The following is a 57,671-nucleotide window of genomic DNA, read 5'->3' on the forward strand; positions in this document are numbered from 1 at the left end:
TGGTAGAACTCCAGCCTTCCAAGCTGGTAGCGTGGGTTCGATTCCCATCACCCGCTCCATACATAAGCAGGACATCACCGTGTGTGATGTTTTTTTACATATTCACACGACTACCCTGCGAAGTGTTAATGTGCTAAAGAAATATAGGCTGGTCAAGGTTTATAGGACTAATGTCCATGGTATAAGGGTATATCAATATCATGAGTTTTGTCGATTTGGCTAATTTTTTCGCCTGGAAAATGCAGATTTTCATGCGCTTTTATTGTATGATGTTAGGAAGGCGTTACGTCCTATAGACAAACTGCTGAAACGGGTTGAGATGGGAGGAGTAGCATGACTGAACTTACAGTAACCGCAAAGAGCAATTCCAACAATCTGCTGCGGCGAGATGTACGGTTCCTTGGCAATATTCTTGGAGAAGTTCTTGTCCACCAAGGTGGCAATGAGCTTTTAGATATAGTTGAGAAAATTCGTGAAACGAGTAAATCGTTGCGATCCGTATTCCTGCCGGAACTGTTTGCAGATTTCAAAAGGATCATCAGCACATTGGAGCCCGACATTCGCCATCAGGTGATTCGCGCGTTTGCCATTTATTTTCAATTGGTTAATATCGCGGAGCAGAATCATCGGATACGCCGCAAACGCGATTATGAGCGTTCTGCCGGGGAGAGTGTTCAACCAGGTTCCATTGAGAGTGCGGTCCAGGATTTGAAAGAGCGCAATATTACGTTTGAAGAAGTTCAAGAAATTCTCGAAAGTCTATCCCTTGAGCTGGTAATGACAGCTCATCCAACAGAAGCGATGCGTCGGGCTATTCTGGATATTCATAAACGGATAGCGGACGATGTAATGCAACTGGACAACCCGACACTGACATTCCGCGAACGAGAGCAGCTTCGGGAAAAACTACTGAATGAAGTGATTACGCTGTGGCAAACCGACGAGCTTCGTGACCGTAAGCCGACGGTTCTTGATGAGGTCAGAAACGGTATGTATTATTTTCACGAGACTCTGTTTCACATTCTGCCAGAGGTTTATCAAGAACTGGAGCGCTGCCTAAGTAAATATTATCCGGGTCACCATTGGCACGTTCCCACCTATTTGCGTTTCGGTTCGTGGATCGGTGGCGATCGGGACGGAAATCCTTCAGTGACGGCGGACGTAACATGGAAAACGCTTGAAATGCAGCGGAAGCTAGCGATTCGTGAATACCAACGGATTTTGCGTGAATTCATGAAATACCTCAGCTTCAGCTCATCCATCGTGAGCGTTTCGGATGAATTGCTTCAATCCATTGAAAAAGACCGCGAGCATGTAACACTGAAGAAGATGGAAATTTGGCACAATGAGAAAGAGCCTTATCGTGTAAAACTGGTATATATGCTGGCTAAAATGAGTCATATTCTTGATGAGAACATGACGGGCAGCGAGCGTTATCAGTCCCCTGAGGAATTTATCGAGGACTTGAATATCATTGATCGAAGCTTGCGGTTCCATTTTGCTGACTATGTTGCAGACACGTATATTCAAAAACTGATTCGTCAGGCGGAGTTATTTGGCTTCCATACAGCGACGCTGGACATCAGACAGCATAGCCAAGAGCATGAAAATGCCATGGCCGAGATTCTTCGTAAAATGAATGTGACTCAGGATTATGCCCAGTTAAGTGAAGATGAGAAGATCGAGCTGCTTAATAACCTGCTTAATGATCCTCGTCCATTGACTACGCCATATCAAGAGTACAGCGACAGTACCGAAGAATGCCTTGAAGTATACCGTACCGTATTCCGTGCGCAGCAGGAGTTCGGCGTCAAATGTATTTCAAGTTATTTGATCAGTATGTCCGAGGGTGCAAGCGACATTCTGGAAGTGATGGTATTTGCCAAAGAAGTCGGACTCTTCCGCAAGGACAATGATGGTTCTGTCATAGCTACTTTGCAGGCTGCACCATTGTTTGAGACGATTGAGGACCTTCATGCCGCACCTGATATTATGCGTAAGCTCTTCAACCTGCCGATCTATCGGGAAGCGGTTAGCGCGATGAATGAGCTTCAGGAAATCATGCTGGGTTACTCCGACAGCAACAAGGACGGCGGAGCCATTACCGCGAACTGGGAACTCCAGGTAGCACTCAAAGATATTACGGCTGTAGCCAATGAGTATGGCATCAAGGTGAAATACTTCCATGGACGCGGCGGATCGCTGGGACGCGGCGGAATGCCTTTGAATCGCAGCATTTTGGCTCAACCGGCATCAACGATTGCAGGCGGCATCAAGATCACGGAGCAAGGCGAGGTCATTTCTTCTCGTTATTCCTTGAAGGGAATTGCCTACCGCAGTTTGGACCAGGCGACTTCAGCACTTATTACGGCTTCTCTTAATGCCCGTTACCCTGAAAAGGAATCGACCGAAAAAGAGTGGGAAGAGATTGCCTCGAGCATATCGGCCGCTTCTCAGAAGAAATATCAGGATCTGATCTTCCGTGATCCGGATTTCCTGAGCTTCTTCAAGGAATCCACGCCGCTTCCTGAAGTGGGAGAGCTGAATATCGGTTCCCGACCATCCAAGCGTAAGAACAGTGACCGTTTTGAGGACCTCAGAGCCATTCCTTGGGTGTTTGCGTGGACCCAGAGCCGTTACCTGCTTCCAGCATGGTACGCGGCTGGTACGGGCTTACAGAGCTTCTATCAGGGCAAGGAAGAGAATATGAAGGTGCTTCAGAAGATGTACACGAGCTTTCCGTTCTTTACGTCACTGATCGATACCCTTCAGATGGCTCTTGCCAAGGCTGATCTGATCATCGCGAAGGAGTATTCTTTGATGACGAAGGATGATCAAGCCCGCGAGCGTATCTTCGGTCTGATTCAGGATGAGTTCAACTTGACGAAAGAGCTTGTTCTTAAGATTACGGGACAACAGGATATTCTGGATAACCAGCCGGTTTTGCAGGAATCGATTCGACTCCGTAACCCTTACGTGGATCCGCTTAGCTATTTGCAGGTTCAATTGCTTAACGAGCTGCGCGAGCTGAGAGAGCAGGAGCAGGACGATCCGGATCTGCTTCGGGAAGTACTGCTGACCATAAACGGCATTGCGGCGGGGCTTCGTAATACAGGCTGATCCTTTACAGGATGTCAATGCTGTCTGAAAGGGATAGTATAAGGCGAGGTTCCCTAAAGGGACCTCGTTTTTTCATCTATAGCAGCATAACCTCCGATGATCGGATATCGGCCGCAGCATGATTGTCTTTGATAGAGAATAGGGATTCTTTTTGAATTATTGTTGATTTTTAGAAACAGTTGAATTACGATTTGAATGATGCTTTTTTAGACGTTACCCATCAGACCATTCTGGGGGAATTGTGGTGGACAATTTGGATGTAAGACTGGCGAAGCTGGCCCGAAAAGGGGACCAGAGAGCTTTTGCCGAAATCGTAGAGCTTTATAAAGACAAGATTTTTCATTTGGCTTACCGGATGCTGAGTAACCGCCATGAAGCTGAGGATGTCGTACAAGAGACTTTTTTGCGAGTATATAAAAACCTTGATCGATACGACGAGAATCAGAAGTTCTCAACCTGGATTTACCGAATTGGTACAAATCTTAGCATTGATCGGCTGCGCAAGCGCAAGCCGTCTTTCTCGCTGGACGCCGACCTGAATGAAAGCGAAGGCATGGACGGCTACTCCTTGATCCCGAGCGATAACCGTACACCGGAGAGTGAAATGCTGCTATCCGAGACACAGCGCATTATCCATACGGCGATTGACGGACTTCCTGCCAAGTACAAGACAATCATGATTCTAAGGTATATCCAGGATTTATCTCTGCAGGAGATCAGCGAGATTTTGGACTTGCCTGTAACAACGATCAAAACGCGTGTCCATCGTGGACGCGAATTTTTACGCAAAAAATTAGAGTACAAATTATGAGAAAAAAACGCCTATCGCCGTTCTTTGAGGAAGAGAGATCGCGTTTAAGGGCGCTTTTTTCTTGCGGAGCCAGAAAGTTAGTCTCTGCAAAATTTTTCTGACTTTCTTTTAAAAATAATTGAAACATCCCTGATTCCGGCACGTATGAACAATAAGCAAGTCTTACGCCCCTATGGGGGAAGGGACCCAGCAAAGAGATTGAATGAAAGGATTGGCTCACAAATGGATTGCAAATTAGCCGTCTCTTTGATGCATGATTATCTGGATAATGACTTGTCCGACCCACAGCAGCTGGAATTGCAGAAGCATTTGCTGGATTGTGCTGACTGTCGGAATTACTTCGAGAAGCTGGAGCATACCGATATGCTTCTTTATTCCTTAACTCATCATGCGACCAAGCCATCCGATGATTTAACGGAACGTATAATGGGCATGCTGCCGCAGCCCAAGAGACAAAAAACTTGGGTCAAATGGGTTAGGAATCATCCTGCGCTCACGGCTGCAGCTTTGTTTTTGGTTGTCATGCTCTTCAGCACAATCAGTTTTTGGAGTCAGGATACTCAGCTGGTTGTAAAGAGTGATGAATTCGAAAAGCTTGTGATTGAAGGAGATACCGTCATTATTCCTCCGGATCAAACCATCACGGGAGATATTACAGTCGAGAATGGAAAGACGAAGGTCTACGGTCAAGTGAACGGCAACGTGACCGTCATTGACGGAGAATTATTTCAGGCTTCCACCTCACATATAGCAGGTCAAGTGAAGGACATAGATCGGGCGATGGACTGGATCTGGTACAAGATCTCCACTCTGTTTACAGATGCCGCTTACCGCTAGGTGAAACCTGAAGCCTACTTAATAAAAGCGCCTCTTTTCTGTGAAAAGACGGCGCTTCTTTTGTTGATTTTAAGATCTTTTTCATGGAAAGCGGAGGGCCTCCGCTTGCATCGGAAAGATTAACGTTATAACCTAGAGAGTGTAGAGTACATACTACATATATAAGTCTCATGCGTTATTAAAAAGGAAGTTCAAAAAGTCCCCGTGTGAACTGAAGGGAAATGGAGAGCTGGTTCGGTAAAATCGAATCTTAGCATTCATTTTCGAGGAACCGGATTTTTTGGGCCCGCACTTAAAGGAAATGACGGGGGTTGCTGTATGGAGTATTTCACAGATATGACCTGGGGTGAAACCATTAAAGATATCATCGATATCCTTATCGTTACTTATATAATATACCAGATGATATTGCTCGTCCGCGGCACGCGGGCGGTCCAGCTGCTCAAAGGCATTTTGGTGCTGGTGGTCATCTGGGCTCTCAGCACCTGGTTTGATCTGTATACGCTGAAGTGGCTGATGAATCAGATCTTTACATTTGGGGTGCTGGCGATCTTTATCATCTTCCAGCCGGAGCTCAGACGTGGTCTGGAGCAGCTCGGACGAGGCAAGCTGTTTGGGCGGACGGCGGATATTGACGAGGAGACCAATAAGTTAATCAGCGAAACCATTAAGGCGGTTAATTATTTGTCTCGGCGCAAAATAGGGGCTCTGATCGTCTTTGAGCGGACGACGGGCCTGAATGAATACGTAGAATCGGGAATTCCGATGAGATCGGTGATCAGCTCGGAATTGTTTATCAACATTTTTATACCGAACACGCCGCTCCATGACGGAGCTGTCATAATTCAGAACGGTCAAATTGCGGCGGCCGGCTGCTATTTACCGCTATCGGAGAATCCTTTTATCAGTAAGGAACTGGGAACAAGACACCGTGCCGCTATCGGAATCAGCGAGGTGGGGGATGCGATTTCGGTTGTCGTATCCGAGGAGACTGGGCAAGTATCGCTGGCCTTGAATGGACAGGTGGTTCGGGATATTAAGGAAGAGTCCCTCATCTCCAAATTGTATGAGGAGCTCAGGCCTGCCGCGTCCATTAAGGAGAAACGCACGTTCTTCTGGAAACGGAAGGGGGACGGCAGCAATGGATAAATGGATCAAGAACAACACGGCAAGCAAGCTTATTGCACTCGCTGTCAGTATTTTATTGTGGGCGATGGTTCATATGGACAGCGGAACGCCTGCACCGCCAACGACTTTCTATGATACCAAAGTCATTGAAGGCGTTGAGATTCAGACTTATGGATTTGATGACAGCGAATTTGCGTTAACAGGGATTGATAAGGACCGTGTAAATCTTGAGGTTCGGGGGAAGAAATCCAATATTTCGCTTTTGACCGACGATTATAAGGTGAAGCTTGATTTGAGCAACGTCAAAGAACCGGGTACGCACACACTTCCGCTAACCTACTCCATCCCGAGCGGCGTTGAGATGGTATCGATGGAACCGTCGGCCGTTACGGTGACGGTAGAACCGCGAGTGTCGAAATCCGTGACGGTAAGTATTGGAACCAAAGGCGAGCCTGCGAAAGATTACCGAGCCGGAACACCCGTGCTGATTGACCCAAGGCAAGTCACGGTTACCCTGCCTGAATCGTCCATGGCGAATCTGGGGCAGGTGAAAGGTAATGTGGAGCTTGATGGTGCCAAAGAGAAGATTACGGAGAAACGAGTCAAGCTTACGGCATATGATAAAGAAGGCAACGCAATGGAAGATGCGGTCATTGAGCCTGCTACAGTAGCAGCTGAAGTGCCGATTGAGCCTGCTTTTGTCACCCTGCCGCTGGAGCTTCAATATACCGGACGGCTGCCGGAAGGGTTTGTCCTATCCAAGGTGGAACAGAAGGTAAAAGAAGTGAAGCTGTTTGGCAGTAAAGAGGCGCTGGCAGGAGCTGAGACCTATATCGAAGCTACGATCAATCTGGGAGAAGTTAGAAATTCGGGGACAACAGTGCTTACGGCCGACTTGACGCCGCCTGAAGGTTTTGAGAAAATCGAGCCGAGCTCTGTAACGGTGGATGTTACGGCGGTATCGCATGGTGAACGGGTGATCACGGGGATTCCGATAACGTTAAAAGGGGTTGCCTCCGGCTTGGATGCTGTCATTACGGATCCAAAGACGAAGACCATATCTTTAACGCTCACCGGAGCGCCGGACTTGCTCAATAGCCTGGAACCGGCGGATATCGGAGCTGAAGCGAATGCAACCGGTTTGAAAGCCGGCGTTCACGAAATTCCGCTGCAGATCACGCTTCCTAATTTTATTAACCGTACGGATTCGGAGCGTCCTGTTGTTAAGGTAGAACTCAAGGATAACTCCAAGCCCGTGACAACGGAGCCGGACACCTCGAAGAATGAGGGAACGGAAGAAGACAAGCCGCCTGTTCCACCAGGAACGGGATCAGGAGCGGGAACAGGCAATGATCCGGAGGAGGATCCAGAGACGCCTCCTACACATGAAGACACGGATAACTCCGGATCAGCAGAAACCCCATCACATCCGCCGGGAGACGGATCGAATGATGGGACAACGGGAACAGAAACGTCCAATGATGGATAATAACGAAGAGTAGATAAAGGAGTATATAAAACATGGGGAAATATTTTGGTACAGATGGAGTAAGAGGAGTTGCGAATCAAGAGCTGACAGCGGAAATGGCTTACAGCATCGGTCGCTGCGGCGGCTATGTGCTCACGGGTGATAAAGAGAAGCCAACCGTCATCATCGGCATGGATACTCGCGTATCGGGGGCTATGCTGGAATCGGCTTTGGTTGCAGGCCTGCTGTCAATCGGTGCACATGTCATTCGTCTGGGTATCGTAAGTACACCAGCGGTGGCGTATATCACAAGACTTTTGAAGGCTGATGCGGGTGTTATGATCTCGGCTTCACATAACCCGGTAGAAGATAACGGCATCAAGTTCTTCGGTGGAGACGGCTTCAAGCTGTCGGATGAGACCGAGCTTAAGATTGAAGAGCTGATGGATGCGGAAACGGATAATCTGCCGCGGCCAATCGGGGCTGATTTAGGTGAATTGCTGGTTGATAACGAATCGAAGTATAAATATCTGGAATATTTGAAAACGACGGTCAATAACCGGTTTGACGGTCTGAAAATCGTACTGGACTGTGCTAATGGCGCCGCTTATGAGCTGGCTCCAAAGCTTTTCCGTGAATTGGGCGCGGATGTGATCACCATCGGTGCTGAGCCGAATGGCCTGAATATCAACGATCACTGCGGATCGACTCACCCGGAGAAACTCGTCGAGGCTGTACTCCAGCACGGCGCAGACCTCGGTCTGGCTTTTGACGGAGATGCGGATCGCCTGATTGCCATTGACGCAAAAGGCGAGGAAGTGGACGGCGATTTCATTCTGTGCATTTGCGGTGATGCCATGAACCGTGCCGGTAAGCTGAAGGCAGGCACCATCGTTTCGACCGTAATGAGTAACATCGGTTTCTATAAAGCATGTGACAGCTTGAAGCTGAAAACTGCTAAAACGGCAGTCGGAGACCGCTACGTGATGGAAGAAATGCGCCGTGGCGGATATAACCTGGGTGGAGAGCAGTCAGGACACGTGATTTTCCTGGATCACAATACTACAGGGGATGGCATTCTGACGGGAATTCAATTGGTGGATACGTTGGTAGCCTCCGGGAAGCCTCTGCATGAGCTGAAGAGCAGCATGCGCAAGTACCCGCAAGTGCTGGTTAATGTTCGTGTTGGCGATAAGAGCAAGTACCAAGGCAATACCGTTATTGAGTCTGCGATTGCTGAAGTCGAAGGCATTCTGGGGGATAATGGTCGTGTCCTGGTTCGCCCATCGGGAACGGAATCCCTCATTCGCGTCATGGCGGAAGGCCCGGACAAAGAAGAGCTCGACCGTTATGTAACGCAGATTGCAGACGTGGTGAAGCGGGAATTGGCGTAAGACTAAGGGTGTATTTTTCAAGGAAAGCAGACTAATTTTTGTCAGGGCCAGTGAACTATGCGGATCCGGTTCACTGGCCTGCTGCTTTTCGATGAAGTCAGTCGATGAAAGCGCAACACCCCCTGTCCTGGCAGTAAAGAGTGCGAATTACGGCATCGCTTGTGAGGATAGGCCATTCGATGTCATTCTTGGGGTTAATTTACGCAGGGATTAGCATCTGGGAAACAGCCGAGTTGCCAAAGTGATATAGCATGAATATAATAAAGGATGTCATTCAAGAACAGAAAGCGAGGATTGTGAGGTTACTTCAAGCTTCATAAGCGCCAGAGCTTGTACCTGCGCGGGGATTGGTTATTGCTACGATCGAGATAACCAAACGGCAGAACGCAAGTTGACGAGGTAGAGGTGTTCGGATTATTCGGCGGGGACCTCTCGGTTATGCACCAACCGTAAGTGAATCACGGAAAAGGAATGGGCGACCGTTCTTACAACGTATCCGCAGGTGCTTCTTATTACTAATACAAAACATGAATGTGCGATTTAGAACAGGGCAGCGCGGGGGAAGAAGAGTGCATTCATGTCTGTTCAACTTAGCAGCCTATATCATGCTGGATTTTTTGAACGTTGATAATTGAATAGATCATTCTTTTTTCCTGATACCGCACAGATGCTGCCGTGTTCTATTTCCGCCTACTATCATAGGGAAATCGAACGGAGGAATCATACTATGTGTGGTATTGTCGGATATATTGGAAATCAGAAAACGCAAGCGGTGTTGATCGAGGGATTGAGAAAGCTGGAGTATCGCGGATACGATTCAGCGGGGATTGCCGTGTTTACGAATGAAGGTCTGCGTGTGGCCAAGGCGCAAGGGCGTCTTGCCAATTTGGAGGAGAGACTCGAATCTGCTCCACTCGTGGGAACCGCAGGTATCGGTCACACACGTTGGGCTACGCATGGCCGGCCGTCGGACGTGAATTCGCATCCGCATACGGACGAAAGCCAGAAGTTCTCCGTTGTTCATAACGGGATCGTTGAGAACTATCTGGAGCTGAAGGAAGAGCTGATCAGCCAAGGACACCACTTTGTGTCGGAGACCGATACCGAAGTTATCTCCCATCTCATTGCCCGTGAATATGACGGGGATATCGTTAAGGCCGTGCAGAAGGCGATCTCTTACATGAGAGGCGCATTTGCCCTTGGCGTCTTGACTGAGTATGAGCCGGATCGATTGGTGGCTGTGCGTCAAGCAAGCCCGCTAATTATTGGTCTTGGCGAAGGGGAGAACTTCATCGGTTCTGATATTCCGGCTATTTTGAAATATACGCGTAACGTATATATTCTCAACGATGGAGAGATGGCACTGCTGACGGCAGATGCTGTCGAATTAATGACCATTGAGGGGAACTTTATTTCTCGGGAAATGATTCGTGTCGACTGGGATGCCGTTACAGCGGAAAAAGGCGGATTCGATCACTTCATGCTGAAAGAGATCCATGAGCAGCCAAAAGCATACCGGGATACCATGCTGGGCCGTGTGGATGAGAGCGGACGTAAAGTCGTTCTGCCGGAGCTGAAGCTGACACAGGAACAGATTAAGAACATTCGCAATGTTCAGATTGTCGCCTGCGGTACGGCTTACCATGCAGGACTTGTGGGACGCAGCGTGATTGAAGAGATGGTACGCATTCCGGTTGAGAATGACGTGGCGTCCGAGTATCGTTACCGTTCGCCAATCGTTACGCCAGAGACCCTGGTCATCGTTGTAAGCCAATCCGGTGAAACGGCAGATACCTTGGCTGCGCTTCGTGAAGCACAGAGCCATGGCGCTCATGTCCTGGCCATCACGAACGTGGTAGGCAGCTCGATTGCCCGTGAAGCCAACGACGTGCTCGGCACCCTGGCTGGACCGGAGATCGCCGTAGCTTCCACGAAAGCCTATACCTCGCAGTTGATTGCGTTCTATCTGTTTGGTCTGTACCTGGCTCAAGTACGCGGTACGATGACCGAAGACGCTGTTGCTGAAGTGATTGCAGCGATGGAAGCTCTGCCTGAGCAGGTTGAGTCCATGTTGACCAACGCAGAATCAATCAAGGGATATGCCGAGCAAATTGCGAAGCATGAGAACCTGTTCTTCATCGGCCGTGGTCAGGACTACGCCGTAGCACAAGAAGGGTCCCTGAAGCTCAAGGAGATCTCTTACATTCACTCCGAGGCTTATGCTGCCGGCGAATTGAAGCATGGTACGCTGGCCCTGATTGAGGAAGGCATTCCGGTTATTGCCTTGGCAACCCAGGAAGCGGTTATGGAGAAAACGGTGAGCAATATCAAGGAAGTGAAGGCCCGCGGTGCAGAAGTGATGGCGATTACGCATGAAGAGCATGTGGCAGGCCTGCTGAAATCCGTGGATCAAGCCTTCGCCATTCCGAAGACCTTGCCGATCTTGACGGCAGCCTTGTCTGTCGTACCGTTACAGCTGCTTGCTTACTACGCATCGCTTGCCCGTGGCAACGACGTGGATAAGCCGCGGAACCTGGCGAAGAGCGTGACGGTGGAGTAAGGTAGGAGCGGGCAATTAAGATCATCAGTTGTCCAGTTAATGAAAGTTAGGATTCATATCGTTTGAATTTATTAATGAAAAAGGCTTCGCCCCTGGTGATAAGGGGCGAAGCCTTTTGTCATGTTTAGAAGAACTCAAGATATTAAAGTGATTAAAGATTCAATAACTTACTCGATCGATTCTACCTGAATGACAGGCACCTGCGTGATCTGACCGGATACGGTGCTGTCACTACTTCCGTTATGTTCTTGTTGAACATCATCCGGATTGATATCCTCGGTAGTGACGGCGTCGCTTGGATTCTCGGTTTCATCTATAGTGTCTCCATTGTGACCGTCAACCTGCTCGGTCCCCGGTTCAACGGGAATTGAAGTAGTGGAACTCTGGCTTCCCGGGATCTCCAGCTGCTGATACTCGCCGCTGAATGTTCCGATGAGGGTCGCGCTCCCCGCAGGAAAATCCAAGTCTCCCCTTAAGAAGATATGGTATCCATCGCGTTCGGCAACGACTTCGCCATAGCCACCCTCCAGGATATGGACAGAGAAGCGAACCTTCTCATTCGGATATCTCTCGATATTAGCAATATCGATGTCGGTGTAATGGACCTGATATCCTGTGAATCCGTATTGGCCTCCCTGACGCTCGAAGATGGCGATCTCGTCCGGGCTGGCTCCCTCCAGATTGGTGACCAGCAAAGACTTATCAGACTGGACCTGGTAGCCTTCGGCCGTGAACTGGAACAGCGCCGTCAGATTGGCATCTCTGGCTTCATAACCTGAATACGATACCATTCCTGTCCCTGCGTCGCCCTCCACTAGGATAACCGGATGATTCGCGGTGCTAAGCGATTCCTCAACTGAAACCTGTTGGATGGCGATGTCGGACGGGTAATCATGGTTTTGGAATAATTGCACCGATTCATCGGCATTCAAGACAGCTAAATAGATGATATTTCCCTCATCGACTCCAATGGCGTAGGCCAATCCTCCAAAGCGATTCCCGCCTCCGCTTACGTAGCTGAAGCTGCCTTTGAGCCCCGCCGTTTGAAACAAACGAATCGGATCGTGGATCGTCCAGGCCAATTCGGCAGCTTGCAGTTTACCGTTCATATCCTGGTATCCCGACAGCGCATCATAAAGTGCTATCGCTTCCTCGTAGTTCTGATCTTGTACCATCCGATCGGCAGCTGCAATCCACCGATTGATCTGATTCTGAATATACGCCATGATTTCCGCGTTCTTCCGTTCGTTCCGTTCCAAGTAATCACTGTACCCCAAGGCGTGCGAAGCAAAATCGAAGGGCCGCTCTCGCTGCACATCCTTTTGCAGCATGGCATACACAAGTTCATCGGTCTTGCTATTCAACCAGGCAGCTGATATCGTCCGGGTGGCATATTCGGAACCCATGGATTGCGACCAACTTAGCAGGTCGGTATACCGTCCTGCTCCTGCCAGGCGGGTTAGAACCATTTCGTCATAATGCTGGAAAAGACGGAGCAGTTTGTCATTCTTCTGTTTCTCCCCGCCGTAGAATGCTTCGGGGATACGGAGCAGATTCCATTTGAAGCTGTTGTCGTCATACTGCTGCTCTTCAAGCAGCTCATCGGCCTGACGGTTAAACAAACCAATGAACTGCAGGAATATCCGTTTCACATCGTCGGGGATTCCGTAGAACGCAGCAATTTCATCGTAGTAGGAAGCATAAGCCCCTTGTTGCCCGGCAAGCTTCTGCTCTGCGTCAAGCAGTTCGGCATACACGTTCATGAAGCCGGAAAAATCGCCTGCTTCCCCGACCCGGCTCAATCGATGATCAAGCGAGGAAAGGCTCTGCTTCATGGAAGTAATGGGTTCGAGCTCTTGAAGTCTTGAGGCAAGCAGCTCTTCTTTATATAGAAGGGATCGATTATTTCGCGCTTTCTGATACCACTCTTCTGCCTGAACGAGCTTCTTCTGAGCATACAATAGCTCGGCTTGTGCCATCGATTCGATTTTCTGATAGATATGAACTCCCTTATATCCGATCAGCAGCAGAAGGACGATACATAAAAAAAGATACAAATTACGCAGGGTTAGCGTGTTTTTCATCGTCATAACGGTATAGCCCCTCTAATCCCATTTTTGAAAATCAGGGTCCGAGCGGTAGTGTTCATTATAAATAGCCGACACCCGGTCCCGCAGGCCGTTCCACGACAAGCCGGGATTGCGGCGTACGATCTGATACAAGCGGAGGAAGCGATATCTCGGCAATCCATCCGCATAGCGGCTAATGAAATCAGGGAACGTATCGATGTATTTTTTCTTCCGTACCGCTGCCCCGGCGGCGTCGATCATAATCTGCCTGCCTTGCTCCATCCGCAAAATGTTGGATTCATGGTCGAGCAGGTATTGGATGGCTTTGCTGTTAATCAACTCGCGTTTAATTTTGGCGATTTCACCGATATAAGCGGCTAGGTCCGGATCAAACTCATCCAGCAGCAGCGGCTCAAGCTCAAGCTCCATATCCTTGCGCAAGCTGAAGCTTTGAAGGAGAACGATCTGCTGCAGACGGATGCGGTCATTTCGGACCAAGGAGGCAATTTCCCTGACGATTTCATATCCTAGCTGGGCATCTTCCTTTATGGCGGCAGAAGCCGTCGCTTTGTTCAGGTCAAGGCCTTCAAGAATCTGTTTTCGCTGACTTCTTATAAGCTTGTCCAGAGCGTGCAAGGTCTCGGAATGCAGCACTCGCCGCTGGATCAGCCATAACCATACAAGCAGGGCCACCATACAAGCAAAGGAGATCACGATCTGCAAGAAGGTCTGACTGAGAAGAACAGCTGAGAGCCCAATAATGCAGAAGAGAAGTCGGTCACTCTGCATGGAACGCTTGGCCCGTTTCTCTGCAAGTTCCATAACGGGAACAAGGGCGTTCCGTTTACAGTGAGCGCAGCTGTCCTCCCAAAGAATCGTGAAATGGTGGCAATGTTTGCAAACCCTTAACTTTTGGTAGACATATCTCGTTTTACTATAGGGGCGAAGTTGTACGGGTTTTTTCTTATCCATGCTGTTCCCTCTGTGAGTTGGCAACTTCAAGCAGAGTCTGATGCAGCTGCTCCGGTGTCGGGGCGTTCTTCTTACGCTTGAAGTAGGCCGTGATCTTGATGATGACAAAAAGAAACAAAATCCCGAGACATCCGTATGTAATCATATATCTATTCCTTTCGGCATCGTATTTGTTCGAAAATGGCGGGTGAGGCTTGTGTCCTAAGTCCGAGTGGTACGACTGATTATGTTGAACTTTGGCAGGTATAATTATATCATATGGACATAGTGCTGGTATATTTTAGTGATTAGCATGGTATTTTCTATATAAATACACCAGAGAAATGGATGTTCCCGTTGTTGTTTTTTAAGCTTTCTTTCATGTAATTTTAAGACTTATTGCCTACAGTTAGACTATTGGTCTGACAAACGAACCGAGGCATCCACCTGATGCTAGACTAAATGGATGAAGGAGTAATTCAATGTTACGTAAAAATAAATGGCTGCTCTCTTTGATGGCAGCGGTGCTGCTGACCCTGACCTGGAGCAGAGGAACCATGCCTCAGGCAATGGCTGCCTCGCAAGGCTCCAAGATTGATGCCGTACTGGTGATGGATGCCAGCAACTCGATGAAAAACAGTGATCCGGAGAGGATCAGCAGCGAAGCGATGAAGATGTTTATCGACATGTTGGCGACCACCGGCGACAAGGTCGGCGTCGTATCCTATACTGACCGGATTCAGCGGGAGAAAGCGCTGCTTGAAATTCAATCGGAAGCGGACAAAACCGCGCTGAAGGAGTTTATCGATCAACTGGATCGCGGTCCTTACACGGATATGTCCGTAGGCCTTGATGAAGCCGTGAAAGTGCTGAAGCAGGGAATGGACCCGGCGCATGCGCCGATGATCGTTGTTTTGGCCGACGGTAATAATGACCTGGATCCAAACACAGGCAAGACGAGCCAAGAAGCGTCAGATCAGTTAGCGCAAGCCGTCAAGGAGGCCAACGGGAGCGGCATCCCGATTTATACGATCGGGCTGAATGCCGACGGGAAGCTGAATAAAGAAACGTTGGCTGAATTGGCTAACCAAACGGGGGGCAAATCCTTTACCACCAGTTCGGCGGATGACCTTCCGCAAATATTAAGCGAGATTTTTGCCAGCCACCAGCAGCTTAAGATCGTTCCGGTACAATCCATTACCGGCAACGGAAGCTATCAGGAAGTTACGGTTCATGTGCCGAATGCGAACGTGCTGGAGGCAAACATTTCCATTATGTCCTCCAGTCCCGTCGACGTGAAGCTGGTCGATCCTGCCGGCGCTGAGCAGACTATTCCTTCAAGCAGTGTCCTGCGATCTACTTCCAATTCCTACTCGCTTCTCAAGCTGCTGAAGCCGCAGCAAGGCGATTGGAAGCTGCAGGTGAAAGGCGTATCGAAAGACAAAATCGACATTAACCTCGTATTCAACTACGATCTGGAGCTGACCATGGATCCTCCGCCACCTTCAAAGGTAAGGGCAGGAGACACGATCGATATTAAGGCATATCTCGTCAGCAATGGACAGAAGCTGCAGGACCAGGAACAGTATGGCAATATGACGGCCAAGCTGTTGGTTAAGGATCTGGACACCGGGGACGAGTCAGAGGTCGAGCTTGAGAACAAAGGCGGCAGCTTTGAAGGGAAATACAAGATTCCGCAAAAGCACGAATACGAGCTGAGGGTACGGGCGGAGGAGCAGAGCTTCTACCGCGAAAGCGTGCCTGTGAAGATTAGCGCAAAAGCGGCAGCGGCGGACTCCGGAAGCGGCGGGAAGGAGATGACTGCGGGCGAGGATGCGAAACCTTTTCCATTATGGCCCGTAATCATTGGCATCGCGGCGCTGCTCATGGTTGGAGCGGCTGCATATTTCATACTCGGCGCGATTAAGAAAGCGAACAAAGGCTTTGTCGGTCAGATCGTAATCGAGATCAGGGACGAGAACACCGGCGAGAAGACATTCCCGCAATACAAGAAGCTGACTTCATTCAAAGGGAAGTTCAATCTGCATCAGCTTCTGCAGCTTGCACCGGAGCTGAAGGAGACCGAGAAGATCTTATTCATGCCGGGCAAGAACGACCGCATTATACTTAAGAACAATTCTTCAGCCGTGATTGAGAAATCCGGCCGCGCGCTGGATGCATCGAATGGCACGGAGCTTAAGAACGGAGACCGGCTGAGAGTTTCCCTGCAGCAGGCGGACAAAACGATATTATTTGAATATTTGGCTTAAAGCCATGACCTATCAGGAGGGGAAGTTATGAAACCGGTAGTAAGAGAACATATACAACAGCTTGACGTCTCACTTGGAGGCGGGATTGTCAGCGAGAAAATACGGGTCGATACCATCGACAATCCGATCCTTATCATCGGGCTTGGAGGGACGGGGATCGATGCGCTGCTGCGCTTGAAATATCAGATTAACCGCCGGTTCAAGCTGCCGGAGGATCCGTTGTCCAAGAAGAGAATGGACAAGCCGGATAATGTGGAGTTTCTGGCTTTTGAGACCAACGAGCAGGATAAGAATAAACGTTATAAAGGCATCGGGCTTGATCCGATCAATGAATTCGTGCTCCTCTCCAATGCCGAGATTGGAGGCCTCCTTCAAAACCGAAGCATCCTGGAGCCGTATATTACAGATTGGCTGTCGCCCGAGCTGAGCATTACCGATGGCATGAACGGAGCAGCAGGCGTACGCCAAGCGGGCCGTTTGCTCCTGTTCACGAAGATTACGCAAGTGGTGCAGGCGATCGACAAGAAGATCAAGACGCTGTCGGTCGGCACAAACAAAAAGCTGATGGTTTTCCTGCTGACGGGGCTGTCCGGCGGTACGGGCAGCGGCTGCTTCTTGGACATCGCCTATATCGTCCGCGGCATTATCGAACGCGACCACGGCTCTGCCGGCATTGACCGCGTGAACACCCTTGGCTATCTGTTTACGCCGGATATTAATCTGGCGAACAAAAGCTTGAGCGAGCATACGCGTGAATACATCAAGAAGAACGGTTACGCCGCACTCAAAGAGCTCGATTACTGGATGAACGTGGATGCCAGAGGCGAGCGGTTCAAGCAGCAGTACGGCAACATTCTGAACGTGAACTCTCCATTGCCTCCGTTTAATCTTTGCCATCTGATTTCCGCTACGAATACGGAAGGCAAGCTGCTGGAGAACGCCTATGATTATTGCATGAACGTTACCGCTGAGAACATCACAAACTTCATGGCCAGCGAGGAAAAACAGTCCGGCGAAGAGTTTGCGATCCATGACTATATCAGCAACATCCGCACCAATATCGCGCAGATGAACAAGGCGTACCCTGCCAATTACGACTACAACATTATCGGCGCATCTTCAGCTGTTCTACCCATTGAAGAGATGACCACTTATCTCGCGTACCGCGTTTTCGGCAAAATGCAAGCCATGTTCGAGAAGGCGCCAAGCCAGGAGGACGTCGAGAAATTCGCAAGCAAGCTGGGCATCGACCTGGACTCGATGACGAAGAACTTCGAGTCCCGCGTGCCGGAGCCGCTCCCCGGGTACCAGAACAGCGAACGGCTCAGCTACGCGAACGTGGTGAAGAACCAGGTCATCAACATGGACACGGAGCTTGAACAGAATTTCCTGGCGAGAGCCCGCGAGGAGTACATCAAAGCGAAGAAGCAGCTGCCGGGCGAGATCGTGGCACAGTTCAGCGACCAAATCCGACGCATGTTCCTGCATCCGCAGCAAGGTCCGTTCTATGTGTCCCGGTTGATCTATACGGAGAAGGGCTTCAGCCTGCTGAAGATGCTGCTGTCCTACATCGAAGCGCTGCGCGAGAATCTGACCCGCATTCCCCGTGACATCGAGTCGGCCAGGGAACAGGCCATCGAACGCCTGGGCGATGCAAAGAGCGCTTTTGTCTCCAAGGATAAGAAGAAGAATATCTATATCGAAGCGAAAATCAACGAATATTGGCTGGAAGCCGATGTGGAACGCACCGAGCAGATGATTGAGTTCTATGAGGATTTATATGATCTGCTGAACCAGGAGAATAACCGGATATACAGCGTGTATACGGAAATTCTGAATGCATTGAATTCGATTTTCGCCAAGAACGGCGACATTCTGGTTAACGGGGAAGAGCAGCAGGACCATAAAGGAAACAAGACGTATTACTGGAACCTGGTCAGCGTGCCCGATATTTCCGACGTGATCAACAAAATCATGGATCAAAAGGATGTGGACGATCTCATCCGCGATTTCGCGCAGGAGCTGCTGAGCCATGCCAATCGTTGGACGCGGGAGCAGGAGATCGATATCGTCAGATCCATTTCGGAGTTTCTTACCGATAAATTCGGCGATTTGATTACCCGCTCGATGGAGGATTTCCTCGTCATGAAATTCGGGCAGGAGGATTCCATCGAAAAATTTGTCGAGCGCAACATCGCCAGCAAGCTGGATGACGAAGCCGTGCCGGTCTTCCATTTAAGCAACAGCGCAGGCAATCTGTACTTCCCTTCGTGGGGGTTTGTGTCCGTTCCTGTACAGGCTCCGAGCATCCTGAAGGGGATTCGGAATTATCAGAACAATTCGGTCGGGAAGTCTCACTTCACCGTGAAGGAGAGCGAAGTGAAGAACCGGATTTTCTGGCTGAATACGAAAAACGGCGTGCCGCTGTTCGTCTATACGCCGCTTAAGGTTTATGAGGAAAGCTACGAACGCACGATTATGGACAAGGAAGGCGTCGGGCGTCACTTGGTGCAGACGGACCGCAACAATTGGACGTATCTGCCGTCACCGATTCCTGAAAAATCCTGGGGGGATACCTACGTCAACCCGCGGGTTCAGGATTACAACGCCAGGGTACGCGCTGAATTTAATCAGGCGCTTGAGTTTAAGGTCATTATCCAGAAGGATGTTGACCAGAATACGAGCAGCCGCTATGCGGTCGTGTTTACGAAGCCATTTGATCTGAACGAGCTGCTTCGCGCTTATGATGTGCAGTTGGATAGTCCCAAGCCTAATCTTGGGGAAGTGAAGCGGGCATGGACCGAGCTGAAGCGGCTCTTGAATGAGGGGCTGGAGCGGGTCGGCTCTAAGGATATTTTCAACAGCATCAACGAGGATATGGCGAAGGAGAATCTCATCCGTTCGCCGGAAATGATCCGCATGGTGCGGGATGAGTTGAAGAAATATGCCGCCATTACGGCCAAAATCACGGAATTCGAGCTCTTGATCAGCGACAATCAGAATGAAGAGAAATGGCTTGATCAATTCATCGAGGCGTTGTATACCGAGACGATCACCAAGAAGGGTGCGCTCTTCGTTTATGATCGCGATCCGGAGGAAGATTCCTGGGAGCCGTTTGCTAACCTGCTGAAAAGCGTGAACGACGTGGAGTATGAAGTCTACAAGCACTTCCGTCAGCTGGATGAGAAAAGCCGAAGCACGCTGCTTCGCAAATCCTCCCGCCGTGATCAGGAGCTGACCGCTTCCGAGGACATTACGCCGCTGCTCACGAAGCTGGAAGAATTGGCCGAGCGGTTCCTGGAAACGCGCGACCGGCTCGAATACGAGAAGGTGGAGCTTGCGGACGGTGAAGAGCGATACCAGTTCTACAGACAGGTCTCTTCGAAATTAAACGACATTCGAAGAAGGTTGAAATAGACGATGAGGGAGATTCTTCGCCAGTATGCTGCCGGTTATGCCAAGTCGGAAGAGCAGCTTACCTTGATGGAGGATGATCAGAGCAGCATCCACTACCCGGAGGTATACTTGTTCATTGGCGACAAGACAGTGCCCGCCATCGAACCGATCATGGAAATTCATAACCGCAAATGGGATAACAGCGCAAGCGTCGTTTATTTTCATGTGGGAACGGACCGGAGCGGGGATCGGGAGCCGAAAGGCTCCGAATCCTCCGGTCGCCTTCATCGGTATCATCTGCAATTGCCAGCGTCAGACGGCTCATCCAAGTCCGCACGCAAGGAGCTGTACCAAGACTTCTATCGGGACCCGCATCACCTGGCCGGGTTGAATAAAGCGATTCGGAAGCTGAGCCACCATATTTCAGATTATGGACGCAGCTATTCATCCTTTGACCGGATTCACCTGTCTGTCATTACACGGGTCGATGACCCGTTCAATGTGTTTATACCGGAAATTTCATTGCTGGCCGAATCCATCTTCCAGCAGTCATTCAAGTCGGTGCAAATGGATATGTATGCGCTCATTAATGAAAGGGAGCAGATTGATTCCTATGGTTATGCGAGCTCTGTGGGCGTTGCCTTCCTGCGGGAGTTGGAGTTGATGCAGAGCCGGGAATACAGCTTCTCCGCGCCGCTGCAGGTCACGGAGGATGGGCTGACCATTCCGGTCGTTCATCCGGCCTCGCCGTTGTTTGATCTCGTTTATGTACTATCCGATAAGAATGAACGCGGTATATCGGGTTATGCCGGGATGCAGGATATCTACGATATCATCTGCCATCTGGGTTTGCTTAAGAACCGGAAGCAGAAGGATGAAACCTATGACGGAGTCCGGGGCATATACAACAATACGTCGTTCAAAAGCAATATCATGACCGAATCCGGCCGCCAAGGCTTTGTCTCCGCAGGCTTTGCCCGAGTAAAGAGGCCGAATGAGCCGATTGCGCTAACGGTGCTCTATCATCTATGCCGCGGACTTCTCCTTCGCATGAAGGGCGGGCCCGAACCGGAGGTTCATGAATGCCTGACCTACTTTGGTCTAAATCCGGAGGCCGTATCGGCAAGAGCGGACCGGATGCTGCCGAACCCGGAGCATCTTGACGGGCTAAAGGGTATGATGTCACACCCCGTCAGTTATGCCGGGCTGAAGCGGATGAACATTCGTGAAGCAGAAGAGGCATTGTTCGGGGATGGCTGCCGGCAATTTTTTCACAGCAATTACGAGCTGGAGGTCCAAAAGAGACTTAGAGATATGAGTACTTCTGAGGAGCTTCATCGTGCGCTTCGTCGAACCTTGGCGGATCACCCGCAAATCGGTTGTTATCAAATCGTGAAGTGGACGAGCGACAAGGCGGGAGAGGGGATACTGCTGGAAGCGGTTCGTTCCCGAATCCGGGATCTCGGCAGCCTCCTGAAGAGCGAGCAGGACGGACTCAACCGCTATTATGAGGAAAGCGTGGAAAGTCAGCCGTTCAAGAAGCTTCCTTTTCGGGATAAACAGAATGTGCGCCATTTCATTCGATATTTCGTGGGCGAGGTTTATCGACGCAAATATGAGCTTTTGCAGCTGGAAACGGAGCTAGAGCTTTACAAGTTGTATGAGACGGAGCTCGAACGGATTCACCGTCAGTACAAGCAGCAGGCGAACATGCTGGACCAGCTCGAAGCGGAATTGCTGGAAGCGGCCAAGTCGAGCATCCGTACCGCAGACGATTACATCGGCCAGAACCTGATGGAGTATTATGGCCTGGTCACGGAAGAGCTGATGCTGGAATTGGAGAGCAAGCGCGGCCAGGGCGTATTTTTCGAAGAACGGTATGTCGGGAATCTCTCCATCGTTACGCATGAAGGGATCGAACCGATTCTGTCGAACATGATCCGGGTCTGTCTTAGAGATTTATTGACGGCAGAGCCGTTCGTGCAGACCTTCGAGGAAGAACTGCTGCGGCGGGCGAACGTAACCATCGACTATAATAACAAGCAGGTGCTTGCCAAGGAAGATCTGTTTAAGGTGCTTTACCGGATGCTGGAGGAAAACTCCGTTACGTTGGTCAGACTGCTTGACTATACGCAGGAGCATCGATACGAGGAGAAATACTTCTTCGGCGATGCCGACAGCGAATTCGTCCGTTACGCGATCCACGCCGATGAAGCTTTACGGGTGTACAAGCTTGGCATCGTGCATGAGAAGCGCTCAAGCGGGGTTGAGAAGCTGAACCTGATGGGAGGTTTCCACTTGGAGGATCTGATGTACTACCGGAATGGCAGAACCTACTACGAGACCTATACGGCAAACGGTTATGAATTTCATGGAATGGAACCGGCGCAACTTCCCGAGCTGCGCTAGCGTTCTTAGATTCTGATACAGAGAGTAGGCGTGTATTGTGCAACGAAAAATAAACCCTCTCCTGCTGCTGTTTAGTCTAGTCGGTGGGGGAATCGGATTTGCCATTGGGGAATTTTGGCTTCGCCAGTGGGGGACAGGGCTTCCCGTCATCGTGGTTACAGGGATCTATTTCGGAATTTTGGCCTTGTGCATCGGATTGGCCTGCTTAATCGCAGAACTGATCTCCCCTCGTTTGAACGGGAGCTCATGGAGACAGCGATATACAGGCACATCATGGAAGCTGCTGATTCCATCCACTTTAGTGGCACTATTCCTGCTAGGAATGCTGTTTGAGTGGGTGTACCAGTTGAACCCGGGCAGCGCCAAGCCCGTGAAGGACATCGTGCTGATCATTGATAATTCAGGCAGCATGAAAGAGACGGACCCGAATCAGGACCGATATGCGGCGGCCAAAAATCTGATTAACCGCATGGACGAGGATAACCGTGTATCGGTGATGGTGTTTGATCATGCGACAACGTTACTGCAGCCGTTTACGCGTGTGAAGAACCAAGAAACCAAGGATGAAATCATCGCGGAAATCGACGGTTTGGCAACGACCGACGGTGGCACGGACATCAGTCTCGCGCTGGAGGATACCATGACGCATATCCAAGAGAGCCATGATGCCGCTCGAAGCGCCATGGTCATTATGCTGTCGGACGGCTTTAGCGAAACGGATCATGCGCGTGTGCTTGCGGACTACAAGCAGCAGCAAATCGCGGTGAATACGATTGGCCTCAGCCTTGTTAACCCGGACGGCGCCCAACTGCTTCAGACGATTGCCGCCGAAACGGGCGGGCAATATTACGATGTGCAGAACGCGGCAGATTTGTCTTTTGTTTTCCAGAAAATCTATGACGATGTCGGGGATCGTTCCCTGTTGACGAAACGTACGGGCGTTATGGAAGATAGCGTTTATTACCAGATTGTAAGAATCGCTGCGATGCTGCTCATCGGCGCTGCCATGGGCCTTGCCCTCGGCATTGTGTTTGATAACCGCCATCTCGCGCTTAGCTTCAGCATCGGCGGGGCGGTATCCGGCGTGCTCGCAGGCGTTGTGCTGGAATATGGCCTATCCGGGGGAGAAGTGGGGGATGCCTCCATTCGTATGCTGGCCTGCTTTATTCTCGCAGGAGTCATCGCCTTGTTTACGTTGGTGATCCCGGTTAAGGAGAACAGCAGGATCATTCGTAATGAGCAGCGGCCGGGCCGAACGGGACGAGGACAACGGCCGAATGATTCAACAAGCCGAGGATTTTAAAGCAGGGGGCGTTCGATATGCGTTTTAAAAATGCGGAGCCCGGAGAATGGGTCATTCAGGGATTAAGCTATCAATTGGAAGATGGTTTCTGTACGCTCCGCTGGAGCTGGCCGCCAGGTCTTCAGGCGGTATATATTCACCGCGAGATGGATGATGGATTTGGTCCGCCCGCTGGAGCTTTGGAGCCTGGCAGCCTGCGTCTGTATACCCGAGACGAGTACAAAGCGAACAATGGGTATCGTGATCGGGTGGACGGAATTGGTCAGATTATGTACACGGTGTATGCCATGTCTTCCGAAGACGGAGAGATGGCCTTAATCAGGCAGCCGGATAAAGCGAACAGCATTCAGTTCAGCACCGGCAAAGCCATGCTGGCATACTCCATCCGCGAAAAGAGCCGCTGGCTGCAGCCCTATAAGACGATTGAAATTCAGGTGACGGCGGAAGTGCCGGTACCCAAGGACGTTTTATGTTACGTAAAGAAGCAGGGGGCTTATCCGGTTAACAAGGAAGACGGCATCTTGTACCCTTTCGTTACGGATTTTGCAGCAGGGCGCAACGAATTGCCTGCGATCGAGGTGGGCAAGAATGATTATATTCGCTTGTTTTTTACGGATGGCAAGAAGTATGGACAACGGTATGAGCTCGTTTATAGATAGAGAAATCGAACACACAGCAACCACGATGAACACATCAGTGTGTTCATAGGGTTCAGAGGGAGGTACGAAAGATGGGCATTTTTGATATATTCAAGAAAAAACCGGAGCCGGAGCCAAGGCCGCTGTTCTATGACATTGTGTGCCCTTACTGTTTCAGTAAGTTTGCTCCGAAGGAGGTTGTCTTCCGGGCTGCCCACGACCGAGAGGATGACGAGGACTATGCGCTTGGGGAAGATGATGAGCTGAATCGGTACCGTGAACGCTTTGGACTGGATTCGGTGTATGATATCGAAGCGATTATCCGTCCGGGCGACATACCGGAGGAGCAGCATATATATTCGGATCACGTGCTGGTTGGATTGAATGACCGTTACGGCGTCGTCACGCGCAGACGGTTGTGCCCGAAATGCCACAATGAGCTTCCGGTAACCGCCGGGAAGGTGCCAAGCAACATTATCTCGATCATCGGTGCTTCGCAAGTGGGCAAGTCGGTCTATATGACTTCGCTCATTCATACGCTGCAGCATACGACGGCGGATCATTTCGATGCGGCCTGCATGCCGCTGAATGCCGAGATCAGCCGCAAGTTCCGTACCGGCTATGAGGAGCCGTTATTTGAGCGGGGAGATTTGCTGGCGTCTACGCAGAAGGAGAAGATGCAGGAGCCTTTCATTTTCCAATTCGTGTTCAAGGACGAGTCCAAGCCGCCGTTAACGCTCGTATTTTTTGACGTGGCGGGCGAGGGCATGGTGGACGAGGATTATTTGGGCCTTCACGGACAGCATATCAAGAATTCCGCGGGTATTCTGTTTATGGTGGATCCGCTCCAAATCCGCTCCATTCGAGAGAAAATCCGTCTGAAATTCGGTGACCAGCCCGGTGAATGGGTATCCCAGTATGATGAGCCGCGTGACGTCGTACTGACGATGTTCGGCGATTTCATTGCTTATGAGGACAAGGGCAAGACGGATATTCCGACAGCCGTTGTTTTAACCAAGAGCGATATGCTTCATGCCCTTAAAGATGAGGATGGCGAGTATGTGAAGCTGAACAGCAACATTTTTAACAATGTGGTACACCGCAAGTTTTTGAATTTGACCGAGTTTGAAAATATTGACGGCGAGATCCGCCGTTTTATCGAGAAGGTTGACCGTCCGTTCAAGGGAACGATGGATGTATACTTTTCGAATACTGCATACTTTGCCGTGTCGGCTCTCGGCAGCAACCCTGTCGACCAGAAGCTGCAAAGCGTCGTTAGCCCGATTCGGGTGGATGAACCGTTCATCTGGCTTCTGTACAAGCTGAAGTATATTCAGGGGAGGGAAGACTAGTGCCGGATTTCCCATCCCGAACCATACAGCAGCAAATGTACACGCGGGAGCGGCGGGGCATATTCCGTTCAGCCGAAGGCTTTGATACGGTGGCCCGCTCGTCGGGCTTGGAGGCTTCCTTTATCAAGAAGGTGCTGCATCCCTTTTGTCAATACGAAGCTCCTGCCGAGCTGACGGCACGCAGCGAGAGGGAAGCGGCGGCTTATCCGGCAGCTCTTCATCTGTTTCATGCGGAAACAGGAGAAACGGTGCTGGGGCGCAGCGTGTTTCAGCCTGCGGACTTTACTGGACTTCGCAGTGCCTTTTTTACGCATCACTATGTCATTCCCGACGGTTTCCTTAAAGATGAGCATTCCGCTTATCAGACCTGGCTGCAGGCCTCCTTCGCCGATCATTACGATATCGAAGAAGGCGTAGATCTGCCGCAGCTTCCTGCCATTCCGGTTCAGGCCGATTCTCAAGCCGCCATTTCCTATAAGAGGGCGCCAGCCTTATTGCAGGAGCTTGGGATCGACGAGAAGGTATTCAAGCAGCTGCTCTATGCATGCATATCCGCGGCTGCCGGGAAGAGAAAGGTATATATCGTTCTGGATGTCCCGGTGGAACAGTTGTCCGCGAAGGCGGTGCAGCTGCTCTTTGTGTTGTTTGGCCGATTGCCCTATGCGCTGCGCCAGGTGCTTGGATTCGTAACCTATGCCAAGGAGCCGCAGAGCAAGAAGGGACTTCACCTTATGTTCGTGGAGAAGGGCAGCCTGCGTCTAAGCGACCGCAGCATCGAGAAGGATTATTTGTTTGAGCTCGCTGCCGGCAGGGTCATCAATGCCGATCTGAAATGGTCCGAGCAGCCTTATCTTGATTTTGCATGGGAAACGCTATTGGACCCGGATCGCTCCGAGCGCTTTTTTGCCTTCGCCGAGCAGATGCTTGCCGATATGGAGCCGGGTCTGGGGATCTTGCTGGACAGCTACGATGATTTATGTGTGCTGTTCCAGATTGAAGAAGGCCATGAGGGCTTGTACCATGAGCATAAACATGCCGTGCTGCGTGCAATTCTGCTTTATCTGAAGCCGGCAGGTGCCCTTGCTTCTAAGGGACGGCTGGATCAGCTGTTCCACACCCTGTTTGCCCAGGAATTCGAGCTTGTCAAAGGCGGACAGGTTCCGGATGCAGCCATTGCCGGTTTCGTTAGAGATTATCACGCCATCAATCCCAGGCAGCATCATGATCTGATTGTGGAATATTTTATCCGCTCATTAAATAACGCCTTATCGAAGCGGCGTCAGGATGTGACCGAGGCGATTTACGACCTGCTGGAAGGCAGCCCGGCCTTAAGCCGAGCCTTCTACGCCAGGGTGCTGACCAGTCCGGGACTGCCGGCGTTGATGTTTGATCCGTACATGAAAAAACGCATGCAGCAAGCGGCGTCGCCTACAGACTTGGTAGATCTGATCGGCTTGTGGGTTCGGAACCACCCACTTCTGCTGGAACAGGAGAATTACATCCGGTTAGCCGAAGCCCAGCTTGTCGATAAGCTTAAGCAGGATTCGGATCCGGTGAGAGCGGTCAACGCCGTACTGGACCAATTGGATTCGCTGGAGCACCATCCTCAGAAGGGAATCGGTCGTTACCAAGGCGGAACTGCATTTGCAGACCGGTTGATATATGCGGCAAACCTTTTCCTCTTGCGTGAGCTCGAGCCCGAGCAATTAAGCCAGAAACAGCTGCTGGATATCGGCTTTCTGCAAATGCCGAAGGAGTTCAAGGGCTGGGTAGAGCGGTTCGATTCACGGATTCGGTCCAAAGCCGCGGTCATGCTGTCCCTTCACCAATGGTCCAGCCGAGAAGAAGCAAGAGTGGAGGTGCTGGAGGATCTGTCAGCCGAGGAGCGGGAACGAACTCAGCAAATCATGCGAATATGGCTGCAGAACCATGTGGTGCCATCCCGATTTGATAGCATTACCCTAGCCTTTTGCACGGAGATTCGATCCAGTGCGGTAGACTATCGGGGCTTGCTTGATTATTTGCACAGATACGGCAACAGTCCGGAAGTGGTATACCAGTATATGAAGTGGTCTGCCGAGCAACCTGTATTCGTTAGACCGCGGGGACTTGTTCCGGCTTATGCCACCGCTATCGTTGATTATTTCAAAACCTATGACCGTGAAGCCTTCAAGAATAAGGAATATGCGAAAACGTATTTCAATTCTCCTGCTCCAATCCTTAAACCGGTGTATACGAAGGTCAGGGCCGAATTAGCTTCGCCGTTGGTGCGATGGATTCGACAGCATTCGCGGTTCGTAAAAATCACGTCATCTTTGCTTGCGGTGATCGTTATTGCTGGCGCTGTCTTCATGATGATCCAAAACGGCAAGGGACCTGCGGATGGCAGTGCCGATCCGAATCCGGTCACTACCCCTCCGGTTACCGCACCTCCGGCTTCTTCCGATACCATCCCTGAAAAGCCGTTACTGACGGCGACGGTAGTGGAGGAGGGCGAGCAGGAGGGCAAGACCCAGCTGAGTTTCCATTTTAAACAGCCGGCGGCTTGCCGGGGTTTCAATGTGGACGAGCTACAGATTGTGGGCAACGATGCAAGCACGTTGTTTGAGGCTGCCAGCCCTGAATTAACGCGGGTATGCGCGGATGAAACTCCAGGGGAAGCGGAAGCCGATCCATCAGGAACAGAGATTGAATCAACGGATAATCAAACGGACCCGAAGACTGGTACAGCAGAAGGGGAAGACTCGTCTGATCCTGCTGAAGGTGAAGCTGTGGAGTCATCGGAAAGCGTTGGTGACGCTCAGGAAAACCAGACTTACTCAAGTCAGGTTACCGTGAAGCTGGATAAGCTGCTTGACGTGTCCCTTGTCGAGAAAGTCGTAGTGGATGGCGTTTCCTATGATCTGTCCGACGAAAGCGCGCTTTCGGAAGAGCCAGAGCAGACTCCGGAGAATGAGACGGATGAAGGAGTTTAATATAGAAAACGAGCAGACGAATGATCGTCTGCTCGTTTTTTTTTCGACGCCTCTTTATATGCACGACCGCCTATTCATGCTGGCAGCAGATTTGTTCTTCTGTTTCGAGGTTTTGTACGGTTGCATAGGCGTTGCCCCATTCACACATTGTATTTAATACAGGCACAAAGGATTGGCCCAGCTCAGTTAAACTGTATTCTACCTTAGGCGGCACTTCTTTAAATACTTCTCTTCGGACAAGCTCATCTCGTTCCAGCTGCTTTAATTGTTCGGTTAAAACTTTCTGCGTTATGGTTGGCATGAGCAGATAGAAATCCTTGGTTCTCCTTGGTTTTTGACTCAGAAAAAAGAGGATTAAACATTTCCACTTTCCTCCTACCGTATTCATAAAAATATTGATTCCCGTATTGAGACCATTCATTATGGATTCCTCCTAAATAGGCACATAAAGGTGGCTAACCCACTTTATTGTGCGTTATTTTCTGCCACTGTACGGTCCATTATAATCGGAATGTGAAGCAAATAAAACATTTGGAGTGAGTGAGCACAATGAGTGTGAGAGAGATATTGGAACAAAGACGTTCTGTCAGACATTATGATCCCCATTATAAAGTGGAATCGGAAACGTTGGCTGCTTTGATTGAAGGAGCCAGCCAATCACCCAACGGAAACAATATTCAAGCGACACGGTACCTGGTTATAGACGACCCGAATTTAAAAAACTTGTTATTCCCCATTGCCTTTCATCAGCAACAGGTAGTAAAAGCGTCCGTACTAATCGTTGTACTGGGCGATTATCAAGCATTTGAAAAAGAAAATATTATAAATATCCATGAAGATGGATTCCAAAAGGGTTATTTTGACGCAACATTAAGAGACTATTTAGCCAACGCGGCTATCCAATATTATTTAAATAAATCAAAAGAAGATTTAAAGCTCGAATTAGTAAGAGACGCAAGCCTGGCGTCCATGTCGTTAGTCTTACTGGCGAACGAGGCGGGTCTTCATACGATTACCATGTCCGGGTATGATTCCGAACAATTAAAGTCGGCCTTACAGATTTCCGACAGGTATGAAGATGTGATGCTTATAGCCATTGGGAAAGGAATTAAACAAGGTCATAAAACCGTTAGACACGATGTGGACAAAGTCATTTATACAAACAAAATATAATTCATGGAATGAAATATTAGTTATGTGAAGCCAAAGCAGCCGATCACAATGATCGGCTGCCTTTTTCTTATTGATTGATAATGAAGCGATTACGGATAATGGTTACCTCCAAAATGTAATCTTGTCAGAGCTTAATCGAACGGACTCATGCCCATTCTCTTTGGCTTTTCCTAATGAGATGATCATGACTGGAGCATAGCGTTCTTCATCTAAATCGAATGCTTCTGCTAACTGATCAGCTTCAAAGCCTGCCATTGGATTCGTATCATACCCATGTGCACGAGCTACTAACATGAACTGCATGGCAAAGAGGCTGCTATCTACTTTTGCAATTTCAACTTTCATTTCTTTTGAAAGAGTCGGAAAGTAGGATAGAATGGTTTCGAGTTGACGATCTCGTACTTCAGCTGGCATTTTTCCTTGTTCCACGGCTGTATTGTAAATTTCTTCAGTATATAAATGGCTTTGGGTATCGCCAAAAATTAATAACATGGCTGATGAAGTATCATTCTGTAACGAATTGAACCTCACAAGAGGTCTTAGCTTTTCTTTTCCTTCTGGAGTATCGACCACAATTACACGCCAAGGCTGCATATTTGCCGAGGATGGAGCCAAACTGGCTTCCGAAATCATGTCGCTTATCTCTTCTCTCGATATTTTAATGTTCTCATCATAATGACGGACAGAACGTCGGCCCATAACGATATTGGCGAAATCGTTGTTTTGAATATGGTTAAACATAGAACCTCTCCTTTTGATAACATGGATTTTTTGACTTTGTAGATGTCATTCGTTATCATATTTCGTATTATGAACTATGAACCTAGGTTTATAGCAAGAAATAAAAGAGGTCATATGATGAAAATAAACGATGTTTCAAAATTAACGGGTCTGCCCATCTCAACATTGAGATTCTATGAACGTAAGAACCTAATTCCGGACAGCTATGTTAAAAGAGATGCAAATAATTATCGTGTTTATTCTGAAGACATTGTGGAGTTTCTATATGATGTGAAGACACTTTTATCCGTAGATTTTTCTATAGAAGAATTAAGTTTGTTGGTAAATCAACAACTTAACTTGTCATACGAGGCAAAAACAAAAATGGTTGAACAAAAAATCAAAGAAATTGAAGAGATCCAGAAGCGATTGAAAAAATCGAAGAAGTTCTTGAATGCAGTTTTGGAAGGAAAGGCAAATTTTCAAACCAAGTGTTAAGGACAATCCAATGATCTATTAACCCCGACTGCGATATAAGGGCTGCGATCAACTGCTGGAATGCTCGCAACCCTTTTTTGAATGGATCCGATTGTGGAGATCGGTCAGAACTTGTTGATCATTCAACTGTCTTGGTCATTATGAGGAATTCCCGTGGATAAGCGAAATCATCCTTTTTTATGACTAACAGTCCTCGTAACACCAGACATTGATCTGGTTGCCATATGGATCATAGGTATGGAACATGACAAGAAACTTGGGATTTCCGGCAAAATCGGTTACCTTCCATCCTTGTTCCTGCAAACGTTTATGGGTCTCGAAAAAGTCGGCCTTCTTCCGGATTACCCAATAAGGCCTTGCAGCTACAGTGAGCGCGCTCTTCGTTCGGTCCATCCGAACGGTTTCCAGATAGACTGGTGCGCCTTCGTTAGTGATGATTACGGTTGCGGAGGTTCCGTCCTCACTGATCCGTTCGACCCTGCCGTCCAGATTAGTCTGGTACCAGGCGATGGCTTCATCCAGTCGGTCTACGCCAAAGCGGGGGATCGCTTGGAATGGAAAGCGTGCGTCCGGTGCCTTAGCAACCAATGCCTCCGTACCTGGTTCCGGTTCGATTGCCGTTAAGCGATTGCCAACCGGATCGAAGAAATCGAAGGAGCGGTCAAAGGCGCCTTGGGTCACATCGGTTACTTGAATATTCTGTTCGCGAAAATAGGCGTGTGCAGCTTCAAGATTCGTTGTGGTAAAGCAGAAGCGAACATTCCCGTTCAGTCCCCAGTCTACTGCAAAATGCGGGTGATCATGTTCCACCGACTTGATATGTATGCATCCCAGTGCCGGGAAAGTAAGGGTGGCCATTTTTTCGACCGGGTAATCCTCTTCGTATGTCACTTTCAGATCCAAATGTGTGCTGTACCAATCGATGAGTTCCTTGAATCGATCCCAGGGGGCCACGATAAAACCTCCATCAAAATCATCCAGCCTTAATCCAACCATTCGCTTGATCCTCCTACAAGAAAGTTTTGGAGATGGAACAATCCTAGTATAAACCTTCAAGTAACTTGAAGGTCAAGTGAAGCGAGTTTGCATTACAGGAATCATGATTTCGAATATTGAAGAATCGGGAAAATGCCGTTCCAGGCGCTTGCCCGCAGGTTCGAAACCGAACTTCTGGAGATAGCGGATCGTTCGCATGCAGATGAAGGTATCCTCCCATGAACTATCCACCGATATGAACAAGGTAGGAGGGATGGTCTCCGGATAGGCTTCCGCAGAAGTCGGGAGAGGGGTTGGCTTCCGGGAGGACTCCGTTATGACTTGATATCCGACTTCAATCTGGACCGCGTGCGGGAGGGAATCGATCACCTTGATCAAGCTGGAGCCTTGGGTGCGAATGTTGAGGTCACGGAGTTTGGCAGCCGCTTGTTTCATTTCTCGAGAGTAGGAGTTCACTGGCTTGTCTACCAAAAACGGCTGCCATATCACGGTTAAGGGTTCTTCCCAATTGATGAGATGCAGACTGCCATGATCCGATTCCATCCCATTTAGATATTGACTCGCAATCTGAACCGAAAGTAGACGTGCTTCAGCCTCCCGCCGCCAGCGTTCAAGAAGCTGGAAACGCGTACTTTCCTCGGCCTCCAGGAAACAGCGAATATCCCCTAGACTGATTCCCGATTGACGGAGACTGTTTACAAGTTTGGCTGTCTGAATTTGATGGTAGCCATAGAACCGGTAACCGTTATCGTGCCGTTCAGCCGGAACTAGAATGCCTTTGGATTCATAGAAGCGAAGGGCACTGGGAACCATGCCCGTGCGTGCTGCGAATTGCGCGATACTCATCATTGGCGTTCACCTACTGTTTTGAATAAGTTCCAAAAGAGCACTTGCATTTTGAATGTACTAGAGTCTGCTGCTCCATATAATACCATAAACAAAGGCGAAATCGGTGTTGATGTAGCTTTGTAGGGATGATACAAAATGAGATTGAAATAAAGTGAGAAGTAGAGTCACACCATAGAATGTGAATTTTGTTGGATGCAGGCTTCACAATAAGGTATTCTGGATGTGAATGAGTTGGAATTGTGATAATAATGGACCTGTATTGTTGGACATGCAATAGTTGAGGGAAGGGAGGTGCGGCACCATGTCCTATCAAAAGGCACTTGAGGCATACATAGCGGCCACGAATACGCATGATTTTGACAATGTAGCCCGGCTGCTCGACGGAGCTGCGGTCTATTGGTTTTCGGACCGGAGCTGCCATACGTTGGATGAGATCCGGGCCTATTTCGAACATGCTTGGCATGTGATTCAGGATGAGGTGTACCGGGCGGAGGATGTAGTGTGGATCGCGAGCGATGCTCGTACGGCGGTATGTGTCTATACCTACCACTTCGAGGGTTATCATCAGGAGACATTTACGTCCGGAAGCGGGAGAGCAACGAATGTGTTCGTTCGCCATGCCGATAGCATATGGAAATTAAAGCACGAGCATTTAAGTTCGATTCGATGAAACGGTTGGATATCATTACATAAATAAAGGAAAAAGAGTCCTTGGAGGGCTCTTTTTCCATTTGTAAAGATTGCAGGCCCTGACAGATGACAGATCCAATCTGGGTTGAATTTATTAACAGAATATAAAATTACAAGAATTTATCCCATGGTTATGGAAATGTATCCCTTCTCAATCGATAGTGTAGGTTCCATGATACAAATATATGAATATTTATTGAACACAAATGAATTCATGAAAGGAGGCTGTAGTAGAGCGCTCGGACCATGATTCCATCATGAGTAGAAGGGGGATTTGAACTCTACATATGAGCTGGAAAAATTAGTAACCGCTTTCAATATAAGTTTGATTTGAGCGATCTGCGAAATTAGGCAAGTCATCAAAGAACGACCCGATGACACCGAGGGACAGACATTCATTGAAATGCTGTATCATTTGCAATCGAAATTTAATCAACAGAGGTGAAAACGGTGACACCCTTTCTAACGAAAAAGCACCCGAAATGGGTGATGTGTTTCTTGGCCCTTATTCTCATTTTTACGCCACTGCTTAATGCGCCTGCTTCCTATGCAGCAGAGGGCACTCCTTCCTCAGAGATTCCCGCCACTCGCTCCGACATCGATCCGGTAACGGTAACAAGCTCGACCTATGGAGCTCAGGATCCGCTGGCGCCGCAGAATCTGCGCGTAGTTCAAGACTCAATCACAGCCACTGAAGCAATGATTCAATGGGATTATGACAAGAATAATCCTCAACACACGTTTGAAATTGATGTGTGGAATGCCGTTGACGATGCATGGTATACATGGGGTAACGGCGGAAGCCGAACTCTTGATAACTTAAAACCCAATACGACTTATAAACTTTACATTACCTGGTATGAGAGGCCTTCTCAAGGACCGGCACAAAGACATAAGAGTAATGTAATAGAATTCACTACTTTGGACGGGGAGGTCAAACCTCCAAAAACGTCTGCTCCTCAGAATCTCCGATTAGTTGAGGTCACGCATAACCAGGCGACCTTTGAGTGGGATTTCCTTAAAGGTGACAAGAACGATATTGATGTTTGGAATGCAGACACGGGTGCTTATATCACATGGGGAAATTTAACCACCCATGCCGTTACAGGGCTAAGTCCTGAAACAACCTATCGTATATATATTACTTGGTATGATCATAGGCCATCCAAAGACATGAAAAGTAATATTCTTGAATTCACGACCACTGCGGATCAAACCGTGTATGAACAAGCGCCGATAGCGCCGCCAAGTTATTTGAAAGTCACAGATATTTCTGAGGAAGCAGTAACTCTCCAATGGGGAGAAAGCTCGGGTGCCACTGGATATGAATTGTATCTAGACGATAACAAAGTCGAGACATTGGACACGGTGACGTCGGTCACATACGCCTTGAATCCAATGGCAAATCGAGAATATAGCTTTGAAGTCACTGCCGTTAAAGCAATCCAAGGCCAGCCTTCGGAAACCTCTGCGAAGAGTAATGCCGTCAAACTGAAATGGGGAGAGCTTGCCAAACCAGAGGGGCTGCAGGTTGTTTCATCCACAAGATCTACGGCAGCATTGGGATGGGCACCAGTTCCAGGGGCTACAGGCTATCATATTTATCAAGATGGAGCGAAGATACAGACAAGTAATGAGAGCCGTTTTTTGGCTGCTGGACTGCAAGAAGGAAAGACTTATTCATACCAGATTGAAGCCTTCAACAGACTGTGGACATCACCTATAAGTGAAGAAGTTAGGGTTGTACCCGGAAGCAATTACAACAATATTACTTACTACACATCATGGTCAGCACTTCCAGACGAACGGAATTTCTATCCGTCTGATATTGATGTTTCTCAGGTAACTCATATTAATTATGCGTTTGCAGATCTGTGTTGGAAGAAATTCGGAAGTACTGTGAGAGCATGCGAAGACCCGAATGTTCCTTTACAAAATAGATATGTTTATGATGGTGAGATGATTATTGGAGATCCAGAGAACGATTTCAAGAACTTCCAAGCGTTTGAGGGAATCAAGGCATCGAACCCACACTTGAAGCTCATGATTTCGGTAGGCGGCTGGTCTTGGTCAAACAACTTCTCTAATATGGCGAAGACCGAAGAAACTCGCCGAGCCTTTGCGAACTCGGCGGTTGATTTCCTTCGCGAATACAAATTCGATGGTTTGGATATCGATTGGGAATACCCGGTTGAAGGTGGAGAAGATGATAACTCCAGAGGACCGGAAGATACGGAAAACTTCACATTATTAATGAAAACCGTACGTGAGGCATTGGATGCAGCTGGTTCCGAGGACGGGAAATATTATCTGCTGACGATTGCTTCAGGGCAGGGAGACAATTTTGTTAAAAATGCAGATCTTGCAAATTCCGTGCAATATCTTGATTTCATCAATATCATGACTTACGATTTCAGCGGAAGCTGGGAGACGCTGGGTCATCATAATGCACCGCTGTTCTATGACAAAGAGCATCCAAAAGCAGCATCATCCGCTCCAAGAAATCATGTGCTTGGCGGTTTGTTAGGACATCTGAGCGGTGGGGTGCCGACGCACAAGCTGATCGCCGGTGTTCCCTACTACGGTAAGGGCTGGGATGGTTGTCCGCCAACGGGTCAATATCAAACTTGTAAGGGTGGCTCTTCATTAAAAACTTGGGAAGCGGGAGTTTTCGATTTCAGCGATCTCGAGAATAACTACATCGACAAGAACGGCTATAAAAGATATTGGAACGAATCCGCCAAGGTACCTTATCTGTACAACGATCAAAATAAAGTGTTCATCACCTATAACGATAAGAACACCATGAAGTACACCGCTTCTATCGTGAAGTCGCTGGATATTGCCGGCGTCATGAGCTGGGATATCAGCGGCGACCGCAATAAGACGCTGACGACTCAACTCGTTACCGACTTGCCGATCGACGGCAAAGTCAATGCTTCAGCACTTCCGGCTCCGGCGAATCTCTCAAAGGTAAGTGTCGGCGCAAGCTCCATTCAGGTGAAGTGGGATGCTGTGGCAGGTGCAACGGGATACGAAGTATATGTGAATAATGCTTTGTCAGGCTCGGTTACAGAGAATAGTTACACCGTGAATGGCCTTAGCTCTCTGACAAACTACAAGATTCATGTGCTTGCGGTAGATCGAACGGGGAATGAGATTAACCTCGTCTCCAGCGCTTCGAATCTGCTTAGCGTAACAACTTCAAGCAGCGGTTCCGGTGGATCTGACGGTACCGGCGGATCAGGAGGCACTGGAGGATCTGGAGGATCTGGTTCACCAACGCCTTCGACGCCACAACCGCCTAAAGCCAAAGATCAGCTTGAGGCAAAAGTCACGCTTCATGGCGATAAGGCTGTGGTGACCCTACCTACGGCTGCAGCAGTTAACAGCATTAACCTTTCGGATTCTTCCAACTTCCAGATCCATACGGGTGCAGGTGCGAAGCAGGCTGAGGTTGATATTCCGCAAGAAATCATCGCTGCCTTAGCCAAAAAAGGAGCCAAGGCCAGTCTCTCTATTATCGTGAACGGGACAGAATACCGGATTCCGGCTTCGCTGATTACGGTTCCTGGTCCTGTGAAAGTCTCGATTGTTTCTCCAGAGGCTGCCGATGCAGCGGGCGTGGAGAATCTGATGAAGGAAAGGGAAGTGCTAGCCACTCCGCTGTTGTTCAAGCTCGAGCAAATCAACGCGGATAAGACAACGACCGATCTGAAGCATTTCGGTAAAACCCATGTCAGCGAATTTGTGACGTTAGACGCGAAAAAGATAGATGTAAAGCGTGCCACTGGAGTGGTTTATATACCAGGTACCCATGAGCTTCGATCCGTTCCGACCTTGTTTAAAGTTAACCCGGATGGTACGGTAACGGTTGAAATCAAGAAAACCGGCAGTGGTATTTATGCCTTGATTCAGCAAGATATCCGGTTTACCGACGCGATCCCTTCATGGGCAAGAGAAGACGTTGCGCAGGCTGCTGCCAAGCTGATCATATCTGGTGAAAGTAACGGATCTTTCAGCGGTAAGCAACCCATTACCCGTGCCGAAATTATATCCATTGTGGTGAAGGCGCTGGGTATTCTGCCTGACGACACTTATTCCAACTTCAAGGATGTAGATCCGAAATCCAGCTATGCCAGAGAGATTGCAGCCGCGAAAGCGGCAGGGCTGGTGAAGGGACGCTCAGGCGATATCTTTGATCCAAACAGCTTGATTACGCGTGAGGAATTGGCCGTCATGCTAAGTAATGTGCTGGATTATGCCGGCAAGAAGAATGAAGCCAGCCAAGGACTGTTAAACAGATTCAAAGATCACGCCAAGGTTTCGTCCTATGCGAGGTCGTCCGTCGCCTTCGTTGTGGAGCAGAAGATTATGCAAGGCGTATCCGCCTCCAAGCTGGATCCGCAATCCCATGTAACCAAAGCTCAGACGGTGGTAACCGTCATGAGATTGCTGCGGGCAGTGGGTTTATCTAATTAACATGGATTCGTAATACGAAGGGGATGTCTCGCAGGCGAGTTGTAAGACTGCCTGGAGGCATCCTTCTTTTTTTGATATGGAGTTATAGCCGTCTGAATCGCGTCTGTATGATATTGAACATAGCAATTGAAGAGAAATGCCGTGCTGCTGCTCATGCTATGATGAATCTATCAAATCGATGAGGTGATTCGAAATGGCTTTGAAAAGCGATAATATTTTTGTGAACCTACCAGTGAAGGACTTGGAGAAAACGAAGGACTTTTTCTCAAAAATCGGTTTTGAATTTAACGCGCAATTTACGGACAAAAACGCGGCTTGCCTGGTCATCGGCGATAACATCTTTGCCATGCTGCTCACCGAGGATTATTTCAAGACGTTCACGAAGAAGGATCTGTCGAATGCCGCGAACACAACGGAAGTAATTCTGGCACTATCCGCCGAAAGCCGGGAGCAGGTGGACGAAATCGTCAATGCCGCGCTTTCCGCGGGAGGGTCGCCTTCCAATGATCCGGTGGATCATGGCTTTATGTATGGATGGAGTTTCCAGGATCCGGATGGCCACCTGTGGGAAGTCATGTATATGGATCAGAGCCAGGTCGAATAGAAGCATTGCAGCAAGCAGATGTATCTTCAACATGAAGCAGTTTACAAGCGGCAGAGGTCTCCGAGGTAATTGGGGGAAATCTGCCTCTTTACTTTTATTTGGAAATCCGTTATATTTGTATGTGCAAACAATTGAAGGTGATTCAACAGGATGAACTCAGCGAAAGAGGTAGCCGTTATGTTAAATACGTATATCAAGGAATGCCTTTACTTCACAGCCAACCGTCTTAGCCGGGTCATTACCAAGATGGCCGAAGACGAGTTTGCAGCCAGCGGATTGTCACCCACATATGCTTATTTGCTTATGGCTGTATATGAGAAGGAAGGGATCTCGCAGAAGGAATTAGGCGAAATTCTTCATCTTCAGCCTTCTACCGTAACCCGACTGGTTGAGAAGCTGGCCGTTAAAGGGCTGGTTTATAATCGGGTGGAAGGAAGGATGTCATTGATCTATACAACCGATAAAGGGAAGGCTTTGGAGAAAGTGATTCACGAGTGCTGGATGAATTTGCGAAGTCGTTATGGCACTATTTTAGGTCATGCCGAAGGTGATGAATTATCGCTGCACCTATACGAAGTGAGTGATCAATTGGAGAATAAGGACTGAGGTCTTTATTTTCGCGGAATTATAATTGTATGTACAAACAAATAAATATAGGATTATTTGAGATGAGGCGTGTTAAGCGATCATTCTAATCGGGAGGTGAGGCAGACTGCAAGCTAGCTGGTGATTTTGGTTATCCACATAATAAAAGGAGTGTTGTCTATATGGAACGCCTACTCGTTATTAATGCACATCCGAGGGTAAGAAGCGAGAAGTCCTTGAGCTTGCAGGTGCTTGAGTTTTTCGTAAGCAAGTATGCAGCGCAGAATCCGGCCAGCCTAATCGAACAGATCGACCTGTATCGGGAATTCATTCCCGCTATTGACGCGAATCTGCTGAACGGGTGGGAAAAGCTTGAGAGCGGGGAGCCATTAACCGAGGATGAAGGAAAGATGATGGGGCGGATGGATGAGATCCTGCAGCAGTTCAAGGGGGCATCCAAGTATGTAATCGCCATGCCGCTCCACAATTTTAACATCCCTTCCAAGCTGAAGGATTATATGGACAATATCATCATTCCGAAGGAAACGTTCAGATATACGGAAAGCGGGTCAGAAGGACTCCTTACCGACGGAAGAAGCGTTGTGGTCATTCAGGGCAGCGACGGCATATATACGGAGAATGATGGGTACCGTGAGATTGAATATTCGCATAAGTATTTGAAATTCATGTTCGAATTCCTCGGTATAACGGATTATGAGATCATTCGTGCACAAGGCCGCGCCACGCTGGATGTCAAAAATATACTGGACACAAGCCGATTGGCCGCAGCGGAAGTCGTGGATCGTTGGAGTTCCGTATAAATAACGCAGAAAAGGCCCTCCAAGTGAAACTTGAAGGGCCTTCTAATATTAATTGACTTGGACTTCGGTCGTTACCTGCCACAATACGCCGAACTTGTCTTCCAGCAACCCGAACAGCGCTCCCCAGAATTGAGTCTTCAGCGGATCAAGCACCTTACCGCCCTGGGACAAGCGGTCAAAAGCTTCATGCGCTTCAGCATCGCTCTCAAACGACAGGCTCAAGTGAATCCCGTTCCCGCGCTCCAGGGTTTGGAATATGGAGTCTGACATAAAGATTGGAATGCCTCCGGCTACGAGACTAAGATGCATGACCTTGTCTTTATGCTCTTCCTTGGTTCCGGGAATCTCGCCATGCGTTTGCACGGACAGGATCTCCCCGCCAAGTGCTTGGGTATAAAACTCAGCCTGCGCTTTTGCATCCTCAGAGAAAATATACGGTGTCAGTTTAGCCACGTTCAACATCCTTCCCGATTCTATAATGATGGATTTGTTTTCCTTGGCTTTAGTATAAACGGTCCGCGTCTTGCGTATTTCTTCTGAATTGCTAAATGTTGAGGCAGCGCTATGGTTTGTTTTACAGAATAGGGGACAGCAAGCGCGAGATGGATTCCTTGAACTTGATCCACCTTGATCGCTCCAGATACTGCTTCATCGTAAGCTGACTGGATACGCGCAGATCCTGATGGAAGATGTGAGTCAACTGTTGTGATAAATTCTCATCGTACAGGAACGCATTCACTTCAAAATTCAGCTTGAAGCTTCGAACATCGATATTCGCCGTGCCGACGGAAGAAATCTTCTCGTCAATGATAATCGTCTTGGCATGAATGAAGCCATTGTTGTAGAGATATACGTTAGCTCCGGTTCTCAGCATTTCCCCGATATAGGATAAGGTCGCCCAGTAGACAAAGGGATGATCCGGTTTATCGGGAATCATCAGGTGAACCTTGACGCCGGACAGCGCCGCAATGCGGAGCGCATCCAGAAGGCTGGCATCAGGGATAAAATACGGCGTCTGAATATGAATCGATTTCTTGGCGGACGAAATCATTTTGATATAACCATTCTTGATGTGCTCATACCTGGAATCCGGGCCGCTGGTCACAATCTGAATCCCGACATTGCCAGGCGAATCGATCTTGGGGAACAGATTCGATTCATAATAAATATCGTGATGGTGCGAAGCCTGATTCCAATCGAGAATAAAGCGAACCTGCATCGCATAAACCGCTTCACCTTGAATGCGCAGATGGGTGTCCCGCCAATACCCGAACCTGGAGTTAAGACCCAGGTATTCATCCCCAACGTTAAAACCGCCGACATACCCGATATTGCCATCAATGATAGCCAGCTTCCGGTGATTCCGGTAATTCAAACGCAGATTAATGAAGCGCAGCTTGGAAGGGAAGAAAGCCTCGGCTTCTCCGCCGGCTTCGCGAAATGCTTTGAAGAAGCCCTTGGTTAATTGACGCGAGCCCAGCTCGTCGTACAGAACCCGGACCTTCACGCCTTCCTTTGCTTTTTTGGTCAACAGGGATATCAGTTTCTTGCCCAGCTCGTCGCGACGGATAATGTAGTATTGAATATGTATGTAGACTTTGGCTTCCTCAATATCCTGAAACAACCGTTCAAATTTCCTGCGTCCATCCGTAAAAATTTCAACGTGGTTGTCGTCCGTAAGGATCGCTTGATTCTCGTTGATATGCATATGGATCAAATCGCTGCTATCCGCGGCCGCTTGATTGCTGAACGGGTATTCTCCGTTATTCATCCCTTCCATTTGAGACAGCAATACCTTCTCGATTCCGGTTTTCTGCAGATCATCCCAATGAAAGAGACGGATTCTTCTTAAATTTTGGGCGAACAACAGGTACAGCGCAAAGCCCAGAATCGGGATAAAGGACAGCACCAGCAGCCATGCCCAGGTGGAGCCGGCATCCCGCCGTTCCCTGAACACAACGAACATGGAGAACACGATATTCAGTACGATGATCAGACCAAGAATGATGGATGTAACATGCAGGTTCATAATATCCTCCTAAACTATATCCTTGCTCTTGTAATCCTTCATATTATACGTGAGGCGTTAGGAGAAGTATATATCTCCAGAATGAAGTGAACGGAATGGTTATAAAAGCGAGGGCGCCTTAGATCCGACACTCTGAACGTGCGAAGAGGAGCGATTTGTATATGCACACATGGTCATGATACGATGGTGAAAAAATAGGAGAAGGGGCATGCTTTTTGCTGAAAATGAACAAGTTTTTCAAATTATGTCTTGCCGTGATCCTGGTCCTCATTATTATTTATTTGGGATCGCTGGTGGATTTTATATTCAGACCGGTGCTTTCGTTCTTCTCGATCATCCTCGTCCCGCTGATGCTGTCTGGATTCTTCTATTACCTGCTCCGGCCGCTGGTGGATCTCCTCGAAAAGCGTAAGCTAAATCGCTCGCTGGCCATCCTGCTGATATATGTCGTGTTTGCAGGCATCCTTACTGGATTTATTATTGGGGTATGGCCGTCCCTGCGGGATCAGATCGTGGCCCTTGTACAGAATGCTCCCACACTGTTTGCAAAGCTTGGCGAGCAGCTTCAGGAATGGGAAAATAACGGCTTCTTCCAGAATATATTCCCGGAGAACGCCAATCCGCTTACACAGCTAACCGATTATTTGAACCAAGGCTTTACGTTTTTGACGAATTATATTATGAACCTGTTTTCGTTTGTTTCGAGTTTTGCCATCGTTTTATTTACGTTCCCGATCCTGCTGTACTACATGCTGAAGGAAGGCGGAAAGTTCGGGGAGATGATTGTCAGCTTTTTGCCCGACCGCTTCAAGGAAGTGGGCGCATCGGTGCTGGATGAAATCAATAATGCGCTCAAAGGGTTTATCGTAGGCCGGGTTCTCATCAATCTGGCGCTGGGCGTTTTGATGTATATCGGGTTCCTGATAATTGGGTTGCCTTATGCGCTGCTGTTGACGGTTGTCGCGGTCATTGCGAATTTCATACCGTTTATCGGGGCTATTCTTTCCTCGATCCCGATCGTGATCATCGGGTTCATCCAATCCCCGGGGACGGCGATCTGGTCGCTTGTTGTCATTCTGGCCGCCCAGCAGATTCAGGATAACCTGATTGGTCCGTATATCTTCGGCAAACAGCTGGCAATTCACCCCATTACAATCATTATCCTAGTTCTGGTGGGACAGGATCTGGGCGGAATTATAGGGATTCTGCTGGTGGTACCGATTTACATGATCATTAAGATTATCGTAACCAGAGTGTATCAGCTGTTTTTTAAGGAAAAATGGCAAAAAGCATAAACGCGGGATAGACATGTGGCCGAAGCTGCATACTGGAGCCGCCTAAGAGCGTGGAATCGTTCTTGGCGGTTTTTTGTCTGTCCTGGATGTGAAGGGCCGCTTGACAATGGTATGAAAAAAATATAATCTTAAATTAAAGATATTATATTTAAAGATTATTTATCATCATACAAACGGAAAATCATGTAGGAAACATCGGTATGGACACAAAATGATGAGGAGTTGATGGAGATGGCATTACAAACGGCAGGCATTCATCATATTACCGCTTACGCTCAGGATCCGCAGAAAAATGTTGATTTTTACACAGGTGTGCTGGGGCTCAGACTGGTGAAGAAGACGGTCAATTTCGATGCGCCTGAGGTTTACCATTTGTATTTCGGGGATGAGGAGGGGCATCCGGGGACCATTATCACCTTCTTTCCGTCTTCTGCTTCACGAAGAGGGATACGTGGAGGAGGGCAGGTTGGGTATACAACATTTGTCGTCCCTGCGGGTGCCCTGCCTTATTGGGAACAGCGGCTGCGGAGCTTTGGCGTTTCTGTCATGAAAGCATTTCGGTTTAACGAGCATTATCTTCAGTTCTCCGATCGCGATGGACTTTCTCTTGAGCTGGTTGAGCGGGAGGAAGGACCGAATAACGGCTGGTCTGTGGACAGTATTACTCCGGATACGGCGATCAAAGGGTTTGGCGGCGCGGTCCTGTTCAGCAGCAAATGGGAGGAAACGAAGAAGGCGCTGGAGCAGGTCATGGGACTGACCTTCATGGGAGAGGACGTTAATTATGCACGGTTTCAGTCAGCCGGGCCCTTCGGCAACGTGATTGATTTGCCGATGCGGGATATCCCTTTGGGAGCCGGAGGCGCTGGAACGACCCATCATATTGCATGGCGTGCTCAAGATGATGAGGAGCACGGCAAATGGCTTGAATGGGTGAAACAACATGGCTTTTTGCCAACCGAGATTAAGAACCGCAACTATTTCAGATCGTTATATTTCAGGGAACGAGGGGGGATCTTGTTTGAGATCGCAACCGATCCGCCCGGGTTTACGGTGGATGAAGACCCGGACTCGCTGGGGGAGCAATTGAAACTTCCTGTCTGGTTTGAACCGGAGCGAGTCCGTATTGAGGAAGGTCTGGAGCCTATAGAAGTCAAAAATACAGGAGAGGGGAAGCTCAAGTGAAATCCATTGACCCGAATACTCAAAGCGAACGGGACATCTACAAGCTGCTGATCGGGAGCGTTGTTCCGCGGCCAATCGCTTTTGTTACGACATTATCGGAGGACGGTGTGCTGAATGCCGCGCCGTTCAGTTATTTCTCCATTCTGACGAGCAATCCGCCCATGCTGTCCGTTTCCGTTCAGCGAAGGAACGGCACGGCGAAGGATACAGCGAGAAATGCCATGCAAAGCGGCGAGCTTGTGATCCACATCGTGGACGAAGACACCGTTGAAGCCGTGAACGAAACGGCCGCGAACCTGCCTCCGGACGAAAGTGAGCTTATCCGAACCAACCTAACCCCGATCGTAAGCGAAGTGGTTAAGGTTCCCGGCGTTCTGGAATCCAAAATTCGCATGGAATGCGTACTGGAGCAGGTGGTTACCTTGAATGGCGCGGATCAACTGCCTGCCGCTGATCTATTGATTGCCCGCGTCGTTCGCTTCCACGTTGCGGAGGAGCTTTACGAGCAGGGCCGGATTAATGCTGCCAAGTTAAAGCCTGTGAGCCGTATGGCGGGAAACATCTATTCTACACTGGGAGAAACGTTTACGATCGAGCGGCCTATATAACAACGGACGAGCTGGATAAAGGGTTGGTTAGGACGCAGCGAATATCAAGTTGTGAACGTTCATAGGCCGTCATTCGATACAATGAAGCAAAGCCCCGATATAAAAATCGGGGCGTATATAAATACCTATAATTTCCAGAGTGTACGCTAGCCCCGGAGGCATTCAACTATTGACGAATAGCAAAACTATAGGATGAATTTTGGACTTCCCTACGATATTCATAGGCTCTGTACGCAGCGTTTCAAAAAAAAATTTGCGCCGTAAATGTGTGGGGAAAGCTTTCACAATCCGAATGTAATTCATGGCATAAACGATCCACTACATGAATGAGTAAGGGAGGCATGGCAAATGCCTGCTATATAGCGAAAAATGAGACTGGAATAAAATTACTGTATCGTTGGGGGAGAGGCTTGAATGAGGCGTTTTTCATGCTTGTCATAGGCCCTGGAAGAACGGCACTTCCGCCTCTGAATTTCCAGAAAAAGCGGTTAAAGGGGTTTGACTTTTCCTGAAGTTCCCTTTATCATGGACACACGCTTAGTTTCCGGCATACATTTTCCGGAAAGCGGGGGAACCAGTTTCATCAGGGGCGAGTCACTTGGAATCACGAGTGTAGGGTACCATCTTACCCGAGTCCGTCAGCTAACCTCGTCAGCAGTGGATGGGTCTTGCATACATAATGGATGTTCATAACAAAGGCCCTTAATTCTCTTTAGGGGCCTTTTCTCTATTTTTTGACCCCCTGCTGGCGGAGCTATGTCTAGATCCCCTGTTTGGTGGTCTTTTTGTATTCTGCTAAAGAGGAGGGGCAAGGCCTGCAAATGTTTAACCAAAACCAATTAAATCGGTCAGATGGCATTGGGTTTAAGCGTGGAAGGAGATGGATGAATCATCTTCCCTGAAGGTCCGACCCATGCAAGGTATCTGAATATGCTTAAATCCTAGTTAACATATGGGTTAACATGGGTAATTTCAACATGCCATTTTTAAGAATACCAACAGTCATAATGAAAGGTTGTGGGAAATTTTGAAGAGAGTGGTTGTACTGATGTTGTCATTGATTATGGGGGTGTCGCTTGCGGCTTGCGGCGACAAAGGGAGTACGTTGGAGCAAGCCATTGAGCAGGGGTATATCACCGTGGGATTTGCGAATGAGAAGCCTTATGCCTATAAAGAGGCCAACGGGGAGCTGACAGGAGAAGCGGTTGAGATTGCAAGGGTTATTCTGGAGCGCCTTGGCATCAAGGAAATGAGGGGAGAGCTTACGGAATTCGGATCGCTGGTTGCCGGACTGCAGGCCGAGCGGTTTGACCTAATTACCGCAGGCATGTTCATTAATCCGGATCGCTGCTCTGCCGTATTGTTTGCTAATCCGGAGTACAGCATCGGAGAAGCCATTGCGGTGAAGCAAGGGAATCCGCTGGGACTCGGAAGTTATGAGGATATTGCCAATCATGACCAAGCTAAGGTCGCCGTTATGACCGGTGCGGTCGAAATCGGCTATATGGAAAAGTCCGGCATTCCTACGGACCGGATTGTGCAGGTCCCCGACCAGGCCTCGGCCATTAGCGCCCTTCAGGCAGACCGGGTGCATGCGATAACCATGACAGGGCCGTCCCTGCAGGCAATGCTGGATTCGGCCAGCGACAACAGCATCGAACGCGTGGCTGATTTTGAGCAGCCGGTCATCGACGGCGAAAGCGTTCGCGGTTATGGAGCTACGGCTTTCCGCCAAGCGGATACGGAGTTCCAGGAGGCTTATAATGCGGAGCTTCAAAAAATGAAGGAGTCGGGCGAGCTGCTGGAAATTTTGCAGAAGTTTGGGTTCACAGAAGAAGAGCTCCCGGGCGAGATGACGGCCGCTGCGCTTTGCGGGGAATAGCATGCCCATGCCGAATTCGTGGATTGATTTTCTCCCTACGCTGCTGAAAGGGGCGGAGATCACGATTGTGGTTGCTTTTTTTTCAGCCATTCTTGCGGTTGTGATGTCCTTTGCAGCCGGGTTATGCCGACTGTCGAAGCTGTGGATCATTCGCACGTTGACAGCCGTGTATGTGGAAGTCTTTCGGGGGACCTCCTTGCTGGTGCAGCTGTTCTGGTTGTATTTCGCCCTTCCGTTCATCGGCGTCGAGCTTCCGAAAATGCTGGCTGCGATCCTGGCGATCGGGCTGAACTTCGGCGCATACGGCTCGGAAATCGTTCGCAGCGCCGTGTTGGCCGTTCCGAAAGGACAATGGGAAGCCGCTGTAGCGCTTAATCTGAAGCCTTGGCAAAGACTGTGGAATGTCATATTGCCTCAAGCGTCCCTGCGAATGCTTCCCCCTTTCGGGAATCAGCTTGTAGAGCTCATCAAATCCACCTCACTGGTTTATTTCATCACGATGGCGGATTTAACGTATCAGGCGATGGTGCTCCGCAATAATTACATCTCCTGGACGACTGAGATTCTGGTGCTGCTGCTCCTCATGTATTTTGTCATTGCTACGCTCGTTTCGCTGGCAGTTCGACTGCTGGAGCGCAAATGGACAGCGGGGAGGTTATAGTCATGTGGGATTGGAACTATGTATGGGATATCCTGCCCCAGCTCTTGAGTGCATTAAAAATGACGGTGTGGGTGACGATCTGCGCTTTCGCGGTGGCATTGATCATCGGGTTGCTGCTTGCTTTTGCAGCGCGGAGCCGATTTAAGGTGCTGTCACTGATAACCAAAGGAATGATCGAATTTATTCGCAATACGCCGCTGCTGGTGCAGGTCTTCTTCCTGTATTACAGGCTGCCGCTTCTTACCGGAATTTCCATTCCGGCCTTCTATGCCGGGGTGATCGGTCTCGGGCTGCATTACAGCACATATCTGTCCGAAGTGTACCGATCCGGAATCGAGGGTGTGCCGAAGGGACAATGGGAGGCTGCCACAGCACTGAATTACACGAAGGCCCAAACCTGGCGCAGCATTATCCTGCCGCAAGCGGTGCCGCCGATCATTCCGGTACTGGGTAATTATTTGATTGTTATGTTTAAAGAGACGCCGATTCTATGCGCCATAACGCTTGTGGAGATGATGCTGACGGCCAAAAATATCGTGTCGCAATCGTTCCGTGCATTTGAACCGTATACAATGGTCGGGATTCTGTTCCTGATCATCAGTTATATCGCCTCATTGCTTGTGCAAAGGCTGGAGAAACGCATGAATCTGCAGCGTGGAAGATAAAAGGAGGGAATCAAATGAATGCCGTTGTGATCGATGAGCAAGCAAAAGCGTCGAAGGTGCCGCAGCAGGAGGGAAATCCTGTTACCGCTACGGGAACAAAGCCGATTGTGAAATATACCGGCGTGACCAAGTCTTTTGGTGATCTACAGGTGCTTAAAGGCATCGACCTGGAGATGCGGCCTGGAGAAAAGGTGGCTGTGATCGGTCCGAGCGGATCTGGCAAAACAACGATGGGCCGGATGCTGATGACGCTGGAAGAACCGACCGAGGGAACCATCGAGGTTGATGGTGAGCTGCTCTGGCATATGGAAGAGAGGGGCAGGCTGGTTCGGGCTAATGAAAAGCATCTGCACCGGATGCGCTGCAATGTCGGCATGGTCTTTCAGCATTTCAATCTGTTCCCGCATATGAACGTGCTTCGCAATGTGACGGAGGCCCCGCGCAAAGTGCTGGGTTTATCCAAGGAGGAGGCGGAGGAGCGGGCCGTCTCCATGCTCAGTAAGGTCGGTTTGGCCGACAAATTGAAGATATACCCGTCCAATCTGTCCGGGGGCCAGAAGCAGCGGGTTGCCATCGCCAGAGCGCTGGTCATGCGGCCGAAGGTGATGGTGTTTGACGAGGTGACCTCGGCGCTTGATCCGGAGCTGGTCGGCGAAGTGCTGGAGGTGATCCGGGAAATCGCGGAGGAAGGTGAAATGGCCATGATGCTGATTACGCATGAGATGGATTTTGCGAAGGAAATCGCGGACCGCGTCATCTTCGGAGCCGAGGGAAGGATCGTTGAGCAGGGCACGCCGGAGGAGATATTCGATAATCCCCAGAGCGAGCGGCTGCAGAGCTTCCTGCAGCGATTCCGTTCAACGGAAATTAGTTCTGGAAAGAGGTGATTGTATAGTATGGCTGTGGATACCGAAATCGAAATTGTATACCGAAGACCGGAAGCCCGGGATGGCACCCGGGTGTGGGAGCTTATACGCGATACCGGAGCGCTTGATCTGAACTCCCCCTATTGCTACATGCTGCTTGGAGATTACTTCCATGATACCTGCATGATTGCTGAGCATGAAGGAGATATCATCGGTTTTATTTCCGCCTTCCGTTCGCCTCGCAACCCGGAGACGCTGTTCGTATGGCAAGTGGCCGTAGCTAATTCGCATCGGAGGCAAGGCATTGCAAAGGCGATGCTGACAAATCTGATGAATCAGAAGGCATGCCATGGCGTCCGTTACATTGAAGCTACGGTATCGCCGAGTAACATGGCGTCCCGTCGGTTGTTTCTCGGTTATGCCGAGGAGAAATCCATTCCCAGCACCGTAACCGTAGGTTATGGAGCAGAGATGTTCCCCGATGGAACGTCCCATGAAGATGAGCCCTTATTCGTGATTGGCCCCTTTTTCAATGACATTTAAACAAATGGAGGGAACTATGGACAACCAAGTCATGGAGAAACCGAAGCTTACCGTGTTTAACCAGCTGGAATCGGAAGTGAGAAGTTATTGCCGGAGCTTTCAGACGGTCTTTGATAAGGCCCGGAATGCGAAGCTGTGGGATACGCAGGGGAATGAATACATTGATTTTTTTGCGGGAGCCGGGGCTTTGAATTACGGACATAACAATGAGAAGATTCGCGAGAAGGTAGTCGACTACATCCTGAAGGACGGCGTCACGCATAGCCTGGATATGGCTACGGGTGCGAAGGAAACGTTTCTGACCCGATTTCAGGAGGTCATCCTGAAGCCGCGCGGATGGGATCACAAAGTGATGTTTCCCGGTCCGACCGGAACGAATGCCGTAGAGGCCGCACTCAAAATCGCCCGTAAAGTGACAGGGCGCAGCACCGTTCTGTGCTTCACGAATGCCTTTCATGGCATGTCGCTCGGATCGCTGGCGGTAACCGGCAACTCCTTCAAGCGCCAGGGTGCCGGGGTGGATCTAAGCCACTCGGTGTTTATGCCTTATGACGGTTACTTTGGTGACGACGTGGATACGATGGCATATATGGAGAAGCTTCTGGATGATCCGGGAAGCGGCATTCCGCTGCCGGCTGCAGTGATCGTCGAGGCGGTGCAGGGGGAAGGCGGATTGAACGCCGCCAGCAAGGAATGGCTGCAGAAGCTTGCGCGCATCTGCAAGGATAAGGGAATGCTGCTGATTCTGGATGATATCCAGATGGGCTGCGGCCGAACCGGGCCGTTCTTTAGTTTTGATGATGTCGGTATTGAGCCGGATATCATATGCCTCTCGAAATCGATTGGCGGCTTTGGCTTGCCGATGGCGATTACGCTGATCAAACCGGAGATTGATATATGGGAGCCGGGGGAGCATAACGGTACCTTCCGGGGCAATAATCTCGGATTCGTTGCCGCAGCCGAAGCGCTGAATTATTGGAAAACGAAAGATTTTCAGCTGGATATCGCCATCAGGGAAAATCGGATTCGCCAATCATTGGAAGGCGTCGTGAAGGATTATCCTGAGCTCGGCGGCGAAACCCGAGGCAGAGGCATGATTCAGGGGGTAGCTTTTGATAAACCGGAGCTCGCAGGCAGGCTGTCCGAGATGGCCTTCGAGCATGGACTGATTATGGAAACGTCCGGGCCGTACAGCGAAGTGGCAAAGCTAATGCCGCCGCTCACGATTGAAATGAACACATTGGCAGAGGGATTGGGGATATTTGAGAACAGCATGAAACAATTAGCAGCAGAGGAGAGGTTGTTATGATTGTTAAACATTTGGAAGAGATCGTGGATACCAAAGACGATATCGATACCCAGACATGGAATTCGAGAAGGCTGCTGCTTACAAAAGACGGCATGGGCTTCTCTCTCAATGATACCCTCATCAAGGCGGGAACGGAGACGCTGATCTGGTACAAAAACCACGTCGAAGCCGTGTACTGCATCGAAGGCGAGGGGGAAATCGAGATTGTCGGGGGTGAAACCTACCCTATATCCCCAGGCATGATGTATGCGCTGGACGGTCACGAGAAGCATTATTTGAGAGCTCGTTCGCAGATGCGGATGGTCTGCGTATTCAATCCGCCGCTTAACGGCGCGGAAGTTCACGACGAGGAAGGAACCTACCCGCTGCTTGCCTCAAATTTGGACTAAGGAGATGATATGCGATGAGTAATAATCATGTGTCGGCCCTTCAGGAAAAAGAACTGGACGTTTATCCTTCAAGAGTGCATTCGGAGCCCCGGATCCTAAAGAGACAGGATCCTGTCGTTCATTCGGAATGGACGCCGGATGCTGCGTTATCGCAGGAGCAATCCGACTTCTATGAGCGCAACGGATATTTATTCCTGGAAGACTTCTTTGGTCGGGAGGAACTGTCGGTATATCAGGCGGAAGCCCGCAGTTTACAGGTATCGGCAAGAGAGCTGAACCAGGATGAAGTGATCCGGGAACCGGGCGGGAACGAAGTTCGATCGGTCTTTGCGGTTCATGAGAGCCATGAAGTGTTCAAGAAGCTGTCCCGGCATCCGAGACTTTTGGCGATCATGGAGTATCTCTTGGGAAGCGAGACGTATATCCATCAATCGCGGATTAATTACAAGCCGGGCTTCACGGGCAAAGAGTTCTATTGGCACTCCGATTTCGAAACATGGCATGTTGAGGATGGCATGCCTCGTATGAGAGCCTTGAGCTGCTCCATTGCTCTGGAGGATAACTACTCCTATAACGGACCGCTTATGGTTGTGCCTGGATCGCATAAGGAATTCGTGGCTTGTATCGGCCAAACCCCGGAGAATCATTTCAAGGATTCCCTGCGCAAACAGGAGTACGGCGTTCCGGATCATGACAGCCTGACACGCATGGTGCAGAAAAGCGGTATCGACACGCCTGTCGGCAAAGCCGGTTCAATCGTGATTTTTGACTGCAATATTATGCACGGTTCGAACAGCAACATTACGCCGATGCCGCGCAGCAATATCTTTATGGTTTACAACAGCGTGGAGAATAAGGTCAGGCAGCCGTATTCGGGCCAGAAGCCAAGACCGGAGTACATCGCCACCCGCGATTCTTTATGATCTCGCTGTCACTTATCGGCTCCATCATCGGCATCAACGTGGTTTATGTCTCGATCTTTTCGCTGCGTCTGATTCTGATGATCAAAGGCAGGAGAGGGATCGCCTCTCTCCTGGCCATGCTGGAGGTATTCGTTTACTTGCTCGGCCTCAATCTTGTCCTGCAAAATCTGGACAATCCATTTAATATGGCCGCTTATTGCCTGGGCTTTGGCCTTGGCGTATATGCCGGCAGCCGGATCGAAGAATATTTGGCACTTGGATACATCGTGGTACAAGTGATCGTGAATTCCGTTGAGACGAACCTGGCGATGAACCTGCGGGAGAAGGGGTATGGCGTGACTGCCTGGGAAGCGGACGGCAAGGATGGCAAACGGCTCGTGCTTCAAGTTCTCGTGAAACGGAAGAACGAACGGCGGTTGATGGAGTCGCTATCCAAAATGTCGCCGCAGGCGTTCATTATCTCCCATGAACCGAAGAGCTTTAAAGGCGGCTTCTGGGTTCGATTGACGGAAGGACGCAAATTGTAACATGCTTCTAAAAGGAAACAGGAAACAGGAAACAGGAAAGCCTGCTTCGGACCCGTTCGGAGCAGGCTGTTTGGCTGCGGCTTTTGCCGGTCCGAACCGGCATGGAATGTTAAGATCAGGGGAATGCCACTAGTGCTGCCGTTATTTAGGCAAGCACCAACTCCGGTTCACTCTGGTACCAAAAAAAAGCGTAGTCGGTCATCGCGGAGGAGCTTCCGAGCTGGCGCATCATGGCGGCAATATTTCCGCGATGGTAAGTGCCGTGGTTCACGACATGAAGCATGATCTCGGAGAGGCGGGTGTCCCGGATCCCGGCATAAGGATTATCCAATCGGATGATCCGTTCCAGGTCAGGATTTTGGCTCAGAAAGGCCGTGAATCGCTCGGATAGTTCGATAAACCGGAGGTTTAGGTCCTCCAGTGAAATGGACTCAAGCTCTTCCCGAAGCTGGAAGGCCTCTGTTAAAGCATGCTTCATATCCATCCCGGACAAAACGTTTATCCATCCAAGATCCGCCGTGTAGATGTGAATCAACGCCTCGGATACGGTTGGGAAAATGCTCGTTATTTTCCGATTGTGCAGTTCCCCCGGAAGCTCCAGCAGGCGGTTGAATATCGCTTGGTTGGCCCATACATGGTACTCATACATTTTTACAGGATAATTCATTGTGATCGTCCCCTTTGGCTTCGTGTTTTTTGCTTTCTTGGGAACATTGTAAATAAAAAAGTATGACAGCGGACTGTCATACATTTGCGTATACCTGCAGCATTTTTTCTAATTTGGATTGCATGAGCGCCCTTAAGTCAGCCGGCTCAATGATCTCGATATCCTCGCCAAAGCTCAGCAGGGTCGACCAGAACCACCAGGAATCAGGATCTTGGACCTTGAACGTGAGACGGAGCGAGCCGTCTTCATAAAATTCCCGCTGCACATCATAGAATTGATCCATCGCTTTGGCCAAGGCCCGGGGGGATACGTGAAGGATGACTTCCGTCGCATCGGGTGAAGGCTCCCAGGCATGCTGCCCTCCTCGGGCGTACGGATTTTGCTCTTGAAGATGAGGACCGTGCGTGTGCTCCTCCGAATGCTGGTGCTGAAATGGCTCGGCGGAGGGGGAGAGCTCCGATATCCTCGAAATTCGGAATTCGCGGTAATCGGCCCTTGTTCTGCAGAAACCGTACAAATACCAGGATCCGAATTTATACATGAGTCGCAGGGGCTCGACTTTACGGTGAATACGTTCATTCTTGGCGCTTATGTATTGAAAGGAGATCACATGCTTGTCGGTAATGGCGCGGCGAAGAAGTCGGAGGCTTTCGTTGTAAGAGCGCCAGCTCCCGATATCCATGGACAATCCCTGCGATGCCGAATTGGCGGAACGATCAATGGTCTGCAGACGCTGAATGGTATCCATGGCCCGTTCATCCTCAAACACCGTGGACATGCTGTGCAGGATGGTGATCAAGGCGCTGACATCGTAGGAGCCAAGCAAGCTTTTGTCCATCTTGTATTGCTCCATAATGCCATAACCGCCGTTCACTCCCTGATACGATACAACGGGAATGCCGGCTGCGCAGATCGCATCAATATCGCGGTATATGGTTCGTTGGGACACGTTATATTTCTCTGCCAGGGCAGATGCGGACAGGATCTCGTTGTTCAGCAGCATGTAAATCATGGATATGAGCCGCTCAAGTTTCATATCGCTTCAACCCCTCTTATCTTAATTGGATCTATTCTCCAATGATTCCGTATTATATCATAGGTTTTATGAAGGAGGAGAGGAAATCCCAGACTGCCTTTTGTTCCATTCCCATCCATTTTGCCGTACAATATAAGGGAATTCCATAATACAAGGAGTGTGAGCCTCATGGCCCGTACCAAAACGCAAAAAACGCTCCGCAAAGCGGAACGTGCCGGAACATGGTCAGCCGTCTCGATGAGAAAGACCAACGAAGATTACAGTGCGCTGTCACAGCATGTGAGAGTAAAGCCGACGAAACAGGAACAACTGAATAAGATCAAACACAGAAAGCGGATCGGAGACGATGGCGCTTTTTTTGTTGGTTTCGGAGGATGTGATATAGTACGCTAGAGAGGTTAGTTCAGGATGGAGGTTTAGGATGGCGAAGCAAAAATATTATGTAGTCTGGGTAGGTAAAGTACCCGGAATTTATACAAGCTGGGGCGACTGCCAGCAGCAGGTAAATCAGTTTACAGGTGCCAAGTTCAAGGCGTTTGAATCCCGGAGCGAAGCGGAACAGGCTTATGCGGCAGGTTATAAAAATTACTGGGGGCAGCAGTCCGGTAGCAAATCGGGCAGCTCAGGCTCCAAAAACTACAAGCGAAGCAGCGCATCTGCCGCCGAAGAACCGGGCGAGATCGATTATGACAGCATTTCCGTAGATGTGGGGACGCGAGGAAACCCGGGGCCTGTCGAGTACAAAGGCGTGGATACGCAGACGGGAGATATTCTGTTCTCGTGCGGGCCGATTTCGAAGGGAACGAACAATCTCGGCGAGTTTCTGGCCATCGTCCACGCACTGGCTTACCTGAAGAAAATCGGCAGCACCAAGACGGTGTACAGCGATTCGATGAATGCGCTCAAATGGCTGAAGCAGAAGAAGGTGGTCTCCACGCTTCCGCGCGATGCGTCAACCCAAGAGATCTGGGATCTGGTGGACCGGGCCGAGCACTGGCTTCAAACCAATACATATGAGAACAAGGTGCTGAAATGGCAAACGAAGAGCTGGGGAGAGATTAAGGCCGATTACGGGCGCAAGTAACGAGGGGGAGCAGAAGGGAGCCGTTCGAAGCTATATTAAGCCTGGTTGTAGATATCGAAGTCTTTATGGGTAGACGGGCACCCTACTAAAAAGCGAAGACAGGGAGGAGGTTTCCCTGTCCTCGCTTTTTTATATGCCATGATTCCGGGTTCATGCGGAAAAATACAAATCAACGCATGTGGATAATTAACACAAAAGACTTACCTCACCCCGGCGGACTGTGCATAACATCTCGAATAAGTTCGTTATACACAGAGTTATGAACATTATCCCCGTTCGTTCCGCACAAACTGAATTTCTCATCTTTTATTTTAAGGAAGTTATCCAGCGTTTGTGAACAAATGTGGAGAAGTGCAAGGATAACTCCCTATTAATTTGAAGCGGTGGCGGGTTATCCTCAACGCCGAAGGTCAGCCTTTAAACGCTTGCTTGGATCTATCCACGATGATACAACGACTTATTATACAGGGAGCCAGAAACGGGTAAACCAAGCTTATTCCTTCTCGCGGACCTGCTTATAGTATTGATTCGGGGACATGCCGACGTATTTTTTGAAGATCTTGCTGAAATAGAACGGATCCTCCAGGCCGGTCAGATACCCGATCTCGCCGAAGCTAAGGTGCGTGGCCTCGATTAATTCCTTCGCATGATTGATTCGTACCTGATTCACATATCGCATGATCGTATGGCCGGTAAGCTTGGCGAATACCCGATTGATATAATCATAATTGCATTCGAATCGCTGTTCGATATCCGAGCTGATGATTTTCTCGGCGTAATGTTCATGGATATAGTCGAGCAGTGCATGCACCTTCATATAGGACTTGGTATGAGGGCTGTTCTTCTCCAGCTCATCGAACAGGCTCTCCCGGGACAGCTCGATCAGCATTTCCATGAATTTGAGCGCGGTCAAACTGCGGTTAAAGTGTTTTCGCCTGTACAGCTGCAGCATTTCGCCGAGGGCATGGTACATATGATGAAGGCTTTTTTTCTGGGTTAGCGTGCAGGTCTTGGGGAAATATAGCTGCCTGCTGTCGTTCTTGCCTGCCGTCTCGTTCTCGCCCATGATCCACTGCTTGGCCAGCAAGGGTAAGGGGCGCTCGGGCGCTTGACGAATATCGGGGTGTTCAAAATGAATATAGTAGTAGTCGCAGGAATGCTTCTGGGTTCCCTCGTGGTCCAGATGCGGTTCAAGGACAAGCAGATCGCCTTTCTTAAGCACATGGGAAACGCCGTTCTCCCGCATATGAAGCTCGCCGCTCTTCACGAAATACAGAATATACTCGTGTGTGTTCCGCTTGAAATGAATCCAGGGGTTCTTGTAAGAGACAAATCCCATCAGTTTAATCCTTGGCACATAATCAGCGTTCATCGATAGCACGCATTCCACCCTCTCTCCCAAAAAAACGCGAAGTCGTTTTTGTACAAAAAGAGTAACTTTCACACATTCCCGTTCATTGTAACACAGCTTATACTTGGGATGAATGTATGAGAGGTCGCTGGATTTCAATATTAAAGGAGGCCACTACCCTTGGCTAATATCAATGTAACGGTATGGAATGAATACCGGCACGAGAGACATAATGAACAGATCGCTAAGATTTACCCTGAAGGCATCCACCGTACGATTGCCGATTTTCTCGGGAAGGATGCACAGTTCGTCGTACGCACCGCCGTATTGGATGATCCGGAACACGGCTTGACGGATGAGGTGCTCGCTTCAACGGATGTTCTGATCTGGTGGGGGCATGTGGCTCACGGTGAAGTACGGGATGATATCGTGGAAAAAATGCGTCAGCGCGTATTGGACGGCATGGGAATCATTGTCCTGCATTCCGGTCACGGCTCGAAGATTTTCCAGCGCCTCCTCGGCACGAACACAGGCGCGTTGAAATGGCGCGAT

General features: G+C 49.3%; 48 protein-coding genes and 1 riboswitch (1 of these 49 running past the window's edge). Of the genes, 36 read left to right on the plus strand and 12 right to left on the minus strand.

The features are described from left to right. Window positions 1-333 precede the first annotated feature (333 nt). The 7 genes from ppc to glmS all read left to right on the plus strand — a co-directional run bounded on the left by ppc (window position 334) and on the right by glmS (window position 11,318). Window positions 334-3,120 carry a phosphoenolpyruvate carboxylase gene (ppc, locus tag DP091_RS17135; RefSeq protein WP_113059443.1) on the plus strand — a complete coding sequence of 929 codons (2,787 nt, stop codon included), beginning with the start codon at window positions 334-336 and terminating at the stop codon, window positions 3,118-3,120. 244 nt (window positions 3,121-3,364) lie between these two features. Continuing rightward, the gene (gene sigW, locus DP091_RS17140) at window positions 3,365-3,931 is read left to right on the plus strand and encodes an RNA polymerase sigma factor SigW (protein WP_181469840.1); all 567 of its coding nucleotides are present in this window, start codon (window positions 3,365-3,367) and stop codon (window positions 3,929-3,931) included. Between the two features lie 222 nt (window positions 3,932-4,153). Next, a complete protein-coding gene (locus DP091_RS17145) occupies window positions 4,154-4,768 on the plus strand; it encodes a zf-HC2 domain-containing protein (protein ID WP_113059444.1) in 615 nt (204 codons plus the stop codon). A gap of 318 nt (window positions 4,769-5,086) precedes the next feature. After that, window positions 5,087-5,917, plus strand: a complete 831-nt coding sequence (cdaA, locus tag DP091_RS17150) for a diadenylate cyclase CdaA (protein ID WP_071221881.1) — start codon at window positions 5,087-5,089, stop codon at window positions 5,915-5,917. Continuing rightward, window positions 5,910-7,385 (plus strand): CdaR family protein, encoded by a 1,476-nt coding sequence (locus tag DP091_RS17155; protein WP_113059445.1) that lies wholly within the window; start codon window positions 5,910-5,912, stop codon window positions 7,383-7,385. The genes cdaA and DP091_RS17155 overlap by 8 nt, the downstream gene beginning before the upstream one ends. Before the next feature lie 32 nt (window positions 7,386-7,417). Beyond that, on the plus strand, window positions 7,418-8,758 hold the full coding sequence (glmM, locus tag DP091_RS17160; RefSeq protein WP_113059446.1) for a phosphoglucosamine mutase: 1,341 nt from the start codon (window positions 7,418-7,420) through the stop codon (window positions 8,756-8,758). A gap of 727 nt (window positions 8,759-9,485) precedes the next feature. Next, on the plus strand, window positions 9,486-11,318 hold the full coding sequence (glmS, locus tag DP091_RS17165; protein WP_113059447.1) for a glutamine--fructose-6-phosphate transaminase (isomerizing): 1,833 nt from the start codon (window positions 9,486-9,488) through the stop codon (window positions 11,316-11,318). 167 nt (window positions 11,319-11,485) lie between these two features. Here glmS and DP091_RS17170 read toward each other — a convergent pair whose 3' ends face one another. The 3 genes from DP091_RS17170 to DP091_RS31385 are packed head-to-tail and all read right to left on the minus strand — an operon-like array spanning window position 11,486 to window position 14,504. After that, window positions 11,486-13,408 carry a hypothetical protein gene (locus tag DP091_RS17170; protein ID WP_113059448.1) on the minus strand — a complete coding sequence of 641 codons (1,923 nt, stop codon included), beginning with the start codon at window positions 13,406-13,408 and terminating at the stop codon, window positions 11,486-11,488. 15 nt (window positions 13,409-13,423) lie between these two features. Then, a complete protein-coding gene (locus DP091_RS17175) occupies window positions 13,424-14,359 on the minus strand; it encodes a hypothetical protein (protein ID WP_113059449.1) in 936 nt (311 codons plus the stop codon). Next, window positions 14,352-14,504: a hypothetical protein gene (locus DP091_RS31385; protein ID WP_164817485.1), complete on the minus strand. Its 153-nt coding sequence runs from the start codon at window positions 14,502-14,504 to the stop codon at window positions 14,352-14,354. The genes DP091_RS17175 and DP091_RS31385 overlap by 8 nt, the downstream gene beginning before the upstream one ends. A 316-nt stretch (window positions 14,505-14,820) precedes the next feature. On the opposite strand from DP091_RS31385, the gene DP091_RS17180 reads away from it, so the two are divergent. From DP091_RS17180 to DP091_RS17210, 7 genes are all read left to right on the plus strand, one after another. Next, on the plus strand, window positions 14,821-16,608 hold the full coding sequence (locus DP091_RS17180) for a vWA domain-containing protein (protein ID WP_113059450.1): 1,788 nt from the start codon (window positions 14,821-14,823) through the stop codon (window positions 16,606-16,608). 27 nt (window positions 16,609-16,635) lie between these two features. After that, window positions 16,636-20,025 (plus strand): tubulin-like doman-containing protein, encoded by a 3,390-nt coding sequence (locus DP091_RS17185; RefSeq protein WP_113059451.1) that lies wholly within the window; start codon window positions 16,636-16,638, stop codon window positions 20,023-20,025. Between the two features lie 3 nt (window positions 20,026-20,028). Beyond that, on the plus strand, window positions 20,029-22,413 hold the full coding sequence (locus DP091_RS17190; RefSeq protein WP_113059452.1) for a transcription initiation factor TFIID: 2,385 nt from the start codon (window positions 20,029-20,031) through the stop codon (window positions 22,411-22,413). 37 nt (window positions 22,414-22,450) lie between these two features. Further along, window positions 22,451-23,716, plus strand: coding sequence for a vWA domain-containing protein (locus DP091_RS17195; protein ID WP_113059453.1), 1,266 nt, complete (start codon window positions 22,451-22,453; stop codon window positions 23,714-23,716). 17 nt (window positions 23,717-23,733) lie between these two features. Then, on the plus strand, window positions 23,734-24,375 hold the full coding sequence (locus DP091_RS17200) for a beta-mannanase (protein ID WP_113059454.1): 642 nt from the start codon (window positions 23,734-23,736) through the stop codon (window positions 24,373-24,375). 71 nt (window positions 24,376-24,446) lie between these two features. After that, window positions 24,447-25,706: a hypothetical protein gene (locus DP091_RS31390; protein ID WP_181469841.1), complete on the plus strand. Its 1,260-nt coding sequence runs from the start codon at window positions 24,447-24,449 to the stop codon at window positions 25,704-25,706. Continuing rightward, entirely contained in the window at window positions 25,706-28,681 is a 2,976-nt protein-coding gene (locus DP091_RS17210; protein ID WP_113059455.1) for a GAP1-N2 domain-containing protein, read from the plus strand. The genes DP091_RS31390 and DP091_RS17210 overlap by 1 nt, the downstream gene beginning before the upstream one ends. A 70-nt stretch (window positions 28,682-28,751) precedes the next feature. On the opposite strand, the gene DP091_RS17215 is transcribed toward DP091_RS17210, so the two are convergent. After that, window positions 28,752-29,102 (minus strand): winged helix-turn-helix transcriptional regulator, encoded by a 351-nt coding sequence (locus DP091_RS17215; protein WP_113059456.1) that lies wholly within the window; start codon window positions 29,100-29,102, stop codon window positions 28,752-28,754. 128 nt (window positions 29,103-29,230) lie between these two features. Between DP091_RS17215 and DP091_RS17220 the strand changes: the two genes are divergently transcribed. Beyond that, a complete protein-coding gene (locus tag DP091_RS17220) occupies window positions 29,231-29,854 on the plus strand; it encodes a nitroreductase family protein (protein WP_113059457.1) in 624 nt (207 codons plus the stop codon). A 102-nt stretch (window positions 29,855-29,956) separates the two neighbouring features. Here DP091_RS17220 and DP091_RS17225 read toward each other — a convergent pair whose 3' ends face one another. After that, a complete protein-coding gene (locus DP091_RS17225) occupies window positions 29,957-30,595 on the minus strand; it encodes a nitroreductase family protein (RefSeq protein WP_113059458.1) in 639 nt (212 codons plus the stop codon). A 117-nt stretch (window positions 30,596-30,712) separates the two neighbouring features. Here DP091_RS17225 and DP091_RS17230 point away from each other — a divergent pair, with 117 nt between their 5' ends. After that, entirely contained in the window at window positions 30,713-31,072 is a 360-nt protein-coding gene (locus DP091_RS17230; protein WP_113059459.1) for a MerR family transcriptional regulator, read from the plus strand. A 183-nt stretch (window positions 31,073-31,255) separates the two neighbouring features. Here the strand turns inward: DP091_RS17230 and DP091_RS17235 are convergent, their stop codons facing one another. Continuing rightward, a complete protein-coding gene (locus DP091_RS17235) occupies window positions 31,256-32,068 on the minus strand; it encodes a VOC family protein (RefSeq protein WP_113059460.1) in 813 nt (270 codons plus the stop codon). A 72-nt stretch (window positions 32,069-32,140) separates the two neighbouring features. Continuing rightward, window positions 32,141-32,917 carry a helix-turn-helix domain-containing protein gene (locus DP091_RS17240; RefSeq protein ID WP_113059461.1) on the minus strand — a complete coding sequence of 259 codons (777 nt, stop codon included), beginning with the start codon at window positions 32,915-32,917 and terminating at the stop codon, window positions 32,141-32,143. 301 nt (window positions 32,918-33,218) lie between these two features. Here DP091_RS17240 and DP091_RS17245 point away from each other — a divergent pair, with 301 nt between their 5' ends. The 5 genes from DP091_RS17245 to DP091_RS17265 all read left to right on the plus strand — a co-directional run bounded on the left by DP091_RS17245 (window position 33,219) and on the right by DP091_RS17265 (window position 40,099). Next, complete coding sequence (locus tag DP091_RS17245) at window positions 33,219-33,587, plus strand: YybH family protein (RefSeq protein ID WP_113059462.1); 369 nt, start codon at window positions 33,219-33,221, stop codon at window positions 33,585-33,587. A 509-nt stretch (window positions 33,588-34,096) separates the two neighbouring features. Then, window positions 34,097-38,089, plus strand: coding sequence for a glycosyl hydrolase family 18 protein (locus DP091_RS17250; protein ID WP_258394602.1), 3,993 nt, complete (start codon window positions 34,097-34,099; stop codon window positions 38,087-38,089). A 193-nt stretch (window positions 38,090-38,282) separates the two neighbouring features. Further along, window positions 38,283-38,693, plus strand: a complete 411-nt coding sequence (locus DP091_RS17255; RefSeq protein ID WP_071220907.1) for a VOC family protein — start codon at window positions 38,283-38,285, stop codon at window positions 38,691-38,693. A gap of 177 nt (window positions 38,694-38,870) precedes the next feature. Next, window positions 38,871-39,299: a MarR family winged helix-turn-helix transcriptional regulator gene (locus DP091_RS17260; RefSeq protein WP_113059536.1), complete on the plus strand. Its 429-nt coding sequence runs from the start codon at window positions 38,871-38,873 to the stop codon at window positions 39,297-39,299. A 161-nt stretch (window positions 39,300-39,460) separates the two neighbouring features. Next, window positions 39,461-40,099, plus strand: a complete 639-nt coding sequence (locus DP091_RS17265) for an FMN-dependent NADH-azoreductase (RefSeq protein ID WP_113059464.1) — start codon at window positions 39,461-39,463, stop codon at window positions 40,097-40,099. 48 nt (window positions 40,100-40,147) lie between these two features. Here the strand turns inward: DP091_RS17265 and DP091_RS17270 are convergent, their stop codons facing one another. Next, on the minus strand, window positions 40,148-40,552 hold the full coding sequence (locus DP091_RS17270) for a VOC family protein (protein ID WP_113059465.1): 405 nt from the start codon (window positions 40,550-40,552) through the stop codon (window positions 40,148-40,150). 121 nt (window positions 40,553-40,673) lie between these two features. Then, complete coding sequence (cls, locus tag DP091_RS17275; RefSeq protein ID WP_113059537.1) at window positions 40,674-42,122, minus strand: cardiolipin synthase; 1,449 nt, start codon at window positions 42,120-42,122, stop codon at window positions 40,674-40,676. Window positions 42,123-42,343: 221 nt separating this feature from the next. Between cls and DP091_RS17280 the strand changes: the two genes are divergently transcribed. The 12 genes from DP091_RS17280 to DP091_RS17335 all read left to right on the plus strand — a co-directional run bounded on the left by DP091_RS17280 (window position 42,344) and on the right by DP091_RS17335 (window position 52,981). Continuing rightward, window positions 42,344-43,423 (plus strand): AI-2E family transporter, encoded by a 1,080-nt coding sequence (locus tag DP091_RS17280; RefSeq protein WP_113059466.1) that lies wholly within the window; start codon window positions 42,344-42,346, stop codon window positions 43,421-43,423. A 231-nt stretch (window positions 43,424-43,654) separates the two neighbouring features. Further along, window positions 43,655-44,608, plus strand: a complete 954-nt coding sequence (locus DP091_RS17285) for a ring-cleaving dioxygenase (RefSeq protein WP_113059467.1) — start codon at window positions 43,655-43,657, stop codon at window positions 44,606-44,608. Beyond that, entirely contained in the window at window positions 44,605-45,216 is a 612-nt protein-coding gene (locus DP091_RS17290; RefSeq protein WP_113059468.1) for a flavin reductase family protein, read from the plus strand. Before DP091_RS17285 ends, DP091_RS17290 begins: the two co-directional genes overlap by 4 nt. Before the next feature lie 524 nt (window positions 45,217-45,740). Beyond that, a riboswitch (cyclic di-AMP (ydaO/yuaA leader) is annotated at window positions 45,741-45,886 on the plus strand. Window positions 45,887-46,264: 378 nt separating this feature from the next. Next, a complete protein-coding gene (gene ehuB, locus DP091_RS17295) occupies window positions 46,265-47,098 on the plus strand; it encodes an ectoine/hydroxyectoine ABC transporter substrate-binding protein EhuB (RefSeq protein WP_113059469.1) in 834 nt (277 codons plus the stop codon). Between the two features lie 7 nt (window positions 47,099-47,105). Continuing rightward, window positions 47,106-47,759, plus strand: a complete 654-nt coding sequence (ehuC, locus tag DP091_RS17300; RefSeq protein ID WP_113059538.1) for an ectoine/hydroxyectoine ABC transporter permease subunit EhuC — start codon at window positions 47,106-47,108, stop codon at window positions 47,757-47,759. Between the two features lie 2 nt (window positions 47,760-47,761). Continuing rightward, window positions 47,762-48,424, plus strand: coding sequence for an ectoine/hydroxyectoine ABC transporter permease subunit EhuD (ehuD, locus tag DP091_RS17305; protein WP_113059470.1), 663 nt, complete (start codon window positions 47,762-47,764; stop codon window positions 48,422-48,424). Window positions 48,425-48,438: 14 nt separating this feature from the next. After that, window positions 48,439-49,311, plus strand: coding sequence for an ectoine/hydroxyectoine ABC transporter ATP-binding protein EhuA (gene ehuA / locus DP091_RS17310; protein ID WP_113059471.1), 873 nt, complete (start codon window positions 48,439-48,441; stop codon window positions 49,309-49,311). Window positions 49,312-49,320: 9 nt separating this feature from the next. Continuing rightward, window positions 49,321-49,833, plus strand: coding sequence for a diaminobutyrate acetyltransferase (gene ectA, locus DP091_RS17315; protein WP_113059472.1), 513 nt, complete (start codon window positions 49,321-49,323; stop codon window positions 49,831-49,833). A 16-nt stretch (window positions 49,834-49,849) separates the two neighbouring features. Next, on the plus strand, window positions 49,850-51,142 hold the full coding sequence (gene ectB, locus DP091_RS17320) for a diaminobutyrate--2-oxoglutarate transaminase (RefSeq protein WP_113059473.1): 1,293 nt from the start codon (window positions 49,850-49,852) through the stop codon (window positions 51,140-51,142). Further along, on the plus strand, window positions 51,139-51,531 hold the full coding sequence (locus DP091_RS17325) for an ectoine synthase (RefSeq protein ID WP_113059474.1): 393 nt from the start codon (window positions 51,139-51,141) through the stop codon (window positions 51,529-51,531). Before ectB ends, DP091_RS17325 begins: the two co-directional genes overlap by 4 nt. Before the next feature lie 14 nt (window positions 51,532-51,545). After that, window positions 51,546-52,454 carry an ectoine hydroxylase gene (gene thpD / locus DP091_RS17330; protein WP_113059475.1) on the plus strand — a complete coding sequence of 303 codons (909 nt, stop codon included), beginning with the start codon at window positions 51,546-51,548 and terminating at the stop codon, window positions 52,452-52,454. Continuing rightward, window positions 52,451-52,981, plus strand: a complete 531-nt coding sequence (locus DP091_RS17335) for a DUF2179 domain-containing protein (RefSeq protein WP_015737571.1) — start codon at window positions 52,451-52,453, stop codon at window positions 52,979-52,981. Before thpD ends, DP091_RS17335 begins: the two co-directional genes overlap by 4 nt. A gap of 145 nt (window positions 52,982-53,126) precedes the next feature. Here DP091_RS17335 and DP091_RS17340 read toward each other — a convergent pair whose 3' ends face one another. Next, window positions 53,127-53,648, minus strand: coding sequence for a DinB family protein (locus tag DP091_RS17340; protein ID WP_113059539.1), 522 nt, complete (start codon window positions 53,646-53,648; stop codon window positions 53,127-53,129). A gap of 76 nt (window positions 53,649-53,724) precedes the next feature. Continuing rightward, the gene (locus DP091_RS17345) at window positions 53,725-54,684 is read right to left on the minus strand and encodes a helix-turn-helix transcriptional regulator (protein WP_113059476.1); all 960 of its coding nucleotides are present in this window, start codon (window positions 54,682-54,684) and stop codon (window positions 53,725-53,727) included. Window positions 54,685-54,852: 168 nt separating this feature from the next. Here DP091_RS17345 and DP091_RS17350 point away from each other — a divergent pair, with 168 nt between their 5' ends. Together DP091_RS17350 and rnhA are read left to right on the plus strand one after the other, a co-directional pair. Then, complete coding sequence (locus DP091_RS17350; RefSeq protein WP_113059477.1) at window positions 54,853-55,077, plus strand: hypothetical protein; 225 nt, start codon at window positions 54,853-54,855, stop codon at window positions 55,075-55,077. A 28-nt stretch (window positions 55,078-55,105) separates the two neighbouring features. Next, window positions 55,106-55,768, plus strand: a complete 663-nt coding sequence (gene rnhA, locus DP091_RS17355) for a ribonuclease H (RefSeq protein WP_113059478.1) — start codon at window positions 55,106-55,108, stop codon at window positions 55,766-55,768. A gap of 493 nt (window positions 55,769-56,261) precedes the next feature. Here rnhA and DP091_RS17360 read toward each other — a convergent pair whose 3' ends face one another. Beyond that, window positions 56,262-57,140 carry an AraC family transcriptional regulator gene (locus tag DP091_RS17360; protein WP_113059540.1) on the minus strand — a complete coding sequence of 293 codons (879 nt, stop codon included), beginning with the start codon at window positions 57,138-57,140 and terminating at the stop codon, window positions 56,262-56,264. Window positions 57,141-57,299: 159 nt separating this feature from the next. Here DP091_RS17360 and DP091_RS17365 point away from each other — a divergent pair, with 159 nt between their 5' ends. Further along, window positions 57,300-57,671: the 5' portion of a ThuA domain-containing protein gene (locus tag DP091_RS17365; RefSeq protein WP_113059479.1), read on the plus strand. Its footprint extends 363 nt past the window's final position; 372 of the gene's 735 nt are visible here — the first part of the coding sequence; it begins with the start codon at window positions 57,300-57,302; its stop codon lies off the right edge, out of view.

The sequence above is a fragment of the Paenibacillus sp. MDMC362 genome (assembly GCF_003269305.1).
Classification (GTDB): domain Bacteria; phylum Bacillota; class Bacilli; order Paenibacillales; family Paenibacillaceae; genus Paenibacillus_AQ.

What these genes read in the sequence shown, in the direction of transcription:
- ehuA (WP_113059471.1), top strand. Translation starts at nt 48,439, where the DNA reads ATGAATGCCGTTGTGATCGATGAGCAAGCAAAAGCGTCGAAGGTGCCG.
- DP091_RS17185 (WP_113059451.1), top strand. Translation starts at nt 16,636, where the DNA reads ATGAAACCGGTAGTAAGAGAACATATACAACAGCTTGACGTCTCACTT.
- DP091_RS31385 (WP_164817485.1), bottom strand. Translation starts at nt 14,504, where the DNA reads ATGATTACATACGGATGTCTCGGGATTTTGTTTCTTTTTGTCATCATC.
- DP091_RS17145 (WP_113059444.1), top strand. Translation starts at nt 4,154, where the DNA reads ATGGATTGCAAATTAGCCGTCTCTTTGATGCATGATTATCTGGATAAT.
- rnhA (WP_113059478.1), top strand. Translation starts at nt 55,106, where the DNA reads ATGGCGAAGCAAAAATATTATGTAGTCTGGGTAGGTAAAGTACCCGGA.
- DP091_RS17265 (WP_113059464.1), top strand. Translation starts at nt 39,461, where the DNA reads ATGGAACGCCTACTCGTTATTAATGCACATCCGAGGGTAAGAAGCGAG.
- glmM (WP_113059446.1), top strand. Translation starts at nt 7,418, where the DNA reads ATGGGGAAATATTTTGGTACAGATGGAGTAAGAGGAGTTGCGAATCAA.
- DP091_RS17260 (WP_113059536.1), top strand. Translation starts at nt 38,871, where the DNA reads ATGTTAAATACGTATATCAAGGAATGCCTTTACTTCACAGCCAACCGT.
- DP091_RS17325 (WP_113059474.1), top strand. Translation starts at nt 51,139, where the DNA reads ATGATTGTTAAACATTTGGAAGAGATCGTGGATACCAAAGACGATATC.
- ectA (WP_113059472.1), top strand. Translation starts at nt 49,321, where the DNA reads ATGGCTGTGGATACCGAAATCGAAATTGTATACCGAAGACCGGAAGCC.
- DP091_RS17350 (WP_113059477.1), top strand. Translation starts at nt 54,853, where the DNA reads ATGGCCCGTACCAAAACGCAAAAAACGCTCCGCAAAGCGGAACGTGCC.
- DP091_RS17250 (WP_258394602.1), top strand. Translation starts at nt 34,097, where the DNA reads ATGTGTTTCTTGGCCCTTATTCTCATTTTTACGCCACTGCTTAATGCG.
- DP091_RS17335 (WP_015737571.1), top strand. Translation starts at nt 52,451, where the DNA reads ATGATCTCGCTGTCACTTATCGGCTCCATCATCGGCATCAACGTGGTT.
- ehuB (WP_113059469.1), top strand. Translation starts at nt 46,265, where the DNA reads ATGTTGTCATTGATTATGGGGGTGTCGCTTGCGGCTTGCGGCGACAAA.
- DP091_RS17220 (WP_113059457.1), top strand. Translation starts at nt 29,231, where the DNA reads ATGAGTGTGAGAGAGATATTGGAACAAAGACGTTCTGTCAGACATTAT.
- ppc (WP_113059443.1), top strand. Translation starts at nt 334, where the DNA reads ATGACTGAACTTACAGTAACCGCAAAGAGCAATTCCAACAATCTGCTG.
- DP091_RS17170 (WP_113059448.1), bottom strand. Translation starts at nt 13,408, where the DNA reads ATGACGATGAAAAACACGCTAACCCTGCGTAATTTGTATCTTTTTTTA.
- DP091_RS17235 (WP_113059460.1), bottom strand. Translation starts at nt 32,068, where the DNA reads ATGGTTGGATTAAGGCTGGATGATTTTGATGGAGGTTTTATCGTGGCC.
- DP091_RS17230 (WP_113059459.1), top strand. Translation starts at nt 30,713, where the DNA reads ATGAAAATAAACGATGTTTCAAAATTAACGGGTCTGCCCATCTCAACA.
- DP091_RS17285 (WP_113059467.1), top strand. Translation starts at nt 43,655, where the DNA reads ATGGCATTACAAACGGCAGGCATTCATCATATTACCGCTTACGCTCAG.
- DP091_RS17240 (WP_113059461.1), bottom strand. Translation starts at nt 32,917, where the DNA reads ATGATGAGTATCGCGCAATTCGCAGCACGCACGGGCATGGTTCCCAGT.
- DP091_RS17340 (WP_113059539.1), bottom strand. Translation starts at nt 53,648, where the DNA reads ATGAATTATCCTGTAAAAATGTATGAGTACCATGTATGGGCCAACCAA.
- DP091_RS17180 (WP_113059450.1), top strand. Translation starts at nt 14,821, where the DNA reads ATGTTACGTAAAAATAAATGGCTGCTCTCTTTGATGGCAGCGGTGCTG.
- DP091_RS17255 (WP_071220907.1), top strand. Translation starts at nt 38,283, where the DNA reads ATGGCTTTGAAAAGCGATAATATTTTTGTGAACCTACCAGTGAAGGAC.
- DP091_RS17225 (WP_113059458.1), bottom strand. Translation starts at nt 30,595, where the DNA reads ATGTTTAACCATATTCAAAACAACGATTTCGCCAATATCGTTATGGGC.
- ehuC (WP_113059538.1), top strand. Translation starts at nt 47,106, where the DNA reads ATGCCGAATTCGTGGATTGATTTTCTCCCTACGCTGCTGAAAGGGGCG.
- DP091_RS31390 (WP_181469841.1), top strand. Translation starts at nt 24,447, where the DNA reads ATGGGCATTTTTGATATATTCAAGAAAAAACCGGAGCCGGAGCCAAGG.
- DP091_RS17345 (WP_113059476.1), bottom strand. Translation starts at nt 54,684, where the DNA reads ATGAAACTTGAGCGGCTCATATCCATGATTTACATGCTGCTGAACAAC.
- DP091_RS17190 (WP_113059452.1), top strand. Translation starts at nt 20,029, where the DNA reads ATGAGGGAGATTCTTCGCCAGTATGCTGCCGGTTATGCCAAGTCGGAA.
- ectB (WP_113059473.1), top strand. Translation starts at nt 49,850, where the DNA reads ATGGACAACCAAGTCATGGAGAAACCGAAGCTTACCGTGTTTAACCAG.
- DP091_RS17200 (WP_113059454.1), top strand. Translation starts at nt 23,734, where the DNA reads ATGCGTTTTAAAAATGCGGAGCCCGGAGAATGGGTCATTCAGGGATTA.
- ehuD (WP_113059470.1), top strand. Translation starts at nt 47,762, where the DNA reads ATGTGGGATTGGAACTATGTATGGGATATCCTGCCCCAGCTCTTGAGT.
- thpD (WP_113059475.1), top strand. Translation starts at nt 51,546, where the DNA reads ATGAGTAATAATCATGTGTCGGCCCTTCAGGAAAAAGAACTGGACGTT.
- DP091_RS17215 (WP_113059456.1), bottom strand. Translation starts at nt 29,102, where the DNA reads ATGAATGGTCTCAATACGGGAATCAATATTTTTATGAATACGGTAGGA.
- glmS (WP_113059447.1), top strand. Translation starts at nt 9,486, where the DNA reads ATGTGTGGTATTGTCGGATATATTGGAAATCAGAAAACGCAAGCGGTG.
- DP091_RS17155 (WP_113059445.1), top strand. Translation starts at nt 5,910, where the DNA reads ATGGATAAATGGATCAAGAACAACACGGCAAGCAAGCTTATTGCACTC.
- DP091_RS17175 (WP_113059449.1), bottom strand. Translation starts at nt 14,359, where the DNA reads ATGGATAAGAAAAAACCCGTACAACTTCGCCCCTATAGTAAAACGAGA.
- cdaA (WP_071221881.1), top strand. Translation starts at nt 5,087, where the DNA reads ATGGAGTATTTCACAGATATGACCTGGGGTGAAACCATTAAAGATATC.
- DP091_RS17245 (WP_113059462.1), top strand. Translation starts at nt 33,219, where the DNA reads ATGTCCTATCAAAAGGCACTTGAGGCATACATAGCGGCCACGAATACG.
- DP091_RS17360 (WP_113059540.1), bottom strand. Translation starts at nt 57,140, where the DNA reads ATGAACGCTGATTATGTGCCAAGGATTAAACTGATGGGATTTGTCTCT.